Below are 57,671 nucleotides of genomic sequence, written 5' to 3' on the forward strand. Positions count from 1 at the left end.
TAAATCAGTTGTCCGGCAGGCTTTTCATAAGGTCAAACAACTCATCCATAATCTTGGCAACGTCCTCAGCCAATTCGTCCCGCTCAGCTGCGGGCGCGTTACTGAAGTCAATCGCCCCCTGCAACCTGCGAAGTTTGTTCATCACTTCTTGTAGCTCGGCTTTCATATTTTGGCTCTCTTTTGACGGGGCGAACGAGATATCACTGCCATAATGACAGAGTGAATACTAAAGAGAGTCATGGTCCTCTGGCAATTGGCCCCTTTCGCCTCCCTTACAACTGCGACCTGGAAGAAAAACCGTCATACTAGGCTCACATAGCAATAAATGTGGTGTTGGGGGTAAGTAAGAGTGAAAAGAGACATATTAAAGTGGGTCGTTGCTTCTGTATTTCTGGCGTTAATCAATGGCTGCGGGGGAGGCTCAAGTAGCTCTCCCGAGCCCGTCATAACCGAACCCCCCGCAGCTCCGGTAACCCCCATAGCCCCGGCACTCAAGACCTTTTCGCTGCTTAAAGACAATAATCCGGACCTGCAGGAAGACATAGAATTCGTGCGCGACGGCACAACCTTTGCGGCTCGACTCGAAACGGCACTACCCGTGACCTCCTTGACGCCCACCTTCAGTTTCGATGGCACAGAGGTAACACTAGAAGAGGTGGCGCAAACGTCCGGCACGACCAGTCAGGACTTCACACAGATACTAACCTACCGGGTCTCCAACGAAGCAGGTACAACTGAAGACTACCAAATTGACCTGACCCACTTCACCGGTCTTCCCATCATCTTCCTCACTACCGAGGAACCCGTCGTCTCGAAAGACGACTACGTCACTGGCACTTTCCGGCTCGACGGTGGAAGGAACTATGATTCCGTAGACCCAATGGATATGAAAATCAGAGGCCGTGGTAACTCAACCTGGGCCCTGCATCCTAAAAAACCCTACCAAATGAAACTTGAATCCAAGCGAGACCTCTTCGGGATGCTCGAGGATAAAAAATGGCTATTTCTTGCCGAGTACTCAGACAAGACACTTCTGAGGAATCATCTCGCCTTCGAACTTGGTCGCCGAACCTCACTGCGATGGACGCCGAGTGGGCATTTTGCAGAGGTTTTCGTCAACGGCGAACATGACGGGTTTTATCACATTTCAGAAAAAGTCGAGGACGGTAGTAACCGGGTCGACATAGGCGATACGGGCTTCCTGCTCGAGATAGACCAGCCAAACCGGTTAGATCCTGACGACGTGTCGTTTAGAACAGATACCTATCTCATCAATATTAAAGAGCCCGGCCTTGCCTACTCGGATTCAGAATTCAACCAAGTCCGCACGCACATCAATCAATTCGAATCCATTTTATTCGGTGACAACTTTGCTGACCCAGTCGCTGGCTATCGCGCCTACGCCGACGTGGACAGTTTTATCGATTGGTTCTTAGTTAATGAGATCGCAAAAAACGTCGATGCTCAGTGGTACTCCAGTATCTTTTTCCACTGGATTCCGGGAGAGAAAATCCGCATGGGGCCCATCTGGGACTTTGATTTAGGGTTTGGAAACGTTGACTACGCAGACGCCACCTTCCCTGAGGGTTGGTGGGTCCGCTGGAATAGCTGGATTGCAAGAATGCTTGAAGATCCCTACTTCGCGGCTAGGGTCAAAGAGCGATACGCGCTGATGGATTCTCAGCGCCCCGAAATAAAAGAAGCAATTTATGCATGGGCGGAGCAGTTGAATCTGTCGCAAGCTGAAAATGACTCAATATGGCAAACACTGGGTAACTATGTGTGGCCTAACCCAGTTGTCTATGACACGTACGAAGAAGAGGTAGAGCACCTCGTCACGTGGCTGGATACCCGTATGGATTGGTTGGCGGAATCCGTTGAAACACTCTGACCACGATGCTGACAACCCGTACGGCCGAGCCTAAAAAAAGGGCTTATTTCGCGGTTTTTAGCATAAGCACATTGCCGACCAACCTATCTACGCCCCCATTGATGCTGAAACAGCACAGTAACGGGGTCGTCATGGCTGGCATCTAGCTAACGTTGGTGCTGGTGACGTACAGTTTAGGCAGAAGCGTCTGTCATGGCTCTCAGCGCATCTTTTACTTCAAAAAAGGCGCAACGCCTCCTTTAACAAAGACGCAGCGCCTTGCAGGTTCGCACGGCTTCGCACAGTGCTGAGCGCGAAATTGTGCCGCGCCAATGCACGCAATTCACCGATAACAATTTTTCTTGCGCAACCGCACGCGGCTTCATATACTTTTACTTTATTTTTTAAAGTACTTTGGATAAGACAATGGAAACGAACGCACAAGACGATTTGAAGTATCTAAGGCAGGTGGCTGAGCAAGGCGAAAAACAGCCCGTTCATGGCGGAGAGTTTGGCATTCTATGGGGCACACTATATTTCGTGGCGTCCCTCTACGCCTATGCAACCCTCTCGGGCTTATTCTCATTTCCGAGTTCTACAGTTGTCATAGCATTTGCCCTTCCCATTCCGATTGGAGTAACGGGGCAGTATTTCCTCCTAAAACGTTTTACTCAAAAATCAGGGGCACACTCCTTCGGCAATCGGACCTCGAGCGCAGCTTGGACTGCCGTTGGCGTCTCCGGATTCATTATTTTCCTCGGCATATTTCTAGGCAAAGTACTCGGCTTTATTAACGCAGACGAGGCGGTCATATGGGGAGTATTACAAGCAGCTATTTTTTCAATGTACAGCGTCGCATATGGCATCACAGCGCAAACTACCGGTGACAAAGCTCAGTATGTATATGCCGCTATAGGCTTACTCATGGCCGTTGCTACGGTCTTCGCTATTGGTCAGTTGGAAATGTTTTTAGTGCTGGCCGCTGGGGTATTCTTTGGTGCGGTACTGCCAGGAATACTGAGTTTGCGCCGAGCCTGAGCACCCCTCATGACAGACAGTCCCAAACCTACCTTTGAATTTGATCTGATAGACGACCTCATTCACAGCCGCGTTCGACTAGCCACAATGGCCTACCTATCGGGTGCTGGCACTGCAGACTTCAACGCTATAAAAGCGGTTGTTAAGGCTACTGACGGAAACATCTCAGTTCACTTGAGAAAGCTGGAAGACGCAGGCTACCTCATATCGGTCAAGCAATTTAGCGGACGAAAACCGCAGACGCTCTATTCGATAAGTGACACGGGGCGATCAGCCTGGCAGCGCTACCTGAAGCACATGAGCGATCTATTGGATAATCATGAGTAGGGGTCGTCCACTATTGGACTTTAAGGAAATGGCGGAGCGGACGGGACTCGAACCCGCGACCCCCGGCGTGACAGGCCGGTATTCTAACCAACTGAACTACCTAGGTTTTTTCTCAGACTCAAAAGTCTGCACCAGTTGAAATCGTACCAGATCCACCTAAATTACACAGACTTTCTACACAGACTTTTGACGAAGCTTCTTTTCGGAATCTCGTGAGACCCCCCCCCCCGGGGGGAGGCAGAACTCTTATCACTGTCGCAGTAGTTACCCGCCAGACACATCAGAAGCTAATTTGAAAAAGTAGGTCGCTAGAACAGGGCCGTGATTGCTGTCGTTTAACTGCTGTTGGTTTTGGGTGGGTAAATTACGGGATAGTTTGGTTTGGCTGACACTTTTGTCGTACGCAGACACGATAATGAGACTTCAGGACCACTTTTGTTTAATGTTGGTTAACACACTGGCGACTCCAATAAAGACTCACTTCTTGGTGTCTTCTCAAATACTTGGTTGGAGGCTCCTATTACGGAAACAGCAACCTACGCCCTTCACGCTCACTCAGACTGGTTTTCGCTAAGCGTCAAAAGGCAGCGGCTAAACTACTTTTTTGCCACCATTTTATTAGCGATGTACTCCTTTGCGATATTGCTGATGTTGACGTGGATGCTGGGAGATCTCAGCTTCATTCTCGCGGGTGCGTTAGGTTTTCTGTATTTTGGTATGGAGATGTTGCTGGCTAGTCAGCGCCTTCGTGACATCGAAGTGTCACAGTGGTGGCTAGCACCAGTTTTTGCGGCGCAAAGCATTACAGTCGCTCAAAGTACCCCACTATACTTTATGATCCTCCCCTTAATATCAGTGGGTTTTTTGATTTTTTGGCCCGGTCGCGACCAGACCAGCAGAGACCGCACCAGTGATCGTCAGGCAAATAAAAGTTCGATTAATGAAAGCCGTAAAAGTAAAAGCGTATTAATCATTGTTACGCTATTCGTTATGGGTGTTCTGTTTTGGAGCGTGAGTTTTATAGAAGATACACGCTATGATCTTTGTCTAGAGCGTTTAGAACAAAGTAGGACGCTGTACCTTTATCCTGACGCGATATGCAAAGAAGAGGCAAAACTCTTCTCACTGTCGCAGTAGTTCCACGCCAGATACATCAAAAGCTAATTTGAAAAAGCGTGGCTGAAATTTTTTTTGTTATAGTCCGGATGTAATCTACCAAGAGCTAAATTTATGCTGAACAACGATGATGGAACCATTACGTTCATCCTGCAAATGACTGTCACGCCTAAAACTGACGATGTCGAGTCATGGATAACCGAACGCAGTAGTCGCGTAACATTTGAATTTGAAGAAATGAAAACTCGTCGTTTCGAATGGTTTTTGTCGACCAACAAATCTATGGCCACGCTGATAGAGGTTTTTGATGACAGCGAGGGTGCCTTAACTAGGTTTAATAATCTTATATCCAGCCCCATCGCCCCCGAATGGATGGAGAGATTTGAAGTGGAAAGTTTTACTGTTTTAGGTGACGCAAGTCACGAGTTACGGGAAGCGCTGGCTTCAATGGAACCAGATTTTCGGGCTTTTTCTGGCGGTTTTACTAGGGTATAGCGGTTCAGCACTGCGACGAATTTACAGGTGGGAGGCGGAACGCCTGCTTATCACCCAGAACGGAACCCCTGTGGGGGGATCACACCTATCACATAGCAGTAGTTACCCGCCAGATACATCAGAAGCCAATTTGAAAAAAGTAGGTCTTTGGAAACAGGGCCGTGATTGCTGTTGTTTATCTGCTGCTGGTTTTGGGTTGATAGCGGTTTCGTTGTCACCTTTTTCAAAGAAAACCTTGGTCTTTAACCGGACCTTTAAAAAGAGGAGCCAATACCTTTTTGTTCATACCGAAATTACAGTACGTTATTTCTCGATAGTTTCATCATCAAGCGTTCCAGAGATTTCTCCTTTCCAAATGAAGAATCCAAAACAGCCACTAACGAATCCGATAAAGGAAAATAGGTTGGACCGTCCGGTAAACTTACCCGGGACTATATCCAATGCTGGGAAAAACGGAGCGGCATAAAACATAATGAATGCCAGTAATATGAGTGCCATTGAGGATTTGGGGACTTTTTCATTCACTGACTTACATTCTTCATGCATCGCTAGAAGCACTAGAAAGGCTAATGCGAGGTAGAACACGTAGAAGTCTATCCAGCCAAAAAACCTTGGATATACCAAACAAATCACGCCGACACATAACGCCTCAGCCCACAAAATCCTGTGTTTGCTTATCATCAGTCGGCGTTAACCTCGTTTTCACAGCGCAAGTGCAAGTGCAAAGAAGATAGCATCCCCGTAAACCAAGCTAACGACATTACCGCTTTGTTGAGTCTACGACGGTAATTAAGAAGGAAATTTAGATTTTCCTGACACTTTTGTCTCATGCTCACAGGATAATGAGACTTAAGGGTCACCTTTGCTTAGGCTGGAATAAGAAGACGGAGAGCCAAATGAAGTCACTTTTCTGGTTATCACAAGCGATGCTGCTCTGCTCCATTCTTTACTACTCGCCACTGCTGTCACCCGTTATCTCCTATGGCTGGAATATGGAAGAGTGGTCGGTTCGTTATGGTCAATACAGAGACTGTATTAGTCGCAAGCGACCGGACGGAAGTACCCCCAAAAATCTTAGATGGTCTTGTAATCAAGAAGCATACGGGCTTCTGTCTTTTGAGCTTCCAGAAGGCAAGCATGAAGAAATCATCGACTACAATATTGCAACGTTTGGCAAAAATTCACGGCCATTGATTTGACCGACCTCAATTCAAACGATGTCAAGAAGACGCTCAGAAGAACAAGCGTGGTCTATGGGCTGAAGAAGACCCTGTAGCGCCATGGGGTTGGAGGAGACGTTAGAAACAGGGCCGTGATTGCTGTTGTTTCTTGGTAGATAAATTGGAGACTGATCTGACGTACACGTATTCTCAGCATACGCAGTGGAAGCTTTGACTTTAACGATTACACTTTATAGTCATGCGGCGACAACCGGGAGAGACTTCATATGAAATTTGTAACAACCCTGATCACCTTGCTAATAACACTTTGTTCATCGTTAACTGTTTGGGCAGATGCCGCCGAAAGTGCGACGGCAATTGGTGAGAAACCCTTTGTTCTGATTGCTAGACTTCATGCATTGCCAAATGCGTCGGGAGAGGTGCTTAGGCTCTCTGAGGCTGCTGACGAGGCGGTCAAAGCATCTGAACCGGGCATGCTCCTTCATACCTTTGATCAAGACCCAAGCGACCCACTAGGATTTGTCTGGACTGAGGTTTATGCGAATAGTGCTGCCCTTATATTTCACCTAGAAAACCCTCCGCTACAAAAGTATCTAACTGAAGTAAGTCCACTGTTGGATAACTTCACGGTTGAGCTGTATGGCGAAGTTTCTGCTGAGGCCGTCAATATGCTTAGATCAACAGGTACGCCCACATCACATTTTCAGAGCAAATTTGGATATGTGAGAGACCTGACACCCTAAGCTTTAAGTGCGGCTAGCGCAGCACGAGTTTAAGAAGAGCAAGCGTGGTCTATGGGCTGAGGAAGACCCTTTAGCGCCATGGGACTGGAGGAGACGATAACGCTGGTCAGTTGGGCGACTCTTGTCACTGTCGCAGTAGTTACCCGCCAGATACATCAGAAGCCAATTTGAAAAAGTAGGTCTTTAGAGACAGGGCCGTGATGGCTGTTGTTTGAATGCTGCTGGTTCTGAGCTTCCGTCATACGCGCATCATAGGCATTGCGATGTGCCTTCATGTACTCAAGTTTCAGTTCAGACAGGCTTATCAGTCCACTATGAAACCCTGCAGCCATAAACCCATTGAGCCAACGACGGTCTACTTGGGTGACTGAGGCTGACTGGAGTTGCAGGTGTTTCTTCAGCTTATGCTTGAGGCTGACTAGGTAGGCTTTTTTGCTTTTGGCGTGGTTATCGCTGGGCATTTCCACGATTAAGATCTCCAAGTGTGTGGATGAAGAGTGTTGCTTCGAGAATGTATCGTCGCGCCTCGAGTTGCGTCCTGTGCCGCGTGTAATGCACTTCGATGAACTCAGACATATGGGTTGGTAGAGACACTCCCTCACCCCATTCAATAGCATCGTACAGCTTCGCCTGTGACGGCTTTAATTCATCCAACCAAACACTACTGTCCCCTCTACCATCATGCCCCTGAGCCGCATCAGAGAGGCAGACAGTTCGATCGGGTTTTGGTTGTATTAACTCAGGGCTTTGTCGAGCAGTCGTGATCAACTGTTGCCACTCAGTGAGAATGGGTAAAGCCTTGTTACTAGCCTTGCGCTTATCTCTGGTGCCTGTTGATTGAGCAAACCTAGTTCTACCTAGGACAACACGGACATCGGAAGGGATACGTAACTCAACCTGCCATATGCCGGACTTCAAACACGTTAGATTCATCTGAAAAGTCTCCGTGAACCGTTGAAGTACACAGACTCTTTACACAGAGTTGAGAGAAACCTACGTAGGTATGCAGTCTAGAAGTAATGGCGGAGCGGACGGGACTCGAACCCGCGACCCCCGGCGTGACAGGCCGGTATTCTAACCAACTGAACTACCGCTCCAGGTAGCCGACACCTTCGGTGTCGCAAGGTCCAAACTCAAAGAGAGTTTGGTGGGTGATGACGGGATCGAACCGCCGACCCTCTGCTTGTAAGGCAGATGCTCTCCCAGCTGAGCTAATCACCCCTGAAAGAGTCGGCGATTATAGAGACGCCTGCTTTGGTGTCAATTACCTTTGAATAATAAATCATGATTTTTGCCTTTTGTGTAACTTAGCACCTCCAACTTGTGTACACTCGCGCGGCGATTTTGGTGCAACGCAGGTGATATCGTGGAACTGTACGTAGACTTTCGATTTGAAGCCGCACACCGGCTGCCCTTTGTACCCGAGGGCCATAAATGCTCGCGTTTACATGGACATTCATTTTTTGTCCGTCTAGGTATCGTTGGCGACGTCAACCCGGCAACGGGCTGGGTTATTGATTTTGATGACATTCAAAAAGCGTTCGAACCGATCTATGATCAGCTAGACCATCACTACCTGAACGAGGTCGAGGGTCTTGAAAACCCAACCAGTGAAAATTTATCTCGCTGGATTTGGAGTCACCTCAAACCACGATTAGCCTCGCTCGATTACGTAGAAATACGAGAAACCTGCGATGTTGGCTGCATATATCGCGGGGATTAGAAGCCTGCTCTTATCAGCTAAATCCTCTCCAATCCAGCTTCTTTTCTTCTTTTTTTTATAAAAATCTATTGACTCGTGAAAAATCTTATTCACACGCAGACATGAAACTGTCACTTTGTGACACTTAGTTTAGATAGGCGCAAATTCACTTAAATAAAGCAATGTAAGTTATTGTTTTAATTTAATAATTAGTGATTGGTTAAAATTTAACCAATTTGTTTGCGGTGAAGAATTTAAGGGCTTTGACGCCCGAACAAACAAATTACCCACCAAATTATCCACAGGTTATGTGGACAGATATGATTAATTTGGCACTCAAATCTCTGCGTCAAAAAATTGTCGCACGGCAGCACTCACAGCAACCGGTTCCTCTTGGTGCAACCAATGTCCAGCTCCTCTGACAGTTACCATGTCAAAAGACGAAAAAAGCGGGGAAAACGCTCTGGCAGACTCATCAGTGACATAATCTGAAAGCTCTCCTCGAACCACAAGTGTGGGACCCGAAAACTGCTTGGCTCTACCGCATCGCGCGGATATGGCACCCAAAATACTCTCGTATCCAATCCTCAGCCCGTTCAGATTAAAGCGCCACTGGACGTAACCCTCACTGCTAATGTGTGCACTCGCTAGTAGAAAGTCGGCAATCCGAATGTCCTCAAGCAGTGGCTGCATGATGGCTCTTGCCTCGGAACGTGACCCAACTCTTGCCTCTCGCACCGCGTTCAGTGCGCTAAAGACTGCATCGTGACGACTCGGATAAGCCACTGGGGCGATATCGAGAACGACAAGCTTTTCGACAAGAGAGGGAAAGTCCAGCGCTAGTTGCATCGCAACTTTGCCCCCCAAGGAGTGACCGATCACCCTACTCTGCCCTATTTCATTTTCAGCCAGCCAGGCGGCTAACGCCTGCGCATAAACCTGCACCGACGCCTCTGACAGCCACGGGGACTTTCCATGGTCTGGCAGATCCACGCTATATACGACGTAGTCTTCTTTAAACGCTCGCGCCAGTTGCCCAAGGTTATTGGCAGACCCAAACAGTCCATGCAAGAGCACAAGGCGCCTCTCGCCGCTGCCCGTAACCTTAACGTTCAAATTTTCTGCCACTTAGCAGCCTCCTTTGTTAGGATCGCGCAGGACTTACTTGCCGACAATGACAGGGGGAATCATGTCCAAGGGAACATCAGCCAGTAAAACGCTTTTCATAGCAACACTAGCGATTTGCGCTGCGCTACTCAATGCATGTGCCTCAGGTGGAAATGTGAGCGGTAGCGGTTTCAACCCCACAACACCCAAAAATGCGCTCGATGCCACTGCTGTGCAAAGTGCCGATATCAAGCGGGTCGTTATTGCTGATGTCAATCTCGGCTCACCATCGCGCAAGTACCTTCAGAAGCGTGAGAATGCCGTTGACGCGATTATCGCCGACGCCCTTGAGCGTGAGGGTTGGGAGGTGGTTTCCACCCGAGAGTTCACACAGCGCTGGCGAAACGCGGTATCGATGCACGGCGACCCTGTCGACCCTACTACAGGGCGTGTTAATAGCCGCACCTTTTCCCGAATCGTGAATACGATCAAAGACCAAATGATGGAGTCCTCAAATATCGACGCCCTCATATTCACCGACCTGTTAGAAAAAGACGTCTATTTCTCCCAGGGTGTTAACCGAGTCGCGAGATGGGATGGTGTAACGCGCAAGCCCCCAACCCAAGGCGGCGGGAACGGCGTGTCCGTGAATTTTAACTGGAGTGTGCCGGTTGCCGCGACGACAATCCGCATCTCAATCTTTAACCGAAACCTCGAGCGTATGTTTGTTGGCGAGGGCGGCATTGCCCTAAACGAGGCAGTGGATACACGAAGTGGGACTGGCTTTGTTCGCCGACGTGAAATTCTAGGTAACGAAACGCACATCCGTGAGGGTGTTGCCTTAGCACTTCACCCACTCTTCCCCATGAAAAATTGGCCTGGCGACCCTGACTAAACCCCACCGCGCGCAGCTCAGGAGAGCAGCGCGCCTGTTCGCTCTAGCACCCAAAACGTCGAGACTGCACCCAACACATATACAGGCGCTACACGCAGCCATGAAGCGGAGCTCAAGCGGGTCACAACAGCACCTACCAGAGTGAGAAATGCCACAAAAATAAGCTGGCCTAGCTCGATTCCCACATTGAAAAACAATAGGGCCGCGGGAAGGTGCATCTGAGGTAAACCTGTTTCCGCAAGCGCTCCAGCAAACCCCATACCGTGCAACAGACCAAAGCCTCCAGCCAAATACCACGGCCGTGCCCAAAGGCGGCTTTTTCTCTGGGTTTTGGATAGCTCATAAGCCAACACCCAAATTGATACGGCGATCAACCATTCAATTAAAGCCTCCGGATTTGTGACGATACCCAAAGAGACAAGTGCGAGCGTAATACTGTGCCCTACCGTGAATGCCGTTATGGTGTACACCAATCGTCTTCCCCAGCTGACCAACAACAGGAGTCCGGCGACAAAAAACAGATGATCGATGCCAACGGCAATGTGCTCTGCACCTAGCCAGAGATAATGTAACGCCGTATCCAATAAGGATCGCTGCGAGGGCACGACAAATACCGGGTCGGAAATCGTGAGCACCTCTTGAAAAAAGACCCCCGGCTGCGGCCTCACTGACACCACGGCAGATGACTGGTTCGCCGCGAGTCCCGAGACACTTAGCGGTAAACCTTCCATCGACTCGCCGGTACACTGCCACTGCTGACGAAGAACTTTCCCTGTCCCCTCTGGAAACCAGGGGGTCTCCGATACAACCGCACACTCATCTGGCAATACGGGTAACATTGGCACATTGGAGGTCGCTTGAGCAGGCGTTTTCCAGACGACAGAAATTTCGCCGTTTGGCAATGCACGGACATCAAGCGCAGACGGCGCAAATCTGTGAGCCTGAGTCACCAAGGGCGTCAGCAAGATCAGGAGAGCTACCAAAATACGCATCACAGAACCACCTCATAGCGTGCCAAGCGCGCATCAACCCACTGCTCAATGGCATCATCTTCGGCAGCCCGCCGTAAATCACGCTGCAGGTCAGCGGACACCTCATCGAATGTTTTCACCCTTTGCGGCAGTCGATCCTCCAGCCACACCCAATGTTGCCCAAAGACAGACGTAAAGGGTCCCAGCCAGGTTTCTACTGCAGGATCCGCGTCGATGAGATCCTCGGCAAACTCGCGGGCAAATTGATCCCCAAACTGTCTCGATATATCCAGCAGGCTTACATTGCGGAATCGATAGCCCGAGAGGAACACATCACTCTCAGTTCGCGCCTCATCAGGAGAGACGTTAGCCCTCAGTGACTTCGCTAGTGAGTCTATGCGTGCTTCTGATGTCTGTGGCCGCAAAAATACGTGCGAAAAGGAGAAGTGCTCGGGCTCCTCAAACTCCGACAACCGGCGGTTGTACTCGCTGCGCAGTGCTTCATCTGTAGGCTCAAAAGCAGACTGCGTGGCCACGATTAGGGTTTCCATTACTTGCACCGTTCGTCGCCGCACTACCTCATCTGCAAGATGCAGGCGCAATTCCCACGCCTCGGATAGCAGCATCTCATCGGGTACGTCACGCTCTGGGTTCATAAAGCGCATATTGCGGATGAGTCGCCTTTGGACAACGAGGTCCTGCTCAATAACACCGCGCTCGACGGCCTCAATAAATAGGAGCTCCTCGCGAAGCTCTCGCTTTTTGATCAACTCAAGCTGCTGCGCTGTGAGCTCCGTAGGCTGCAGCTGGCGTATCGCCTCTGCTTGAAGCGCAACCCGCTCGGGGTTCGGTGGACCCAACTGCGGCTTAGGCTCTGGAAAAAACCATAGGTTAAGAATAAATAGGACAACACCAGCAAAAACGAACTGGTTAGCTATGGACTGATAAAACCGCATGTAACACTCCCCCAAGGTGCGCTAAAAGTGCGTCAGGAAATCCTCGGGGTCAAGGTCTGGGAGATTTTTAGAGGGCCCCTTGCGCGTACCGATATACAAGAAGCCAATGACCTCGTCTTGATGGCTGCCCCCCAGCGCCTCGATCACATGAGGATCGGTTGCATACTGCCCTGTCCGCCACATACTTCCGTAGCCCAGCGCGTTGGCTGCAAGCGACATGGCGTAAGTGGCTGATGCCGCCGAACCGACCTGCTCGTTACGATCAACTTTGGGGTGTAATTTAAAATCGAGCATAACGGCAATGAGGATCGGCGCTCTAAGCGGTGCCTTGAGCGACTTGGTTAGCTGCGCTTCATCCGTCACCCCTCGCAAACGCAAGCTCTCGTTAAGAACAACACCGAAATCGTCGCGGCGATCACCCTCAATAACAACAAAGCGCCAAGGGCGTAAGAGTGCGTGATCGGGCGCTCTCAAACCCGCACGCGCAATCTGAGCCATCTCATCGGGGCTTGGGCCTGGCGCGTCGAGGCTGCCATGTGATACCCGCTCGGTCAGCAGTGTCAGTACGTCGTCTTGTCTCATGTCACCAGTCTATCAAGGGTTCTGCGGCGTTGTTACATTAAGATGCCCGCCTGACACATCAGACTTTCAAATTCCAATCCTTGGGAAGCAGCCTTTGCGTGATATCGATTGCCACATCACCGATCATGAGGTGATCATCTTCCATGTGAATGTCCTCATCAGACAGCACGCCATCGTTAAATCGGTACATGGGCTGCCAGTCTCCATTTAAGCGCGCTTTTTCAGTATCCTCGCGGCACTGATCTACTGCCTCGCTTTTAGCGCGCCAATCAGAGATCGCCCTAGCGGTATGGCATTGGGCAAGGAGCTTCATCGAAACATCGGGACTCAACACCGTGGCGGTTGCGTTATTTCCGCCGAAGCCTTTGCTGTTGACGAGCGCATAAGCACAGTCCTCAGTCTCTACATCGCGCAAGGCGAAGGTCAACCGATCGGTAACCACATCGTCCGCAAGCCTATCTATCGAACCGATGCCCGGCACCCAGCCTGACTCCCATATTCCCAGTAACGCTGCCATTTGATCACCCGCTGCCGCACCCAATGAATGCCCGGTATGACTCTTGATAGCCGAGACACGCCAATTCTCCACTGACATTGCGCCTGCAATGGTACTGAAAATCGCTGACTCAGAGGTCCGGTTCTGCGGGGTGCCGGTACCGTGTGCCATAACCACACCGGTTCGTTCAAACGACGGCTCGTCTAAAATATCGCGTGCTGCTTGGGCTGCGCGCGCCATCGTCATGTAATTTCCTGCGCCTGGACCGGGTATTGATTTTTTTGCTCCATCGGCATGTACCGAGACAAACGGCACGGCCCCAAGGATGGGTGCACCCTGCTCAAGTGCGAGCGCATCGTCCATTAGAATCATCACTTGCGCCGATTCACCCATTACGAACCCGCAATTGTCTCCAAAGGGTCGGCAAGCCGATCGATGATGGATCAGTCCCTCCTCCCCTACCCCTTGCAGTTGGCGCAGCTCTTTATCGGTGGCGAGCGCACCCATGGCAACGTAGCCGTCCATGAGCTCGGGGAGAATAGGAGCCTCAGCCGCACCGACTACCGCGATGCGGGCTCGACCTGACTTAATATCGTCGACACCCCGCTGAAGGTTATAGAGAAAGGTGGCGCAAGCGCCGAGCGCTGGCCCTGTGTGACCCATCGACTTGAGGACGTAGGCGTTAAGGAAATCACCGGGCATTTCTGCAAAACCGAGTGGGCAATTTTTCGCGCTAACGCGCTCACCTCGAAGCCCCGCTGTCATCATGCCACCGGTGGCCGCCTCATCTAGCTGTCCCATCGAACTTGAAACGTAAACACTCACCGCATCAGGCGGTAAGGACCCCGCAAGTTGATCCCAATCAAGCCCCAGATCGGCCAGCGCATCAGACATTGCATAGATAGACATTTGCAACCCGCGAGGATGGTTTCGCGACGTGTAGAGCGCCCCGGGATCGAAACCCATGGGCAGCTGTCCCGCAACGCTGACATCGAACTCTCGCTGAGTCGGCACCAAAATTGTGTCCCCAGAGGATAGACCTCGCAGTGCGTTCTGAGCCCGGGATGTGGTGAAGCCATCGGGAGATAAATTCACAACGCCATGGACGTCGTCAATTCGGTAACGGTGATTGATAGCCACTGCAGAGGGATCAAAGTGCTGATGCTCGATTCTACGAACCAGCGTACGCGCTAATATTTCGTCTTCAATGTCCGAGTCCATCATGACGCCTAGCGCCTGTATGGTTCGGTTTCTCGCTTCAATATCGATGGAATTTATAACCAAGCGATTATGAGCATGGCGGTGCGAAGAACGCCCGGCGGTGTTGATCCCCCCGGATGCAACAATGACAGGTAAATTAGACATAGATTTTATTAACTTCGGTTATCACTAAGCCCTTTGATTGTAGGAACAGAGCACATTATAATTTTGTGTTTTTCAGACACATATCATGAAAAAACCGACGGAAAAATTTCGCATCCCACGCATTGCTGCACTCATTCACAGCAATGCATTAGCGAGTTCAGTCACCCTACCCATGGAGCTCTCTATGGCAGCAGGGCAAGCTGCGGGGCAAGTATTCGACGCTGATAACCACGTATCACTGCTGTCGCCTGAGGGCGGCATGATTACGACGAGCGGCGGACTGACAGTTGAAACCAAAGCGATCGACAGTGTTGGAACACTCGATTTATTGGTTATATCAGCCATCTGGCGAGATCCGCGGCGTGTATTAACGAAGCACCCTAGTTTAGTCCCGTTTATACGCCGGATCGCGGAGTCCGGCGCAGCCATTGCAGCCGTTGGCACTGGAAGTTTTCTTTTGGCTGAAACAGGACTGCTCAGGCGGAAAGCGGCTACGACCCATTGGTTTTGGTTCGACGAATTCGCTAAGCGTTACCCGGAGATCGATCTTCGACGCGACCAGCTCATCGTGCAATCTAACAATCTTTATTGTGCTGGAAGCGTAAATTCAATCAGCGACCTGTTGGTTTACCTCATGGGTGGCTTTTACAACCCTGAAGTAGCGAGACGAATCGAAAATCAATTTTCACCTGAAATCCGTCAGCGTTTCCGAACCACACAACTCGGCTCACATATGCTGCAAGAGCATTACGACGAGATCGTCATGGACCTGCAGTTATATATGCGTGAAAAGCTGCGAGCACCTGTCTCCACGATTGATTTTGCCGGGCGATATGGGCTGTCAGAACGCACACTTTCACGGCGCTTTCAGCGGGCCACGGGAACCACACCATGGCAATTCCTGCTCACTTTGCGCATGAGCGAGGCGGCTACGCTACTCAGAACAACCAACTTATCGGTCACACAAGTGGCCGCAGAAGTGGGGATTACCGATTCCGCGCATTTTGCTCGCCAATTCAAAAAAACCAATCAGTTAACGCCAACTCAGTATCGCAAAGCCGTGCGGGGTAAGATGTTTTCCGCCAACTGAGGGACGTCTTTTCATTGAGACGCCGATGCCGCTGTGGCTTAATCGCTCACCATAATAAATCGCACTGGAGTCTCATCTCATGTCCGAAGCAATTTACATTGTGAGCGGCGCTCGTACGCCTATGGGTGGCCTTATGGGTGATCTCGCCCCTGTCACTGCGCCACAACTTGGCAGTACGGCTATAAAAGCGGCCGTGGAACGATCTGGACTTGACGGCGATAAGGTGGACGAGGTCTTCATGGGCTGTGTTTTGCCTGCAGGGCTCAAGCAATGCCCAGCCCGACAAGCGAGCCGATATGCTGGTCTACCCGATCACGTTGGCGCAGTGACCGTCAACAAAGCCTGTGGCAGCGGCATGCAAGCAACAATATTTGGCATCGACAGTATTCGCGCCGGCACAAATAGCGTGGCTATCGCGGGGGGGCTAGAGAGCATGTCGAACGCACCGCACCTCATGCCCAGCGGACGCGCAGGTCAGCGACTTGGGCACACACACATATATGATCATATGTTTATGGACGGCCTCGAAGACGCCTACACAGGTGGCGCGATGGGCAGTTTTGCCCAGAAGACGGCCGATGAGCATGGCATTACACGTGAGGCTATGGATGAATTCGCCATTCAAAGCCTCACGCGCGCAAAAGCCGCGATTGAGCAAGGCCTCCTAAAGGCAGAAACAGCCGCAGTAGAGGTCAAAACACGCCGAGATGTCGTCACCGTGGTTGACGATGAGCAACCCCATAAAGGGCGCGTCGACAAGATCCCATCGTTACGACCCGCTTTCGCCAAAGAGGGAACGATTACAGCCGCGAACGCCAGCTCCATATCCGATGGTGCCAGCGCGCTTATCCTCGCAAGCGAGTCTGCCGTAAAGGAGCATGGGCTTAAGCCGATGGCAAAAATTATCGCCCACGCTAGAGCCAGTCGTGATCCGGCAGAGTTCACACTTGCACCCGTCGATGCAATTTCTTCGCTCATGGAGAAAACCGGTTGGTCAGCAAGCGACGTAGACCTGTGGGAGATTAACGAAGCCTTCGCTATGGTGACCATGCTCGCCATGCAAGCGCACGGCTTGGACCCGAATAAGGTCAATGTTCACGGTGGTGCTTGTGCGCAAGGACACCCGATAGGATCCACAGGTTCACGTATTATCGTCACCCTTATGCATGCCATGCATCACTACGGCAAGGAGCGTGGTGTCGCTGCGCTGTGTATTGGTGGTGGCGAGGCGACAGCCGTCGCCATTGAGAAGTGTTGAGTTAGGAGAGGTTTAATGCCGCTAGATTCGGTTCCAGACATTCTGGACGATATTCGCGAAGGAAAGATGGTCATTCTTATGGATGACGAGGACCGTGAAAACGAGGGTGATCTCGTGATTGCGGCGGAGAAAGTAACTCCGGAGATTATCAACTTCTTCGCGAGCGAAGCCTGCGGTCTTATCTGTATGCCCATCACGGCGGAGCGCGCGCGGCAACTGCGCATTCCCCTTATGGTGCGCGACAATCGCTCGCAGCACGAAACCAACTTCACGGTATCGATTGATGCAACGCATGCTGTTGGTCCGGGTGTGAGTGCTAAGCAACGAGCTCACACCATTCTAGAAGCGGTAAAGTCAGACGCCAAGCCCTCGGACATCTCACAACCAGGGCACATTTTTCCGCTGGTAGCGAAGCCTGGTGGCGTCCTCCAGCGCGCTGGACACACCGAAGCCGGTGTCGATCTTGCGCGTATGGCGGGCTGCGAGCCTGCGGCCGTCATTGTCGAGATTATGAACGAGGACGGCACCATGGCGCGACGTCCGGAATTGGAAGTCTTCGCTGAGCACCACAACCTGCGCATTGGCACCATTGCTGATTTGATTGAGTACCGAGCGTTGCATGAGCAATCTGTGCGCTGCACGGGTGAATTTCCCATCGACACGCGTTGGGGTCAGTTCACGCTGACAACGTTCGAGGATCTTGTCGACGGGCAAATTCAATACGCACTTCACCAAGGCGACCTGACGGCACCCGACCTGCCCGTTCGAATTCAACCGATTAATACCCTGCGCGATGTACTGGGCACTAAGTTACCCAATGGATCGCAGGGATGGTCTTATGAATCAGCAATGGCATACATTGCACAGCAAGGGCGTGGGCTGGTCGTAATGTTAGGCGGTTGGGAGTCACCCGATACCATTATGCGTAACATTGCGCAGTTAGCGGGCACCGCTGACGTCGAGGCACCTCCACAGAATTACCGGGTCATTGGTACCGGCGCTCAAATGCTCCGCCATTTGGGTGTGACGAACATGAAGGTCATGTCAGCACCGATCAAGTTCAACGCAATATCTGGGTTCCAGCTCGAAGTCTCAGGCTTTATTCCTCGGCCCTGAGCGCGAGAACACACAGGCTGATCCGCGCGTTACAACCGCTACGCCGCCGAGCAAAAAGGCCCGTAAACCGCGCTGAAGACGCGCGTTTGGGCTGATAAAACCCTTATGAGCCACCAATTGCTAGGGCATTACTGTTAACGCACAGTCCGCTCTGGCTGCTTTGTCGCTCGCGCCTCGTCGGTTTCTGATTAGCCCTTAACTGTGGAAGGTAACCGCTGAACTCAGATCGGTTCGATCGGTTACAACATCGTTTATGGGTGTATCCACCGGATAGCCAAACGACAAGCCAAACATCAATTTGTGATGCTCGGGTATGTCGATAACTTCACGAATTTGCTTAGACATGAAGCCCAACGCTGTCTGAGGACAGGAGCCCAGCCCCTGCGCCGTCAAACCCAGCATAACGGTTTGTGTGAACATACCCAGGTCGCAAGCCTCTCTTAGTCCAAAGCCATCTGGAAGCATAAAAAAGGCAACAGCAGGCGCATCAAAGAATCGGAAATTGCCAAGAAACCACTCTTGACGTTTCGCCTTCTCCTCCCGGGGAATACCCAGCGCATCATAAAGTGCCTTTGCGGCACCGTATTGGCGATCTTTGTAAACCCCATCGTAAACGCCGTCATACGGGAAATCGGGGGCGACATCGCCGGTTGCGAAGGCCATTGGCAGCGACTCACGTAGCTTCTCTAACTTATCGCCCGTCACGATGTGAACAAACCAGGGTTGCGTATTACAGTTGCTGGGCGCACGAAGTGCCGGTGCAAACACAGCATCGATCACCTCACGCCCTACGGGGTCAGACTTAAATGCGCGAATCGAACGACGTTCGTTAACAATAGCCTGAAACGTCTGAGCTGCGTTGTTCATGGTCACTCCTAAAAAATCTCAAATCAGTGCAGCGAGGCTACACCGACTCTTTCATCAGGTGAATAGCGCAAACGCGGTGCGAATGCTCTCCTAATTGTCGTGCTAGAAAGAACGAACGCTGCCGTCTGGGTTTAACGGCGCATCTTTATTAACCGGCCAAGAAGCATCGAAGCCTGCAACAGCAAGCGGCTCGTCGAAAGAGGCTTTACTGTCGCCAACATCGCTAACCTTTGGCTGTATACCGCTTAACCAGTTAAAGGCTGCCGCAAAAGAGTCTTCCTCCGCGTCGGCAAACGGACGTGTCGCATCATCAGCCGCCTCAAAGAAAGTAAAACGCCCTGTGCTCACCAACCCGGTGAAGTAGCCACCCTGCCCTTCACCGTTCTGTATCTCAAACGCGATGAGTCTCATCCGTGTTTCACAGTTGTCTGCGTCGAGATCAAATGCATATTGACCAACGGCCTTACCTGACGTTTCGGAGCCCACAATGGCGAGTTCAATATGCGGATCAACACTGTTAATCAGTAGCTCACTGGCCGAGGCGGAACCGCCGGTTGTAATAAAGGCAATGCGCAGCGGACTGAAGGTCTCGGGTAAAGGCCCAAAATTTGCGGTGCTATTTTGATCTTGATGTTTGTCGTTCAAATTAACGATGTAACTTAGCTGTCCGTTCGCGGTGTCACCAGCCAGTAAGTTCAAGAAAGTTTCAGCAACCCTGACTAGTCCGCCACCGTTGTAGCGAAGGTCAATAATGAGATCCGTAACGCCTGCCTCGCGAAATTTCGTCGCTGCCGCTCTCAGGGGGCCATCCGCTGCATCAATGAAGGTTCTAAAATTTATATAACCAACCGGTGTGCCATTTGCTCGGTCAATAACCAGCACGTCGCCGGCTAAAGGCGGTGTCGTGGTCTCTTCTGTCGTTACCGTTATCTCACTTTGCTCGCCTTCATATTCCACGCGAAACACCGTCGTTTGAAGCTCTCCCCTGGCGCCAAATACGGCCGTGGGTAGCTCAGCATTTCGAGCAACCATTTCATCCCAGGTTTCAAAGTCAGCCTCACCATCGCGCTTTACCGCTAAAAGTCGCTGTCCTCGACGAACGCCTGCCGTGTGGGCGGGCCCTTCTTCGTAAGCATCGGAGAAATAGAAATTGTTATTGATAATGCGGTAGCGTACGCCGTAGCCGTAGAAGGCCCCTGATGTAAATCGCTGGGTATCTTCTTCAATGGTCGTCATGTACGAGAAGCCGGGGTCTCGACCCGTGCCGTCTGTCCAGATGGGCTGCATGATGGCCGAAAGATAAGCGGCCGGATCCGTGTAATCCTCGGCATCTACCTCTGCCAACTCGTCATACCAGTAGTAATAACTCTCTGCGACTTCCTTGACGAATTGTACTTGCGCCGCTGGTCCGCACGCGTCAGTGCTTCCCCCCGAACCAGACCCAGAACCCGATCCGGAACCGGAGCCCGTACCCCCTCCCGCAACAGGCGCGGGAGACGACGATCCCCCCCCGCCACCGCAGGCAGCGACACTGAGGCAGATAAATAAGGCGATAAATGGCTTGAGCATCATTTAGTAAGTCCTATCGAATACGTGCAGGTTTTTACGCGCTTCCACGATAGAGAAACCCTCGCCACCTGCCAAGTGATCCTGTTTTATTGCGTATTGATCGCGGTTTGGAAGCACGCGCGACGCGTAATGCGTTCCACGTAGGCTTTCACGTTCGCCATATCATCAGACACGCACCCCATGCGGTTACTCATAAAGCACGCGTGCCCGAGCATAATATCGGCAGCTGAAAAATCACCGATGAGATACTCACGTCCCTCCAACGCCTCATTAACTGGCTTTAGCGCATTATTGAGCAATCGCTGTGCTTGTCCCAAGACAACGGGATCTCTGCGCTCCTCTGGCAAGAGGATTGTATGCACCACAATCGTATTCATAGGAGGCATTACCATGCCTTCACAGTAGTGGAACCACTGTAAATACTCGGGGAAGCGGTCATTATCTGCCGCGGGCTTCAAGCCCCCATTTTTATGACGCTCTAAAATGTACTCAACGATCGCGCCCGACTCGTAAATGGAAACATCACCGTCTTCCAGTACGGGAACACGCCCTAAGGGGTGTCGATCCCGATGTTCATCGGACTTAAGGTCCTTTGGATGAAACGACATTGCGTTGAGCTCATAAGGTAGCGCTAGCTCCTCTAGTAACCAAAGAATGCGCCCAGCGCGTGAATTAGGTGCAAAGTGGAGTTTGAGCATGATCATTCCTTTTATTTTTTTAGTTTAATTTTGTGTTTCGAGGCTTACGCCTAAACCCTCTCTTCAGCAGGCCTGGATAAAAACACGTCGTACCCTAGCGTAGCGGTTGTGCACTGAAAAATCCTCATTGGGCGTATGCATTTCGCTCATATAAAGCTATCTTTATACCCATGAACATTGACGCGTTATCACAGTGCTTAAAGGCCGCTGCAGACCCAAGTCGTCTTCGACTGCTTTTTCTCTGCAGCCAGGGAGAGCTCACGGTCACGGACTTGGTCCGGATTACCGGGCACAGCCAGCCCCGCACTTCTCGCCACCTCAAAATCTTACAAGATGCAGGGCTACTCGAAAGCTTTCGTGAGCAGCACTTCATTTTCTACCGCGTAAATCGCCAGCCTCCCTACGACGACATCCTCAATACGCTGCTCGCAAGTATCGATGCGGCTGACAGCACAATAGAAGAAGACAGTCGCCGCTTATCCGTTATTCGAAAGGCCAGAGCGCAGCTCGCTGAAACCTACGTCGAGGATGAAGTACCCGAATGGCTTGAGCTCCATCGCTATCACGGTGATGAACAAACGTTTATTCAACACGTTACGGATTTGCTCGAGGGACACAACGTTGGGCATCTGCTCGATGTCGCCACGGGAACAGGCCGCATGCTGGGTCTTGTGGGACCCATGGCAAGTAGTGGCTATGGCGTAGATCTGTCCAAGAAAATGGTGGTCGTGGCGCGAGACGCGATCGAAAAAGCGGGAATGACGCACCTTTCCGTCCGCCAAGAAGATATGTACCAGATGCGCTTCGCCGCCAACAGCTTCGACACCGTAACGATCGATCAAGTCTTGTACTTCGCGGACGATCCCGCTGCCCTGTTTCAGGAAGCAACGCGAGTGCTAAAGAGAGGTGGCAAGATGCTCATCGTGGCATTTACACAGCATGAGGGCGATAGCGTTCAGCAGGTGTCGGTGAGTGTCGATATGAAATCGATTATGAGTTGGCTCGTTAATGAAGATTTATCTGTCGAACAAATCGATAAGATCCCCGGTGAATCGCTCGACATCAGCCTAATTCTTGCAACGAAAACTGGCTAAGCAATCCAGCCTGTTGGGCGTTCTTTAGTCTAACCAAGGTAATGACCTTTCTAACCCGCTGCACTACCCTCTCCCTCATGAACACAGTCAATTTAAGAAATACCAGTGACTTTCCTGACTACAACCCGAGCCACGTTCTCGATAGCAGTCGCACGCAGCAACTGATCAAGTCTGACCAGTGGACGAGGGGTGAATTTATCGCTCAATGGGAAAACACAACCGAAGAAGAGTTAGTAATGCTGTGGCTATGGCACAACGGGGAGATACGGGAAATATACCGGCTTTCACCTCAGACCCTTAGCCGGACAAGCTTGCTTGAGGGAATGGGTATTGCCGTTGTCAGCGAGCGCAGAGGTTTATGCCTGTTTAGCGAGGTGGTGACACGTGAGTCGTTGGAAGGCAACCTACAGCGTTTTACCTAGACCCTTGTCACTCTCCATCGGTATATAAAAAGGCTTCCGAACACGAAGGACATCCAATGAAAAAAACTACTCTCTGTCTCGTAGCGCTCTCGGGTCTCTTGGGTTGTGGAGACAACACCTCAAGCGATGCTCAAATTGCGGCGTCCGCGCCCATTAATACTGTCGATACTCGCCGCGGCAATCATGTGGATACGTACTTTGGCGTGGAGGTTGCGGATCCTTACCGCTGGCTAGAGGATGACTTAAGTGACGAGACCTCAAACTGGATTGGCGATCAGAATTCAGTCACACGCGATTACCTAGCCGATATTGCAATTCGTGACGACGTCAAAGCAACCGTTGCGCGATTGATTAACTATGAGCGCGAGGGTGCGCCCTTCGTTGCGGGGGATGCGCGTTATGTCTATCGCAACTCGGGACTCCAAAATCAGAGCATCCTTTATCGAGTAGCGGATGACGGATCAGAGACTGTGTTTTTAGATCCCAATTCTTTCAGTGATGATGGGACTGTCAGCATGTCGGGAGTGAGTTTCACCGACGACGGTAGTCGAGTGGCCTATCAGCTGTCGGTCGGCGGCAGTGACTGGCGCTCAATTGTCGTGCGTGACGTGGCGAGCGGGCAGATACTTGAGACACCCCTAAACGACGTAAAATTTTCTGGTATTTCCTGGCTGGGCAGTGAGGGATTTTTCTACTCAAGCTACGACAAACCCGAGGGCAGCGAACTCTCGGCAAAAACCGATCAGCACAAACTGTATTTCCATCGAATCGGTACAGCTCAGAGCCAGGACGAGCTTGTCTTTGGCGAACTGGCGGAGCAAAAACACCGATATGTGGGTGCAGACGTGGGTGGAGACGACCGCTACTTGCTCATCAGTGCCGCGAACTCCACCTCAGGAAACAAGCTTTTCGTAAAAGATCTGCGCTCGGATACCAATGAACTAATTACCCTCTTTGCTGATGAGCGAGCAGATGGCTACCTTCTTGAGAGCGATGGTGAAACCCTCCTCATTTCCACCAATCACAACGCGCCAAAAGGCCGAGTCGTGGCGGTCGACCCCCAGAATCCCAAGGAGACTAATTGGCGCGATATTATCCCAGAATCTGAGGTGGTCCTCACCGCTCGCGCGGGTGCTGGCTTCATTTTCGCCGAGTACATGATTGATGCGATCAGTCAGGTAAAGCAGTTCGATTTAAAGGGTCAGTTTGTGAGAGATATTGAGCTACCCGACTTTGGAACGGCGTCGGGCTTCTCAGGCAAAAAAGAGCAGGACACGATTTATTTCAGCTTCACCAACTATCGAATTGCACCGGCGATATTCGAACTTGACCCCGAGAGCGGCGATACCACGTTGTATCGCGCGTCAAAGTCTCCATTTGATGGGAACCGCTACAAGACCGAACAAGTCTTCTATACGTCCAAAGATGGAACACGCATTCCCATGATCATCACCTATGGGAAAGACACTGAATTGGACGGCACAACACCGACTATTCTCTACGCCTACGGCGGCTTCAATATCAGTATTCGTCCGCGTTTTAGTAGTACGGTCGCGGCGTGGTTAGAGATGGGGGGCATATACGCCGTACCCAATATACGAGGGGGTGGAGAGTACGGAAAAGCCTGGCACATCGCGGGAACTAAACGCCAAAAACAAAATGTATTTGACGATTTCATCGCGGCTGCAGAGTTTTTGATCGAGGCGGGTTACACCCGTAAGGAGCGCCTCGCCGTTAGCGGCCGATCGAACGGCGGTCTGCTGGTTGGCGCCGTTACCACTCAGCGCCCTGATCTTTTCCAAGTATCGCTCCCCGGGGTGGGCGTACTCGATATGCTTCGCTATCACACGTTTACAGCGGGCGCCGGCTGGGCGTATGACTATGGCACAGCCGATGAAAGCAAAGAGATGTTCGAGTACCTGCTTGGCTACTCGCCAGTACACAACACAACACCGGGTACGGCCTACCCAGCAACGCTCATTACTACGGCCGAGCGCGATGATCGTGTCGTACCCGCCCACTCCTTTAAATTTGCGGCACAAATGCAATACGACCATGTGGGTGACACGCCGATTCTTATTCGCATTGACAGCAACGCAGGACATGGCGCCGGAACACCCACCGACAAGATTATTGATCAATACACTGACATCTACAGCTTCACCCTCAAAAATATGGGGGTAGAAAAAGTCAAAACCTCGGGATCAGCGCTTTGATTTTTTGCCGCTCTCGCACCGTAGCCGCGGAGACTAGCTCATGAACTGGTTTGTCGAGCACTGGATCGCCAGCACACTGCTAAGCGCCTATGTCGGAGTACTGTTATACAACGCCTATGTCGGCAGTAAGGCCGCTACGGGCGTGGGTGGCTATTACGTGGGTAATCGCGAAATGGGAGGCGCGGTTGTCGGTATTTCCTTCTTTGCCACCTTTGCGTCAACCAACACGTTTATTGGCCATGCGGGAAAAGGCTACGAATACGGCGTAGCCTGGTTCACCCTCGCGCTCCTTCTGATGCTTTTCTCTTGGGTCTCATGGCGCTGGATCGGCCCGCCACTGAGACGGTTCTCGGCTGAATGGGATGCGCTCACTATCCCCGATTACATCAAGGGTCGTGTTCTCAACAACGCCCCCCATGCAAGCCGACATCCCGTCCTTTTGTTGTCGGCCTCTGTGATTGTCTTCGCGAGCCTTTTGTATCTTCTTGCGATCTTCAAAGGCGCAGGGCACCTCTTCCAAATTTTCTTAGGTGTGCCTTATGAGGTGGCGGTTGGGGTAACGCTGCTTGTCGTCGTCCTTTACACCTCGATCGGGGGGTTTGTCTCGGTGGTGCGCACTGACGCCATTCAAGGCGTCTTCATGCTGCTAGGCGCCTTGGCCATTTTCTATTTCGTGACACGCGCTGCGGGCGGTGTTGGCGCGATTTCTCAGCTTGTCGATATGCCCACGAAGCAACATCTCTTTGATCTAAACGGTGCTATACCCTTCGCCGTCTTGCTCGGCGTCTCGCTCTCGGGTGCTTTGAAGCTCATCGTGGATCCCAGACAACTATCGCGCTTCTATGGCTTGAAAAACGATGTCGAAGTTAAGCGCGGGATGTGGATCGCCGTACTGGGATTGACGCTAATTCTCGTCTGTATGTTCCCCATTGGGCTTTACGCGCACCTTATTTTGGACAACGTAACCGACACTGATCTCATCGTACCAACACTGGTTAATGACGCGGCTATCTTCCCCTTTTGGGTGACAGACCTCCTCATCGTGTCGATCGTCTCAGCCGCCATGTCATCGATGGATAGCGTCTTACTCGTCGCGTCGTCAACACTCTATAAAAACCTAATAGCCCCCTTTAAACATGTTGCGAACGAAGTTCGGTTGTCGCGCATTGCCGTAATTGGCTTTGCCTGTATCGCGGCCTTTATGGCACTCAATCCACCAGGCGACATTGTGGGCATCACCATCTTCTCAGGCAGCCTCTACGCTGTGTGCTTTTTTCCGCCTGTTGTCTTCGGGCTTTACGGCAGAATTGCGTCTGCAGCCCGCGTTTTTACAAGTATGCTTTTGGGCATTGCAACACTCATTATTTGGATTGTCCTTGGCCTCAGTGACCTGCTCCACGAAGTGTTTCCCGCGCTTTTAGTGTCGAGTGTTATCTACCTTGTCTCCTCTCATCGCGTCCATGACGACCCCGTGCCGCACAGTGCATAATTCTCATTTATCGGGCTACACTGCTCGGCTGTAAGAAAGGACCCATTCGCGTGAACGACGATATACAAGCAAAGCTAAGACATCTTCCGTCTGTCAGCGTCGTGCTCGCCGAGTTGGATGACGACATTGCGCGCTGGGGCCATCAAGCCGTAACAGCCGCGGTTAGGGAGCAGCTATCTCTCCTTCGAGCGCACCTTCACCAAGGTAAAAAGCCTAATTTTGCAATGGCGGTCATTTTGAACTCTGTTCGAGACAGCTTGTTACGCGAGAGTCGTTCCTCTTTAGTACCCGTCTTTAACCTCACGGGGATCGTTCTTCACAGCAATCTGGGACGCGCCACACTGGCAGAAACAGCAATTACGGCGATGAGTAAGGCCGCCTCAGGAGCAACAACCCTCGAGTACGACATCACCGAGGGCAAGCGTGGCGATCGCGACAGCCACATAGAGGCGATTATTTGTGAGCTCACGGGCGCAGAGGCGGCAACCGTCGTCAACAACAACGCCGCTGCGGTGCTGCTCACGCTAAATACGCTCGCCTTAAATAAGCATGTCCCGGTCTCACGAGGCGAACTGGTTGAGATTGGTGGCTCGTTCCGTGTACCCGATATCATGAGCCGCTCGGGCTGCCATCTCGTCGAAGTGGGCACCACCAATCGTACGCATCTCTCAGACTATTCAGACGCCATAGACAGTGACACGGGGCTTTTAATGCGTGTTCACACGAGCAACTATCGCATTGAAGGCTTCACAAAAACGGTACCGGAAACCGACCTAGCGAAACTCGCTTGGGCTCACCGTATTCCTTTTGTTGTGGATATGGGCTGCGGAAATTTAATCAACCTCAAGGCGCTCGGTCTCCCGCACGAAGCAACGGCTCGCGAGACACTCGAAAATGGGGCTGACCTTGTCTTATTTAGCGGTGACAAATTATTGGGTGGCCCCCAGTCGGGGATCATAGCCGGTAAGCGGTCGCTGGTAGCAGAGATTAAGAAAAACCCCTTAAAACGTGCTCTGAGGCTCGACAAGGTGACGCTTGCAGCTCTAGAGGCGACGCTCCAGTTATATCGCAACCCGGACACGCTCGCATCAGAACTCCCTACCCTGAAACTCCTTACACGAAGCGAGAGCGACATCCAGGCACAGGCGGCTCGATTACGCGAACCGCTGGCCACCGCCCTTGGCGACTCGTTCAAGGTGGATGTCATCGCCGTTTCCAGTCAAATTGGTAGCGGATCGTTTCCAATGGAGGTACTGCCCAGTGCTGGATTCTCGATTCGCGCGCGTCAAGAAGAGGATGAGGCGTTGCGAACACTGCATCAGCAATTTCGGGAGCTGGCGACCCCGATTATTGGGCGCCTTAGCAATGGTGCGTTGCTACTTGATCTCAGATGCCTCACACCCGAGCAAGAGAGTCACTTTATTGAGCAATTAAACGATATCGCTCCGTGATCATTGCAACAGCGGGACACGTTGACCACGGAAAAACTTCACTGGTTAAAGCACTCACCGGCATTGATACCGACACGTTAGCTGAGGAAAAGGCGCGTGGACTCACGATTAACCTTGGTTATGCCTATTTACCGACCGAGACAGGCAAACCGATCGGCTTTATCGACGTCCCCGGCCATCATCGCTTCATCAATAACATGATTGCTGGGGTGTCTGGCATAGACAGAGCGTTACTCATCGTGGCGGCAGACGATGGCGCCATGCCACAGACACGCGAGCATCTCGCTGTTCTGGGATTACTGGGCGTAAAAGATATTGATATCGTAGTTACAAAAATCGACCGGGCGCCTGAGGATCAAATTGCCGCGGTTGCAAGCCGTGTCAGCGCTTTAGTTAGTGAGACGACCGGCGCAGATCCAAGCGTTTTTCGGGTCTCCAATGCCACTCTCTTAGGCATAGATACGCTTCGAGAAACCTTACTTAATATCGCCCGTAAGCGGGCCGACGAACAGACCGATCGAAGCGCGAAGCACGGTTTTCGTTTATCGATTGACCGTCGCTTTCATGTCAGAGGCGCCGGCATTGTAGCCACAGGTACTGCAAGCGCTGGCCGAGTCAGCGTTGGCGATGTGTTGCACCTACTGCCAAGAGGCATTGATGTCCGAGTGAAGGAGGTGCGTGCTAACGACGTCCAAAACGAGACGGCGACCGCTGGGCAACGCGTGGCGCTGTGTATCTCGGGAAAGGTCGAGCTAAACGATATCGAGCGCGGCGATCTGCTGGTTGATTCAAACTTTTCTGAAACATCGGAGCGTGTCGATGTCTCATTGAAACTGTTGCCCCAGCTCGCTCGCCCACTCAAGCACCTGTCACCTGTAAAAGTGCACATAGGCGCCAAACGAGTCGCCGCGCAGGTGGCTCTTATCGATAACAAGGCGAGTAAACTCATCCCCGGGGAGTCAAGCAAAGCGCAGTTGATCTTCCAACAGCCACTGTGCACAACCCACGGCGAGCGCTTTGTCATTCGGGATGATTCCGAGACCGACACGCTAGGTGGCGGCGTAGTGCTGGACCCCAAGGGGCCTAAGTACGGTAAATCCAAACCCCATCGTATTCAGTGGCTTGAGGCTTTGGAGCAGGCCGACATAGCGTCAGTGGTGACTGCGCTCATTGATCAAGGCCATTGCATCAATTTCTCAAAGCTGACGACGTGCTTCAACCTGAGAGATGCGCCTCCCGCAGTCTTTACACCCGTCGGGTGTATTAACTTCCAAACAGGTGGCAGTTATTGGATAACGAGCACATCACAGCTCGCGCGAACGAGGACAGCTCTCCTCGACGCTGTAGAAAACCGCTCAATAACAGACGTGACGAAGGGGCAAAAGGTTGCGAAAGCAGAACCTGCGACGACGAAGAAAGCGGGAGTGCCGGCAACGCGAGGCATATTAAAGGACCAACTGCTGGATGCGGCCGGACGCGCTACGCATCCAGCCCTCGCAGAGGCAACGCTGACCATTTTATTAAAAAAGGGCGAGCTGCAGAGCGCTGAGGGGAGAATCCGACTCCCTGTCGCCTTCGATGCAACCAACCCTCATGATGCCCTCTGGCAATCACTCGAGCGCGCGCTGCAAGCCGCGGGTTTAAACGTGCCCGTCATTTCAGAGGCGAAATCACAAGCAGGACTTGGGGATCTTGATATAAAACTCGCTATCAAGCACGGCCGAGAGGTGCGTGCTTTACACCGCCTCAACGCGGATCGCTTCGTGTTGAGTGGAACGCTGCTTACCTTCATAAAAGTGGCCGAGCAAATCGCCGCAAATCAGTCACTGTCGGTAGTCGCTTACAAAAACGAGCTCAACATCGGAAGGAAACTCGCCATCGAAGTACTGGAATACTTTGACAGTCTGGGCTTTACGCGAAGAGACGGTGACCAGCGAGTGATCGTTAATAAAACAGCTATCGAAAAACGCTTGGTTACCTAGCGACCTATCTGTTTTACGATGCATCCAGACACCCTTTTAGCGAAGCTAATCAGGAAGAGCGACATCCCCGGTGGGGTGCCTGGTCTTCAAAACCAGTGAGGTGCTGAGACAGCGCCTGGTGGGTTCGACTCCTACCTCTTCCGCCATATTTAGATAAAAAGCATATAAATCAAATATTTATAAATGAAATTTAGTTGTCTGTATTGACCGAAGTGCTTGTTTTGATACATCGGGAGATACAACATGAACACGGTTCCTTACCTGTCCATACGCCATCAAAGGTTCTATTTCCGCCGCAGTGTGCCAAAAAACTTGAGAGGTTTTTTCGGTCAGCGGGAAGTTATACGATCGTTAATTACATCTGATCTTAGAGTGGCGCAAAGAGCAGCTATCGCAATGGCCGACATGTTAGACAAACTGTTTGAAAAGATTTCCAAGGGAGCGACCCTACTCACACCTCAGGAGCTTCAACGGTTTTCCGACAGAGTCTGCCAAGATCAAACCCAAGGACTACTTACTGAAGCCCTTGAAACCTTTGAGAACAGATCAGATGAGGATGTGGAACTGGAAGCCTTCACGGCGCGGACTTTCAGAAACGAAATACTGGCAGATCTGAAGAAATCACGTCTGGGTTCAGCCGCTCCTGTTGTTAATAAGTATTTTGGCGACAATGCTGAAAGCTTCTCAAAAGCCATTTACAACCAACTCTGCAGAGCAGCCCTCCGTGGACTTGCTGACTTCTACAGTAATGCGGACTTAATAGTAAAAGGAGAGTTGGAGCATCCTGACCTAATCCTCGACGAATTATTTTCTGAAGAGCTGGAGCCAACGACATCGGACAAGTCCGAATTTAATTTTCAAGGAGTAGTTGATAAATACTTAACTCAGCAGGAAGGCGTCTGGAGCACAAAACAACATCGTAGTGTTCTCGCCATGTTTAGCTTTTTCGTGGAGTTCATCGAAGTGACTGAGGGCATACCTGTTACCAGTCTCTCACTTGGGAGCATATCCAGTAAGGCGGCGAGAGCATTTAAAGAACTACTTCAACGATCGCCGAGTAATGCCCGGAAAATTTATCCCTCGTTAAACCCAGTTGAAATGGTTGAGGCAGCAGAGCGTGACGGCGCTAAACTGCTGAGTACAACGACACAGAACAACTACCTTCAGTCGTTAAGCAGTCTCTTCAACTTCGCCATCCAAGAACTAGACTACGCTGGCTCAAATCCCTTCAAAGGGAAAGGAAGCACAAAGAAAACCAAGCTGAACAAACGAGCACAACGTCTTCCCTTTAGTCAGGAGCAACTAATCACCTTATTCTCCTCACCACTGTTCAAGGGTTGTCAGACGCTTGCCTCGTGCCACAAAGCCGGAAGAATGATTCCGACGCGATCGCACAAGTATTGGATGCCGCTAATTGGTCTGTATTCAGGTATGCGAGAGCAGGAAATTCTTCAGCTTTATGTGGAGGACGTAAGGCAATATGACAACACCTGGGTATTCGACCTAAATCTTAATCACCCAGACAAAAAGCTAAAAACAATACAGTCGAAGCGATTAGTTCCACTTCACGACGATCTTATCTCCTTGGGGTTCTTAAGTTTTCTGGAAAGCCGGACAAAAGAGGATGCTAAGGGTCGTTTGTTTTCAGACGCGCCTATGGCCGCCGATGGAACCTACTCAAGTACTTTCTCCAAATGGTTCAGTCGATACTTAAAGAAAATCGCCATCAAAACAGACAAAACCAGCTTTCATTCCTTTAGACACAACATTAAAGATGGTTTTCGTAACTCAGGCTGCTCAGACGAGTTAGCGGAGAACTTCGTGGGCAGATCTACAGGTACCACGGGTGAAGCTTATGGACAGGGATTTTCCATTGCTCGGCTTCACGAAGCATTGCACCACATTGAGTTCAATTGTGTTGAGATACCAACAAATGATCCGCATTAGCAGGAATCTAGATGGTATTTTCCTACTACTCGTAATGCGCAGAAAAACCAGTGTTTTCAGATGTTTCTACTTGTAATACCTAGGTCAATATTGGTTATTTTTTGACCAACAAGTGTGTGTGGCAATGTGGGTGCCTCTGAAGCTACTCCGGACTGAGCAACAAAAGACGAATAACAAAGGAAGGAGACAAAGAGGACTACTCCTACTGTTTATTTTGAAGGAGAAGAAGTAGGTAATGTAACTTTAATATTCCTTGGCAGCCCATAGTACTTATGCATAACACACGTCCCAACCACGCACAGACACTGTATGCCATCATCGCTGAGAGCTACGAATTACCAACCGATGACTACAAACATCATCAATGGTTGAAACCACTCAAGCTGCGTAAAGGGTCAACGTCAGAGGACAACTTCAACCAGCTGCTTGAGCAGACCTTCCTAGATCCATCCAAAGGGGGCAGAAACAACACCCAAGTTGAGAACCTCCGACACCACTGGAAAGCCCTGCTACTGAATCTGTCTTTTGTGATGTACCAGCGTCATTGGCTGTTAATCCCGCAGGACAGCAAGTATTACTCAGACAGCTATTACCCAAGACGATTAGGTATTAGCTACAGGCCAACGAGGCATATCGTTGAGTGGCTTCAGGAGCATGGCTACGTCGTCTTGCTGCCGGGCAGAAAATACAAGGATCAACCAGCCAAAGCCCGGGCATTTCCAACGCCTAAACTGATGGAGCTACTCTGGTCTTACTTTCTTGAAATTGAGCAACCTGTTGAACCTCCGTATCTGATTATCAATGAAGCCGAAGGAGGTTGGGACAGCATTGCTGACCTGCCATCGGACCATCCAGAGAAGCAGGAACTGGCAGCGATCAATGAGTTCCTGAAGCCCCACCAGTGGGCCTGTAAAGGCCCTGTGCAGCTGAAATATAAATCCAATGCGTTCCAAGGAGGTCGCCTGTATACGCCCTTCCAGAGCCTCCCAGACCGTCGTATGAGGCTTAGGATTAACACTCTCATTGATGGGAAAAATATCTGTGAAGTGGACTTTAGTGCTAACCATCTGAGGCTCAATTTAGCGTTCAATGGTGGCATTGACGCAGGGGAGGATCCTTACACAACGGTTGGTACTGAGGCTGGTATTGAGTCTCGTCAGTTGGTCAAAAAGTTCTTCACGGTTGCCATGGGAGGCGACAACGAAGTTGGTGCGTTACACGCTTGTTTTAAGGAAGGTATCAGCAAGGAAAATTTCCAGAAGCTGAAGGAAGCGTCGCTCAAGGTTTTTCCAAAGCTGGAGCTATTTAATGGCTGGGGCATCTATGCTCAGAACTTTGAAGGTCAGATTCTGAAAAACGTTATGCTGGAGGGCGTGAAACAAGGAATCGTGTGTTTGCCTGTCCATGATGCAGTTGCTGTGCCTTTAGATGAAATAGGCTGGGCGTGTGAAGAAATGAGTTATCAATGGGACAAGCAGATGGACATGTCTGGGCTGGCCAGAGTCACCACTGACATACCTTAAAAAGGAGCCGCATTTTGAAAAATCCCTTCTACGTTTATGCCTTGAAAGATCCACGGGAGAAGCCAGCCAAGACCTTCTACATTGGCAAAGGTACTGGCACCAGAGCTTGGGAGCATCAAAAGGAAAAAGGTGACTCTGATAAAAATGCTCTCATCAATGAAATCCATGACTCAGGCCGAAAAGTAATCCACACAATTCTTGTTGAAAACCTTACTGAGCCGGAGGCGCTCAAGATAGAAGCGGAGTTGATAGCCTCATTTGGCGTCAGGTCCAGAGGTGGCTTGTTAGTTAACAAGGTTAGGCCAAATCCTGACAACATATCTGGGAAAAGCCGTATAAACGTCCCCGACGGTTGCTACGAAAAAGCACAGATGGGTTTAGAACTTTTGAAAGACGCGATTCTTGAACTAGCACGTGCTAATCCTACCGGAATAAGAAATGCAGAAGCAGCGAAACAGTTGGGACTGCAGTCTGATTATGGCGGTGGAGCGAGAGACTACTTAACTTACAGCGTATTAGGTCTTTTGATGCGAGATGGGCAAATGGCTAGAGTAGAGAAACCAACGAGACACGTAGTGGTGACTAGATGAGGTCCATGGAAAGTCCGCTTGATAACAAGTTACTGATTGTTGACCTCTGATGTGACTGAGTTGTCCCTTCATTACTGGATACAAGTTTAGACATGCCCACTGACACCCATACCAAAAGCAAAAAAGCCTACCTCGTCAGCCTCAAGCATAAGCTGAAGAAACACCTGCTACTTCAGTCAGCCTCAGTCACCCAAGTAGATCGTCGTTGGCTCAATGGATTTATGGCTGCAGGGTTTCACAGTGGGCTGATTAGTCTGTCTGAACTTAAGGTCGAGTACATGAAGGCACACCGCAATGCCTATGGTGAACGCATGACGGAAGCTTAGGAGCGGCAGCTGGAGAGGAGGCTTACTAAGTTGTGTCAGTTCTAAACCAGTCATGCCCAGCAGGTTTATGACATCGGCTCTTCTTTTCAATTTCAGATCTTCTTGAGCAATCTATTTGATCTACGCCCGACGAAATGCACTCTAACCTCCTTTGCTCTGCGGTTTCTAAGCACCTCTCATACGGCGTCGGGAGCACGATTAGTCCATAAACTCCAAATGAAATGATCACAATTAAGGTGATTAACAAGAAAATGTTTTTGGGCGTAACGTCTGAAGTCATCATCTCCTCCAATCCCACGGCGCTACAGGATCTTCCTCAGCCCATAGACCACGCTTGTTCTTCTGAGCCTACCCTTGCTCCTCTTGTCTCACTCTAGATTTTCCAATAGCGATGATCTGTGACTCAATGTTAACGGTCTGCTGATTCACCATATCCATAAGACCTTTGGGAATGCCGCCATACAACTGCCCATGTCGTTTTATCTTCTCCAATATTCCTAATGCTTTCGCAATTTCAGGTTTTTCAATCAGGGTTAGAGAAGAAGCGTATTTTAGAAGTGCGTCAGCAATTGCTGCTTTGCTTATAACGTTGCCCTCTTCAAGGTACTTAGCAAGTAGTGAATCTCTAGCAAGGTCAACCACCTCTTGATCGTTACCCAGTTCATAATAATGGGACACGGTGATAGCTGCTGCTTTGACTCCGAAATGCCAATAGCTATGCCCTCCGTTTTTTAGGAATTGGGTAAAGCGGGAAATTGCCAGTGGACCGTCACCTAACATCAAAGCTGAGTCAGCTGCGTAGTAGAGAAACGCATTATTTTCCTCACTATTTTGGAAGGCGTACTCCTCCAACGCTGACCAATCCTTTGCCTTGGAAAGCTTTTGAATTTTCTTAATTTGAGAGGACTTTAAGTCAGTGATTTGTGCATTTATATCGTTACTATTTTGGCCTTGTAACAAGAAGGTATTTCTCCACAACTGTTTCCTAGGCACACCCTGAAGTTCCAATGGGAATATAGGGAATTTAAATGAAGTCAGCGCGTCCTTAGCCGCTAATTCAAACTTCCCGCAGTAACGCCCGTCATGCCTCCAATTCAGCTTTAAATCAGCATCACCAAATCCAGACTCGCAAGACAGTAGCTTTACGTCTTCGACCACCCCAGCGTCACTTATGGTCAGTTCGGTTGTAACTACCGCAGCATATCCAGCTCTTTGCGCCGCAGTTGGATAACGAGGAGCAGTTTTTTCCTCAGGTAAATTTAGCTCCAGCAACCTAAGAAACCCATAGACCTCCGAAAAGCTGCACTCCTCAGACTCATTTTCGCGACAGGCTTCGTATGCTTTCAATTCCTGAAGGTATAGCGTCTCCAGCCCTTTTCGCATGAACCGCTTGTCATCACTGGCCATGGCATTAGATGTGAACAAGGCAAGAGCAAAGACAGCATACGATAGAGGTTGCATGGGGCGTCCGTAGTAAAAAACGAGGCTCCAAAAAAACATCACCCTCCTCGTAATGCAAGTTTGTGCGCGCATGGTGTGACGAGAGTGACAGCCATACCTTAAACCGACCTCTAATGCATCTACCCAGAACCGACAGCAGTCACACGCCAGTAATCACAGCCCTGTCTCTAAATACCCTCTTTTTTTAAATCAGCTTCTGATATGTCTGGCGGGTAACTACCACAATGACAGCAGATTACGACCTCTGGTTCTATCAAGGTGATTTTATGGTCAGTTAATGTAACCGTTAGCTACTTGGAACATATCCACCGTTGAAGGCTAAATTGAGCCTCAAATGGTTTGCATTGAGGCCCACTTTACAGAAAGGCTCATCGTCAATAGGATAAAAAGATCCGTGTTTCTAGGTTGGCTAGAGTTACAACTGATACTTCGGCTTGAGTATCTGAGGGCGCCTCACAATAAATATATTTTCGGTACTGTCGTGCGAGCATGGGCAGCTTGCGCTGGTGGAGTATATCAACGAACTTATTTTTTTATCATTTGACGAGGAGGAGCGGTGTGAGCTTTTTTAGGCACTTTTGTTTCAGCTTTATTCTTCCAATGACACTGATTTCTATTAGTTTGTGGGTCGTCTATAACCACTTCGATGATTTTCGGCAAGAATATTATCTTTCGGACGTTTGGGGGACGAAGAGAATACCAGAATTGGCTGTGGTGATTGTGACTGTCTTGGCATATTCAATATCAAATTTAGTTGAGCAAGCCATCGAAAGAACACGATCCCGCAAGTTGGCTGCTCTAGCGACCGGTATGGGTATGCAATTTGACAGTAACTTAAGCTGGAGTTCCTTTTTTCCTAAAAAGTCAAAATACGAATGCTTGGAGCAGTCAGCTGTACCTTTATTACGGAGCTGCTGGTTTAAAAACATCTTTATTGCTAATTCTGAACCTGCGATTTTTGGCTGCAAATACGGCGAGGGATTTGGGCAGTCCCGCTATGATGTATTGCGAACGGTCTACCGACACAAAGGCGAGGTCAATATAAAAAACGAATACAAAAATGAAATAGACTGGAATATTGAGATAGGTGATGGATTTACGATTTATTACAAAGATCGTTACAGGGCATCGCCTAACGTTATTAAAGAGGAATACCGTGAAACACTGAATCTTCACAAGACGCTACGGACTTAGAGGAGACCTTTAATGAGTAACGAGGAGATGAAAGCAAAACGGCCTCTAGCGATCACCGTGCTATCCCTATGTTTTGTGCTAGGTGCAGTTTTGATCGCTCCCACCTTCTTCACGACTTATTACGAGCAGTTTCCGCCTTGGTATGAGTACGCGCTTGCGGTGATTGTAGCCATGGGATTACTTGTATCGATCGGCCTTTGGGAAATGAGAGGGTGGGCAGTGATGTTATATGCGATCTTAACTCTAGTTGGTCAGGCCATGGCATTTACAAATTTTAGTTTGGTGACTATCTTTCGACGTGAAATCAGACTTTAGGAGGTAAGGTCCATGTTGCTGGAAAAACTATTTAGCAGAATTGACGACTCTGCAATGGTTGAGCAAAAACATTCAGAGTCTCTGCTTGCAATTTGCACTCTCGCGTATCAAATCGACGGGAAATTCAGCGCTGAAGAACAAGGAGTCTTTGACGATTTGGTAAAACGAATCCCATGGCATTCGCAGACACGTATTGAGACTTTCCACTCTAAGGTCATCAGCGACGCGAGAGATGCAATAGGCAGAGGCGAAGTGAAGCAATTTGTTGCAGACCATGCACAATCGCTGAGAGGTGATTCTAGCGTATTAGAAGTTGTCAAAGAGCTAAGCGCCTCTGACGGTGAGGTGTCAGAATCTGAAGCTAAGCTACTAAAGTTGCTAGATGCCAGTCTTAAGTGACCAGCTGAAACTCGCTTTAGATTGCAATTCCTCCGACCACCCTGCGTGGCCACTTACTAAGAACAAAAAACCGCTAAACGGCATAATTCACAGCCCTGTTACTAAAGACCAACTTTTTCCAAATTGCCTTCTAATGTGTCTGGTGGGTAACTACCGCGACAGTGACAAGAGTTCTGCCTCCCCCGGTATGTGTTTTTCTTGGGTTTGCTACATCGGCTGCTACAATTTATGGTGTCGAAAGGGCAAGACAGACAGCTAAGTTGTTGATTTATATATGGTGGAAAGTATGGGTTCGACTCCTACCTCTTCCGCCATATTCTGGCCGTAAAGCCTTAGCTTTCACCCCTGTCAGCAAATAAACCCGCAATACTTCTGTCGTTTGGCGAGAGATTGCTCTAGGTTAGTCGCGTCAATTAAGTAAGGAGAGAGACAGTGCAATATGACGAGGTGGTCTCAGGCCGTCGGAGCATTCGGGGTTACACATCAGATCCAGTGCCTCAGTCCCTAATCAAAGAAGTCTTAGGCCTGGCAATGCGCTCGCCCTCCTCCATGAACACTCAGCCCTGGAACTTCACCGTCGTAACGGGCGAAGTGCTTGATCTTATCCGCCAGGGAAATACGGAGCGCAATCTAGCGGGTGTTCCACACTCGCGAGAGTTCCGAATCGGCTCTGCTTTCACCGGACAGCATCGGGATAGACAGGTTGGCGTGGCAAAACAATTGTTTGCTGCAATGGATATTGCCCGTGAAGACGCCGAAAAACGTCAGGATTGGGTGCTAAGAGGTTTCCGCCAGTTTGATGCGCCTGTTTGCATCATCATCACCTACGATGCGGTACTTGCAGATAGCGACGATACGGCATTTGACTGCGGCGCAGTGACCACAGCGCTGGTCAACGCAGCATGGTCGAGAGGTCTGGGCGCTGTCATCAATAGCCAGGGCATCATGCAGTCCCCTGTCGTGCGCGAGCACGCCAATATTCCTGATGATCAAGTCATTATGAAAGCGGTGGCACTTGGGTGGCCCGATGACACATTTCCTGCCAATGCAGTCGTGTCTGAGCGAAAAAGTGTGGACGAAGCAGCCACCTTTCTAGGTTTCACTGAATAATTCTGAAGCCGTTGTGAGCAAAGCCTTGATGCAGTAATGGCGTGTTAAGCCCGGTGAGATGACTCCGTCCCGTATAGAGAAACCGTCCATTGATAGTGCTTCCTGCCAAGCTGAAAAGGTGGCTTCACGCTCGGTGACCAAGAATCATCGCCCCCCACGCCCATGTGAAAGCCATCGAGATACAGCGACAGATAGTCATTGGGTGCCAACTCTGTCGGATGCTTCGCCATATTCAACTTAGTTTGATCGTAAGACGAGACGCTGAACTGGAAATCACCGGATACGCTAATATCGGCTAGCGCCAACCGGCTGCAATCACACCGCAGCCCGTTGTCGCTCGGGAAGATGTAATCAGTGTGCATGTCATCGGCTGAAAGCTCCCAATATCCCAGATGCGCGGCGGTCTTTCGATCCGGATAGTTTTCCTGAGGTCCGCGTCCCTGCCAACTGACGCTCGTCTGACCCGGCGCAGAGTGACAAGCCAGACCGACGGTTAGACCGATCCTAGGTAATGGCGGTACGTGCTCTTCTATGGCGATCTCATGGGCGATTGAGAGATTGCCGCAGGCTGAGAAAGACATTCGCCAAGACGTCTCGAAAACAGCCCGTCCCTCAAATGTGTAACCATGTCGTGCTAGCACGATTCCTTGCTCAGCATCGACTTCGAGCGATAACAAATGATGCTCTAGGTCCCACAGTCCAGCTGCGATCCAGCGACTGCTCCAGGCGTTTGGATCGGGCCGATCGACCTCACTTATACCAATGTCGTTATCCAGCGAGGCTCTCACCACGCTATCGACAAGCGGTTTTTTGAATTTCTCCGTACCGTTAAGCGTCCATTGCTCAATGAACCCCGTCCGCTTATTGATAAGCCAAGTGCTATTCGATGCCGTTATGCTTATTGCCCCATCCGACTGGATAAAAGTGGCCGGCGTTTCGACCACGGGTAATGCCAGCAAGCGCTTATGGGCAACAAATTGCTCTCTTGCAACAACATGTCCTGCGTCCGACCATGCGGTTTCTGTCGGCTGTTCAATGGTTAGGTTTAAGAACAAATCACCCGAATTAGCCGCAGGTTCAGGGAGCTTGAAAACCTCTGTCGCGCCAGGGGCTAAGTCAAGGTGAATCCGGCCCTCCTGCTCGGTGACGCCATCTCTCATCCACTGCCAAGTAAGGATCTCGTTATCGGTTGATCGGAACAAATATTCGCTGGTGACCTTCACCGTCGCAGGCCCTCGATCGAGCAGTTCTAACCGAAAGGGTTGCTGAACTTTTTTCGCTTCAAAGAGAGCGGGGTGTGGGCTGAGGTCCGGGAACACAAGCCCGTTGATACAAAACTGTCGGTCGTTGATCTCATCGCCAAAATCGCCGCCGTATGCCCAAAAATGACGCCCATCTTCCGTCTCACAATCGAGCCCTTGATCGACCCAATCCCATATAAAACCGCCTTGGAGTCGAGGTTGGGTTCGAAAAGCGTCCCAATAGTCTTTAAAGTTTCCAAGCGAGTTCCCCATGGCATGCGCGTACTCACAGAGAATCACCGGTCGACTTTCCTCAGGTCGTTGAATCCAGTTCATGATGGAGGGCACCGCCTGCGTTGCGCCCGGGTACCAGAGGTCCTCATCAACCCGCGCATACATTGGGCAGATAATATCCGTCACTGGCGTACCCGACCCACCGGGTTCGTATTGAATCGGTCGTGACGGGTCAAGCTTGTGAACAGCGGCATACATTGCATCATGCGCGGCGCCATAGCCTGCCTCGTTTCCGAGTGACCAAATAATGATGCAGGGGTGGTTTTTATCGCGTTGCACCATGCGCTCACCGCGAGAGACAAAAGCGGCTTGCCAGTTGGCATCTTCTGCAAGTGCATTCATCGGCTTCATGCCGTGAGTTTCGATGTTTGCCTCGTCGACCACCAGTAACCCCAAGCGATCACAGAGGTCATAAAAACCCTGCTGGTGCGGATAGTGTGAACAACGAACCGCATTGAAATTATTCTGTTTTATGAGCTTAAGTTGTTGCTCCACCCGCTCAAGCGACTCCGCGTGTCCGGTGGCGGGATCGTGCTCATGTTTATTAACACCTCGAATGAGCAGAGGCTCGCCGTTGAGCCGCAGTAATCCGCCAAGAATCTCCACCTCGCGCAGTCCCACGTTACAGGCCTCGCACTCGATTTCATGGCCCGTTGCGTCGAGAAGTGTCAGTGTTAGGCGGTACAAATTGGGACATTCGTGACTCCAGAGCTTCGGCGCCTCAATGGGGAGCTCGATAGTCAGCTTGGTATACGCACCCCACGTACCCGCACCCGCTCGATGAAGCTGCTCAGAAACAAGTGTGTCCTCCCAATATAGACGCAGATGGAGTGCACTCACGCTCGTTGGGGCCTCCTCGTCAGTACCAGCAATGGCAACCTCGGTCACTAGAGTTGCCTTTTGCTCGAGACATCGCGTGGGGCTCACCCTAAAGTCCGCGATGTGACTATTAGGCTTATGCAGCAGTTCGACAGAGCGGAAAATACCGCTCAACCACCACATATCTTGATCCTCAAGATAGCTTCCGTCCGACCAGCGCAAGACCATGACTGCAATACGATTGTCGCCGCCGTGCAAAAAGTCTGTGAGGTCAAATTCGGCAGGTAAACGACTGTCTTGTGAATACCCTACAAACTGCTCGTTGCAGACGAGGTAAAAAGCGCTGTTCACTCCATGAAAGGTCACTCGTGTCCGTCCTGCGGTGAGCCAACTCACCGGAACATTGAATACCTTGGAGTAACAGCCGGTCGGATTTTCCGAGGGAACACGCGGAGGGTCGACGGGAAACGGATATTTCACATTGGTGTAGATAGGCTTGTCGTAGCCTTGCAGCTGCCAGTTACCGGGCACCTCGATAGGTTGAGAGCTGTGCGCGTCTTCGGCAAGCCATGACACGGGGACGTCCTCAGGGCAGTCGAAAAGACGAAACTGCCACTCACCATCCAACAATTGCGTCCGCGACCCTGCCGTCCCAGCGCGTGCCTTACTCTCAATTTGAAACGACCGCAGCGGCACATGGGCAGGCAAGCGATTAATCGCGAAACAGGTTGGATTATGCCAATCCTTAGATCGTCCTTGGCACAGGATATCAATAGCAGCCTGAGTCATGCGGCAAATACAGCTTTCGGGATGGCTTTAGTCACCCTGACAGAAGAGCGCATCCAAGGCTTGGCAAGCACAAGGCTCATAAAAATTACTCGCAGTCCTGCGGGCGTGTCGTAAAGCTCTGCCAAGGGTCTCCGCTGAAGCTATGCCAACGACGCGTCTCACTGACACCGTGGCTACGGACAAAGCCATCCGGCTTACAGGCCATATCATCTTGAATCGCTTTAAACGCGGCGAGTTCACTCGGAGACGAACGCTTGAGTAATTTATGAGAGGCTTCCGCCGTCCCTGGCTTGAGGGAGTAAACCACTGTCCCGGAATCGCAATCAAACGCTACATCTGTGTACGTGGTAGGTAACCAGACAAGCACGTTTGACTTATCGACCTTACCCCGCGTCGTATTTGACGGCATGCTCACTGTCATTGGGAGCTTATCACTAAACTCGTTCATCGCATCTGTAAAGGCGAGACACAGTGCATCACTCACCGCCGCACCGGACTGTAGTGGCCAGAGCGCAACGCATAGCCCCGTCAACCATACTTTTCTCATACCCTTCCCCCACTAAATGCGCACAGCTTTGTCGCTTACCCATGACGCTTCACTTTAGAATAACGAAGACCCGAGCGAGACCCGCAGACCTGCCCCTCGCACTCCATCACGCCGTAGGAAGGCAGTTTAGTCAGTGACCGACTCGAAGTGGGCTTGCATCGCAGCAAGCACCACAGACGGGTCAGAGCGTCGCTGATAATCTTCAGATAAATCACGCCAGAGAACCGTTCCCTCGCGATCAATTAGCAAGGTCGCAGGTACGGGTAACGCCTTCGCGGGCTCGCTACCGGGCGCAGAGTGAACACCTTGATTGCGTAAACCAAAGGCGTCCGTCACTGCCAACTGCTGATCGGACAACATGGTTGCCTGTAAGCCGTGTAAGTGCCGTTTCTCTGCTATGACCTCAGGTAGATCGACACTCACGGTAATCACTTTGACACCACGCTGGTCAAATTCCGTTCGTAATTCTTCCATTCGACGCAACTCGCCGATGCAATAGGGTCACCAATGAGCCCTGAAGAATTTGATCAGAACCAAGTGGCCGTTGAGTGACCGTGAATCGAATTCGACGCCCGCGTCATCAACCGATGTAAAACGTGGAATCGTATCGCCCACTTCAATCGCTACGTCGGGGGAGACAATCTGTTCGCTAATCAACATAGTGCCTGGAAAAAACAGCCCCACCACAATCGCAAATATCGGTGGCACGGCGCCTAACCAACTCGTGCGTTTGATAAACGCTAAAACACCCAAGACGGCGCACAACATAAAGACCAAAGCGAACCCAGTTCGATCGCTTGGTAATGCAACTTGTCCGGTTAAATGGAACCAATACCATGTCGTAAGCCCAGCTAACGCTGCCGCAAAAAGACCGATTTTGGTGCCAAGTTTTATTTTCGCCATTACACAAACTTATCGAAAAAAAACGACGTTTCATAGCGGAATTTAGTGCGGGAGCCTCCATATCGCGATCACTCAATTAGGCCGGGCACTGTCATCCACTGCCTTGTTCAAAAAACGCGTTAAGCTAGCCGCATGTTCAGCACTATCGACTGGGCCGTAGTCGGTCTTTACATTGCGCTCACCACATGGATTGGCCACCGACAAAAAGGGCGTCAGCAAACAACGCATGACTTCTTTTTAGGGGGGCGAAATATCCCTTGGTATGCGGTTAGTGCGTCTATTATTGCGACGACAATCAGCGCAGTTACCTTCATTGGCGTCCCCGCCATAACGTACGCGGCAGGCGGCAACTTTACCTACCTGCAACTCGCCTTAGGCGGCATTCTCGCGCGGCTTCTAATTGCGCGTTTTCTGTTGCCGCGTTATTTCGAAGGCAACTATTACAGTCCCTATGACTTCATGAGTGATCGCTTTGGTGCGGTGACCGGACGGATTACCGCCGGGCTATTCATGATGGGCGGCGTACTCGGTCAAAGTGTGCGGGTCTACGCAACCGCCCTAGTGATCGAACTACTCACCGGCTGGAGTCTCGGCCATAGCATCCTCGTGATCGCCGCGTTCGCTATTTTGTGGACATGGATGGGGGGAGTAGCGGCAGTCATCTGGACCGATGTTGTGCAGTTTTTCGTGCTGGTCATAGGGGCTTTAGCCGCCTTATTCCTCATCACAACAACGCTGCCTGACGGCTGGAGCTCCTTAGTAAGTTTTGGTCAAACCGCCGGAAAATTCCGGCTGCTGGACTTCACAACGGACCCTCGGGTGGCCTTCACCTTCTGGGCTGCGTTGCTTGCCTTGCCTTTTCAGGGCGTTGCCGTCTACGGTACAGACCATCTATTCACTCAACGCCTTATGTGCTGCCGAAATGCCCAAGAAGCCAGAAAGGCACTGCTTTGGAGCATAATGGGTGAGTGCATACCAGCCCTGATGCTGTTAGTGGGCGTTGGGTTATTCACGTTCTACAGCCTACATCCGCTTGATTCGCCCCTCGCTCAACTTGTTTCAGAAAAAGGTGATCGGATATTTCCTATTTTCATTCTCAGCGAGATGCCGGTGGGCCTGAAAGGCTTACTCATAGCAGGCGTGTTAAGTGCCGCTATCTCGAGTCTCGATTCAATACTCGCCGCGCTGTCACAAATTTCCATCACGATGTTTTATCGCCCCTTCATAAAGTCCAACGGAACAGAGGCGCACTACCTCTCGATGTCGCGCTTCTTAGTGGTGCTTTGGGGCGCTTTATTGGGCTTAACAGCGTGGCAATTTTCTCAATCGACCGGCGACCTCATTACCCTCGCGTTCTCAATGACGACCTACACACTTGGTCCGATGCTCGGCCTGTTTATACTGAGTTTACTCAGTGCACGATACCGGATCAGTCACATTACGCCTGCGGTCTGTCTCAGTGTCTTAGTGGTTTTAACGGTGAATGAGCCTGAGCTCTTCACGGGTATTATCCAGCACTCCTTTCAGTCACCGCTTCTAGCATGGCCGTGGCTTTTCCCGATTGGAACGCTCGTCTGTATTGGCTTGGCAATCAGAGCACCTCTTAAACCTAATCAGCCAAAGGTTGCGACCAACGGCGATGATCATCGACCTTAGTGATCGCGCCCTATAAACTCTGGTCCTTAATTTTTAGGATCACGCGACAACGACATGTACATCACCCCACCCGATTCTTCTCTTAGCGGCACAAGCTTTATCGAGAGTGCTGAAAACCCAACGCCCATCGAGCTCGTAAAAACCGCAGATTTCAACGGGCGTGAAGCCTCCCTTGATGCCTATCAAAAGGCGTCACTTAAGCGGCAAGATTTTTCTGCCGCGAAAGGGCAAAGGGCTTGGCTTAAATGCGGAGACCAGTTCAAGGTGTTGGTAGGTTGGGATGGACAAGACGACCTAGCAACACTTGGCGGGCTGCCTCTCCTGCTCACAGAAGGTGATTACTACCTTGAGACTCCCGTATCTGATCTGCAGTTGATCGGTTGGGGGATGGGCAGCTACCAATTCAATCGCTACAAAAAAGCAAGCCGTGCGCCGGCACGTCTCGTCATGCCCGAGGGTGTTGACAGCAAACGCGTCATCAATACCACTCGTTCAGTCGCACTTTGCCGAGATCTTATAAATACGCCTGCGCAAGACATGGCGCCCTCGCACCTCGAAGCTGAGTCGCGCGACATGGCAGCGCACTTTGGCGCGAACATCAGCGTTACTGTGGGAGATGAGCTTTTAGCAGCAGGCTGCGGGGCTATTCATGCTGTTGGTCGTGCGGCTGATGACGCGCCGCGCCTCATTGACCTCACCTGGGGGGATGAGAATGCGCCCAAAATTACGATCGTGGGGAAAGGTGTCACGTTCGACAGCGGAGGCTTGGATATGAAGCCAGGCTCGGCAATGCGCATGATGAAAAAAGATATGGGCGGTGCGGCCAATGCCATCGGCCTCGCTTACCTGATCATGGCAGAACAGCTACCGGTGCGATTGCGCTTACTCGTTCCAACGGCTGAAAACGCGATCTCGGGTAACGCATTTAGACCCGGCGATATTTTGCACACGCACAAAGGTCTGACGGTTGAAATCGACAACACGGACGCAGAAGGCAGACTTCTCCTCTGTGACGCGCTGTCAATTGCAACCGAAGATAAGCCTGATGCGATCTTTGACTACGCAACGCTCACCGGCTCAGCCAGATCAGCTGTCGGCGCCGAGGTCTCGGCCATGTTCTGTAACAGCGATGCACTTGCCGATTCCATTTCACATTCGGGTCGCGATACGGATGACCCCGTGTGGCGAATGCCTCTGCACGGTGACTACAACCACATGCTCAACTCAAAAGTGGCTGACATGGTGAATTGCGCGCCATCGCCCTACGCAGGCGCCATAACAGCGGCGCTATTTTTAGAGCGTTTTGTTGACGACATGCCTTGGATGCACTTTGATATTAATGCCTTTAATACACGCAGCCGACCCGGACATCCCGAGGGCGGTGAGGCCATGGCTCTGCGCGCTGTATTCGACTATCTCAGACGCACCTACGCTTAACGCTTCAGAGTGTATTAGCGGCCTCACCTAGACGGCTGTGACGGATGCGCCCTCGCCTGGGACTCAAGTATGGCGTGAAGGATGCCTTCTTACTGATTACTCAGTTTGAGGGGATCAAACCGTCTCAGCTGAGCCGAACGCACCTTTGCCCACACCCTCGAAGGCCTTGACTTGAACAGCAAGGCCACAGTCCGTCGACGCTGCTAACGCCAAATGATTGGCAATATTTTCCACCGTACTCACGCAGGGGACCACAAATACCTGATGTTCAGGCATCGAGAGTGAGAAATGGCCTTGGGCCGCGTCGTAGGCCATGTCAATGTGCGCCATGCCGTTGTGTACAGTCTTCCCCGAAATATGCTCTTCGCTTGCAATGTAAATATCTCGGAGCTTTGCTACCCACTGAGCTTCTAGTTCGCGATCTCGAGCGCCGTGAACTGAGAGCTCCAAACGTGAGCGATGACCATGGGCAATACGCTGACATTGCCCTTGGTGTTTTTGAAGGCCATGACTGTAGTGGAAAAAAGCCCCGTCGATTTCCTCGCAACGCAGCTTTACAAGCACATCCGACACGTTATCAGGTAAGACGCTTCTCAACTGCAGCGCCAAGTCCTCGGCTACCACTTCCGCTGAGATCACATCACAGGTCACCAGGAGCACGGCGTCTCGTGGCGACTGGTGCCGAATCAGACCACCATTGGCCAGCGAAAACTCGACCAGAAGATCATTACCCACCGACTGCGTCCGACATCCAGCGTATGCAGCGGGAACAAGGAGGCGATGATCGGCTTGCGCGTCAATCAGCTGCTTAATCTGTTTTTTAACATGTCCAAAATCAAAAACCATGCCCTGATCATCGAGCTCGCCGCCGAGTTCTATATCAACGATCCAGGACTCCCCCACCACACCACGATCGGCATCAAGGTACGAGAAATCCATCACTGTAAGGTTGTCTACAAATAATCGAGCCACTTTCGCCTCTGACCAAAATCCTACTTGCGCCGTCCGTGTTAGCTTGTCTGCACGTGTTTGAAGTACGACAGCTAATGGTAACGTTCCAGATTGGGGTGGAATCCCGCAGTGTAACGTATAGAATGCTCGCTCGCTGACGGTTGAGATCACTGTCGGTAATATGTCGCCTTACAGCATGAACAAACGAGTTGTGAATGAACCACAACGGAGTCAACGCAGTAAGGATGGCAAGGAAAGGTCGGGGCGAATGTGGGGCGCAGGTCATACAGAATCGTCACGAGGCTTGAATCCTTGCCAGACACGAGCGGCGACGGGTGAGGCTCATTGAGCATCCGCGCAAATTTGACATGTATTAGTGAAGCTTTAAATGAATCCTTCCGACACCCTTCCTGATATCACCAGTGAAGCGCTTGCCCAGCGAGGCTCGCCGCTGCAGTGGGTAGGTATGGAGCAGTTGGATCTGCCTGTTTCGATCGCACTTGAGAACGGCGAAACCGTGCAGGCGCCTGCCAAGGCAAATGTCTTCGTAAGCCTCGACGACACAGCCAGCAAAGGCATTCACATGTCCCGGCTGCATGCACTTGTTCAAAAATTAGGCCGTCAGCTGTGCAGCCGAGAAACAATCGACCGCTTTTTGACTGAGTGCGTTGAATCGCAAGCGGGAATCAGTGCTCACGCAAAAATCGAATTACACTTTGACCTATTACTTGAGAAACCGGCGCTTCTGAGTGGTGAGGTCGGCTATCAAGCCTACCCCGTTTCGCTCATAGGGACAGTAATCAGTGGCGAGTTCCATTATGAGCTTGGCTATACAGTGCCCTATTCCAGCACATGCCCCTGCTCTGCATCGCTTGCGCGTCAACTCTTCGCAAACGCAGTAGATGAGCAATTTGAAGGTGATGTCATCGACAAGGCGCGCTTACTTGAATGGATGCAAAGCGAATCTGGAAGCGTTGCAACGCCACACGCACAACGCTCTTATGCTTACGTAAAATTAGTATCTGACGCGCCGACTTGGCCTGCTTTTGACACGGTGATACGCACCATTGAAAGCATGATTGGCACGCCGGTTCAGACGGCCGTAAAACGAGTGGATGAGCAGGAATTTGCGAGATTGAACGCGCAAAACCTCATGTTTTGCGAAGATGCAGCTCGACGTATCAAACACGCCTTAGAGGCGATGCCACATGTCGTTGATTACTGGTTGAAGGTCGATCATCAGGAAAGCCTTCACGCCCACAACGCTGTAGCGATTGACCGTAAATCCAAAAATTAACGCAAGCTTGGGCGCGTCATCTGTCATTCAGATGAATAGGTCGCCACCCTCTTTGGTCTCTCAAACGACTTACCGGTAATCACTCAATGTTGGGCCCAAGGCATCTTCAAGAGGCCCAAGGTACGCCCCAAAGTGTTGCCACTGCTCCATTCCTGACTTGTAAATGGGTTGCCGCACCTGCTCCGCGCTGGGTGTCCTGACGGCCCGCTCCGTTTCATGAAAATCGAGGCAGGCTTGCTCAAATGGCAGATCACAATAATCAAGGATACGACGAACCTGACGCTCGAGATCCTCGACGACATCCTCATGCTGAACCCGCAGGATACGCCCCGGGAGCACTTGCTCCCAATGGGCCATCACGTCGACATAGGCACGGTAATACCGACCAATCTCGTCAAGCCCGTAGGTAAACTCCTGCCCCTCAGCAAACAGCTGCTTGAAGCCACTAAAACAGCAGGCCATCGGATGGCGGCGGGCGTCAATAATCTTTGCCTTAGGCAATATGAGCTGAATAAGTGGGATATGACGGAAATTATTCGGCATCTTGTCAATAAAGTAGATGCCGTCACCTCTGTGGTGCTCGGTTTCCTGAATAAACTGCTCACCGAGCTGTCGTGTCTGTGCTTCGGTAAGTTGAGCCAAAACCTTCGGGTACGGCGACGCTCCGGTTCGTCGTTTCTGACCGTTTAACCTGTTCGCTGTCCCAATGATATTAGCGAGCTCCATAGTCCCATCGACAAGACTGTGAGAGGCCAGTATCTGCTCGAGCAGGGTAGACCCTGCGCGGGGTAATCCGAGAATAAAGATCGGCGCCTCGGTTGCGTGGCCAAAGCCGCTTCGCTCCTCAAAAAAACCACCATCAAAAAGTGCTTTTTGGGCCGTCAGCTCTTGTTCGACTGTCTCGGATCGATAGCCACTTTCTGCGCGCTTTAGGGCGTTGCCCTTGTCGTAATACCCAAAGGATCGCGCGTAATCGCCGAGGTCCTCGAACGCCTTTCCGAGCGCAAAGCACAAGTGAAACCGGTTTTCAGTGATGATTGACGAAGACGCTTCCTGCTCGACCATTTGAGCCAACTCTGACTCTGAGAACCGATAGGTCTTCAGATTAGCCAAACTCCAGTACGCGTCACCGTAATCCGGTTGCGCGCGATAGGCACGCTGATAGGATTCCACCGCCTCATCAGCACGCCCACTGGTTTTCAGCGCATGACCGCGGGAAGTCAATATTCTCGCCATCTCGCCGTGTTCCTTGAGCACCTTGTCATACACGGACAACGCACCTGAGAAATCACCCACCGCCTGCTGCTGAGCCGCGAGGGTGACATCATAGACCATGTTTTCGGGAGACCTCGCCCGCAAGTGCAGCGCCTGATTGAGTGCCTTATCAAACTTTTGCCGTTTGTGGAGAACCTGAACATAGTCGAGTCGAGCACGCTCATACTCCGGATAGAATTCGACACATGACTCAAGCAGATACTCTGCGTCGTCAAATATTTGTAGCTGGCTGCCAATTTCAGCAAGCAGCCTCATACCCTCTTGATGATGGGGCTTTTTCTGCAGAAATTGTCGACAGATCTGCTCGGCAACATACAACTTGCCCTCGTAAAGTAAGCTCGTGACCGTCTGTAACTCGCTCGGCATGCCGTCAAGCCAACGGATGTGATTAGCCGCTTCTACTTTGCGATCAGCTAAGCCTAACTGTCCATAGCGACCATGAAGCGCTTTCCAGCTCGCAAGCAGTGCGGGGTTAAGCGACACGGCCCGTTCAAAGGCCTCAAGCGCTGACTCATTTCGTTTTAAGGCAATGAGGTTGTAGGCCTCTTCCTGATAGGCGCGACCATAATCCGGATGCGCAGCGAACAGCGACTGAAGTGTGTTACGGGCAGCGACTGAGTCGCCTTGCTGCCTCATAGTCACCGCCAAGTAATACAGTGCGTCTTTGTGAGTGGGGTCCGAATCAAGGATAGCGTGCAAGGCTCTCACCGCTTCAGCCCGATTACCGGATTGAAGCTGCCGCTTGGCCTCAGACAAGATTGCGTCGTTCCCTTGTAACTTACTGTTTTCCACTGTCACTGACTAAACTCGTAAAGTTGATGTTTTAAACTAAAAAAGGCGCTCCACTGGAGCGCCTTGTATTTTTACCGCATTTGCAAACGACTTAGAAACGATAGCTCAGACGGACACCGAACGTGCGAGGACGATTCGGAGTGGTCTTGATAATGTCGTCTTCGTTACTAATGAAGAGGTCTGCAAGCTCATCTGTCAGGTTCTCGCCAAAGACCGTGATGGTCATATTTTCCAGGTCATACCCAAGACTCGCATCCCAAGTACGGTAGCTATCCATCTGGAAGTCGGCACCGGTGACGATTGCACTGATTTGATCATCCGTATACTGGTGAACAAGCTGCGCAAACATGCGATTACCGTTACCAATCTCCCAGTCATAGCGCGCTCTGAGCACGTACTGCAGCTCTGGAGCCAAGGCGAGGGAACTTCCGGGCTGACGAAGACCTACAATATTTGCCGGTACTCTAGTCAGTTCACTGTCGTTAAATGACACGTTCGCGAACAGGGTCAAATTCTCATTTGCCTGCCACACGCTGTCGATTTCCATGCCCGTAATCTCAGCATCCGACACATTGTCAATGAATGTAAGGTTCGAGATATCGAAGTCTAGGACACCAATCTGCATGGCTTCCCACTCAATACGATAGATGGCACCGTTAAACCGGAGCGTGTCATCCATCATTGTCATCTTCCAACCAAACTCAAGGTTGGTCACCTCATCTGACTCGTAGAAGTCAGGTACGAATGGCCCCTCAGGGTTAGCGCTTGACCCACCATTTCGGTTAAAGCCGCCAGGGCGGTAACCCTCAGACCAGGTTCCGTAGATCATGGTGCTATCGTCGATATTCCACTGAACATTCAACTTCATGATCGTGTCGCTAAGATCTGCAGGGCTCGAGCCTTCCAGTACTTCATCAACGTTACGGCCCCAGTCTAGATCGCCCGTGCCGTAGTCTCGGTTTGCAAAGTTAGAGCTGCCTTTAAGACCGATCTCAATGTCGTAGCGGCGAACACCAAAGGTCGCGGTCACGTCGTCGCTGATGTCGTAGTACAACTCACCAAAGAACGAGAGTTCCTTCTTGCTTCGAGTGAAGTCGTTGAAGAAAACAACGCCGGGAGGACGCGTATTCGGATTGCTTGAGGTCGCTCCGGGAATGGGCGCATTCGGTACGAATCCGGCTTCCACAGACGACGGATAGTTCCAATCACCCTGCTCAACGTTCTCAGTATCATCGGCAAATACACCGATCATGGCGCGTAAACGTCGATCGGCATCTGTATTAACTCGGAATTCGTGCGTTGTTCTTTCCGTGTTGTAGTACTGATCGAGGAAAAACGCGGTCTCACCACAGCTCGTATAAGACGTATTACAAATGTAATAGGGAATATACGGGCCGTTATTGGCATAACCCGAGTAATCCGAGATGCCTTCGACCAATCTGTCTAGGTACGAACCGGTGTAAATAAGGTCCAAGTTCGCCATACGACCTGAGACAGTCCATGTCGTTAGGTCGAATTCGTCATCGGCGAAGTCAGGTTGATAAGACTCCGAGTTCAAGTCGCCCAGCGTTGGATCGTAATCCCAGACACCCTCAGTCTCAATTGTCTGGCTGGTATGCTGCAATTGCACATCCCAGTCATCATTAGGCGCCCACCGAAGGCTCGCTCTGTAGCCCTCGTACGTCGCATCATTAAAGTTGTCTTCGACAAGATCCTCGTTTGTAGAGATCGCCCGCTCAGCTGGCTCTCGCCCACCGAGACCTGGGTTGCTGTAGGGGAGTAATCGACTGCCACTCACGTTATTGATGTAGCCGCCCTCTTTGGCACGGTAAACAGCAACCCGGGCAGCGAGTTTGTCATCAACGAGCGGAATGTTTGCATAAGCCTCAATAGCGCTGCTGTTGTCGGCTGACGACGTGTTAGAACCCATCAAATCGATACCACCAGAGAATTCGTTGAATTCTGGCTTGTTCGTAATCAATCTGACCGTTCCAGCCTGAGAACTTGCTCCATAGAGCGTCCCCTGTGGACCCGGCAACACCTCCACACGGTTCATATCGGTCATGTAGGGGTCGATATTTCGACCACCCATGGATATCGGCGCTTCGTCTAAGTAGAGCGCGACAGTCGGCTCAAGACCCACAGCACCCGCGATCTTCAGACCTCCTTTACCGGTCGAAACACCGCGAATGAAAATTTCATTACGACCCGGACCACGGCCCCCCGAGGTCACCCCTGCAAGGTTCTTGATGTAGTCTTTGAAGTTACCAATACCCAAGTCTTCAAGCGTGTCTTCACCCAGGGCTTGGATGGTAATGGGGATGTCTTGCGCACTTTCCGTACGCTTCGTGGCCGTAACGACCACCTCCTCAAGCTGCGCGTGTGCCGAGGTCGCGGTAATCGCGCTGACGGTTAACGCGGAGATCGCATGGCTAAGTGTTTTCTTTTGGAACATCTGGGCCTCTCTCATTCTGTTTATGGGCTGTTCATCTCTGACTCAGCGAAACCTTTTAGAGATGTGCGTCGGACTCTTTCGCTTTTTTAATTATGTACGCCGAACTGACCATAACCTTACGGATTTAGATAACAAATTCAAGCACAGTCATAGGTTGGCTCAGCTGTTATCGAGCCATTATTTACTGACATTTCCACGTTATTTGCGGATTTTAGAGGGCACGCCGCCGTGCGTTTGACAGGGGTTAGTCTTTGTCCCGGACACCGGAAGTAATACCCCAGCGATTCACAAGATCGTTCTCAAGTTCGAACAAATCTAAAACACGCCCGACACTGTGGTTAATGATGTCATCGACGCTCTCAGGGCGTGTATACATGGCAGGCAGCGGCGGTGCGATGATCGCCCCCATTTCCGATAGTGCCGTCATCGTTCTCAAGTGCCCCGTATGAAACGGCGTCTCACGCACCATCAAAACGAGTTTCCTGCGCTCTTTTAGGACAACGTCGGCCGCTCGGGTAAGGAGCGATGAGGTAACGCCAGTCGCGATTTCCGACATGGTTCGCACAGAGCACGGTGCAATTACCATACCAGCTGTCGGAAAGGACCCGCTGGAGACCGCGGCCCCAACGTCTTTTACTGGATACCAGTGATCAGCCAATGCTTTTACGTCATCAGCGCGCAGGTCACTTTCATAACTAAGCGTCAGTTCTGCGGACTTACTCATGACTAAATGAGTCTCAATGTCCGACGCGCGCAACGCTTCGAGCATACGGATACCGTAAATGATGCCCGAGGCGCCGCTGATTCCTACGATTAGTTTCTGTCTGCTCATCTGGGGTAACTCTACCTTCTCTGAAAAGACCCAATGTGCTTAAGCTAGGCCCAATTAATAGCTCACCGTTAGCGGCATTGGCCCTTTATCGAGAGACCATACACAACCGACTTACAACGAGTGCGACTCTAACCCCAAAGCACCCGTCATGTCACAGATTGGGCATTGAGGCTCGGGTATTAGCTTGGACACGACGGCTTACCTCGTCACGCCTTGGTCACTGCTGCCATGGCATTATTGCAGATGCCTATTTCGCAAATTTCGATGATATTTCCCACAGGAAGCTCCCCTAGCACAATGCAAGAAAGCCACAGAACGTAGACCGGCGACCGTGAGGGAAGCCAGAAAGAACTGATCACTACGGAAGGAATTTGGTGGAGCCAGGCGGGATCGAACCGCCGACCTCAACACTGCCAGTGTTGCGCTCTCCCAGCTGAGCTATGGCCCCAAATCGAAGAGGCCGAACGTTACGAGTAAGCGCGGCCGGTGTCAAGGCGGAATCAGGTTTGCTATGGTGTCGGAGGCAAATCTGGGAGGCAAAAAATGTTTGGTCAATTACTGTTGGGTGTTACAGGCGCCATTTTCTTCGGTTTAGGTGTCATTAGCGTTTATGACCCAGAAATTCCTGCTGGTTGGTCGGGTTTATTTATTGCCTCTCAAGACGCCTATGCGGAGATAGCCGCCATGTATGGCGGTATGGAAATTGCCGTAGGCTCTATCTTGCTTGCTTCGGCCGTTATCAAAGAATACTTGAAGGCCGGCCTGTGGCTATTGTTTGTCATTATCTTTTACATTGGCGCCGCAAGAGCCTTTACCGTAATCCGTGAGCTCGACTCGACGGTAGAGGTTGCAGGCAGCCAAGTCGGCATTGAGATGACGTCTAGCTTCACCAGCTATACGTGGGGTGTTCTAACGTTTGAGATCGTGGTCGCCATTTTGGCACTCATCGCACTTCTCAACCGGCCGCGCTAGCCACTCACCACATTCAAAGCGGCAGCGCGGTGTTGGTTAGGCTAACGCTGCGTACTCTTTCTCGAGTCGCTTTGCGGCCTTCTTAGACACGCCACCCAAAACGCTGATGGCGTTTCTTAGACGAGCGCGCGTGAGGTCAGGCCCAAGAATCGACATTGAGTCTGGGATCGAGTAAGCGCTCGACTTGCCTGAAATTGCGACGAAGAGCGGTGCGAACAAAACCTTTGGCTTTAATTCCAACGTGTCCGCCAAGCCTTTGAGCGCGGCAAACAAAGCCCCGCGCTCCCAATCCTGCTGTGCCTCTAGTCGCCACAACACGAACTGCAAACGCTTAAGCAGCTCCTCTTGTGAATCCGCCGTGCCATCGAAGGCCTCAGCGGTCACCGCAACCTCACCCGACAGTAAATAAGCTGACATTGGGATAAAGTCAGACATGACATCCATGCGGCCCTGCGCGTGCGGCAAGATCTTATCTAAGGTCTCATCGTTCCAGAGCCAGGACTTTAAGCGCTCCTTTAAGGTCTGAGCGTCGAAGTCTTCGCGAAGCCAAGTGCCATTAAGCCACTTGAGTTTTTCAACATCAAAAATAGGGCCTCCGAGTGATACACGATCAATATCGAACGCTGCCTGCATCTCGTCCAGCGAGAACTTTTCGCGCTCATCGGGCATAGACCATCCCATACGACCCAAGTAGTTAACCAGCGCCTCTGGCAGGAAACCCATGCGCTCGTAATGGAGAATGCTCGTCGGGTTCTTGCGCTTACTTAACTTTGACTTGTCAGGGTTTCTGAGCAACGGCAGGTGACAAAGCTCAGGCATATCCCAGCCAAAGTAGTGATAGAGCAACTTGTGTTTTGGCGCTGAGTTCAACCACTCCTCGCCACGAATTACGTGGGTGATGCCCATGAGGTGATCGTCCACAACATTGGCAAGGTGGTAGGTCGGCATACCATCTGACTTTAGAAGGATCTGTGCATCGACCATGCTCCAGTCGAGCTCGATATCGCCACGAAGGCGGTCGTGAATCAGACACGCCCCTTCCTCATCTGGCACACGCATGCGAATAACAAACGACGCACCTGCGGCCTTTCGTGCCATCTGCTCGGCGTCACTCAACTCCAGATCCGCGGGCTTCAAGGCCGTTGATCGGCCGTCAGCACGACGGGCTTCACGCAATGTTTCGAGCTCCTCGGGAGTTCGATAGCAAACGAAGGCATCGCCCTGCTCTACCAGTTGCCAAGCGTACCCACCATAAATATCGCGCCGCTCACTCTGACGATACGGTCCGTGATCACCGCCAACGTCGGGCCCCTCATCCCAATCGAGCCCTAGCCACCTGAGCGAGTCAAAAATCATCTGCTCGGCAGCCGCGGTGCTGCGCGCCTGATCCGTGTCCTCGATGCGCAAAATAAACTGCCCACCGTGCGCTTTTGCAAAGCACCGGTTAAATAAGGCCATGTAAGCAGTGCCTACGTGGGGGTCGCCGGTAGGAGATGGGGCAACGCGCGTTCTGACGGTCATGTAAATCTCTTTTCGATGAAGGGCTTTTGTAAGCGCGCAATGTTAACAGAAGCGGGTCCGAATAAAGCTGTCTATCACCGCTTCTCACTAAACTTATTGCGTGAGTTTATTACACGCCCGACGCAAAATTCGATAGGATGTGTCAAACCCAAGAGCAAGAAGAATCATGCGTTGTTTTCGATCGTTTTTAGCCGTCAGCTGCCTCGCGCTGCTGGCAGGGTGTGGTAGTGGTGAGAGTAATGTGGAGTCCGGAAATCGAGAGGGGCTTTTGCATTACGGAAATGGTGCAGAACCCCAAGGTCTTGATCCCCATGTGGTGACAGGAGTTCCCGAAAACCACCTTATTCGCGCACTTTTTGAAGGCCTTGCGGTCAAAAACCCTAAGACGCTAGAGCCAGAGCCCGGTGTTGCCGAGCGCTGGGAAATCAGCGATGACGGCACGGTCTACACGTTCTATATCAATCCAGATGCCAAGTGGAGCAACGGAGAGTCCATCACCGCCTCCGATTATGTTTGGTCGTGGCATCGTGCGCTGCACCCGGATACGGGCGCGCTGTACGCTTACATGCTCTACCCCATTGCTAATTCAGAGGCCTATTCGAAGCGCGAGATCACTGACTTCAATGAGGTCGGCGTCAAAGCCTTGGATGACCTCACGCTGCAAGTGACGTTAAACGCGCCGACGCCGTACTTTTTGCAGCTCATGGATCACTACAGTAGCTTTGCTGTGCACCCCGAGACCTTACTGCAACACGGGAAGATGACAGATCGATTTACTCCATGGACGCGGGTTGGGAACATTGTGAGCAATGGCGCCTTCACCTTGGAAGAATGGTCTCTCAACCGACGCATTATCATGAAGAAAAACGATCACTATTGGGACCGTGACAATGTTGCGCTCAATGGTGTGGTGTTCTACCCAACCGAAA

Annotated in this window: 52 protein-coding genes and 4 tRNA genes (1 of these 56 running past the window's edge); 32 read left to right on the forward strand and 24 right to left on the reverse strand. The window is 51.2% G+C overall.

The annotated features are described in order from the left end of the window. Positions 1-4: 4 nt before the first annotated feature. Complete coding sequence (locus E0F26_RS10575) at positions 5-166, reverse strand: hypothetical protein (protein ID WP_279241627.1); 162 nt, start codon at positions 164-166, stop codon at positions 5-7. 183 nt (positions 167-349) lie between these two features. Between E0F26_RS10575 and E0F26_RS10580 the strand changes: the two genes are divergently transcribed. The 7 genes from E0F26_RS10580 to E0F26_RS10610 all read left to right on the forward strand — a co-directional run bounded on the left by E0F26_RS10580 (position 350) and on the right by E0F26_RS10610 (position 6,770). Further along, on the forward strand, positions 350-1,891 hold the full coding sequence (locus E0F26_RS10580; protein WP_279241628.1) for a CotH kinase family protein: 1,542 nt from the start codon (positions 350-352) through the stop codon (positions 1,889-1,891). A 405-nt stretch (positions 1,892-2,296) separates the two neighbouring features. Then, positions 2,297-2,908: a hypothetical protein gene (locus E0F26_RS10585; RefSeq protein ID WP_279241629.1), complete on the forward strand. Its 612-nt coding sequence runs from the start codon at positions 2,297-2,299 to the stop codon at positions 2,906-2,908. 9 nt (positions 2,909-2,917) lie between these two features. Continuing rightward, positions 2,918-3,235, forward strand: a complete 318-nt coding sequence (locus tag E0F26_RS10590; protein ID WP_279241630.1) for a winged helix-turn-helix domain-containing protein — start codon at positions 2,918-2,920, stop codon at positions 3,233-3,235. Between the two features lie 648 nt (positions 3,236-3,883). Next, a complete protein-coding gene (locus E0F26_RS10595) occupies positions 3,884-4,372 on the forward strand; it encodes a hypothetical protein (protein ID WP_279241631.1) in 489 nt (162 codons plus the stop codon). Positions 4,373-4,465: 93 nt separating this feature from the next. Further along, complete coding sequence (locus E0F26_RS10600; protein WP_279241632.1) at positions 4,466-4,846, forward strand: hypothetical protein; 381 nt, start codon at positions 4,466-4,468, stop codon at positions 4,844-4,846. Positions 4,847-5,742: 896 nt separating this feature from the next. Beyond that, positions 5,743-6,045: a hypothetical protein gene (locus E0F26_RS10605; RefSeq protein ID WP_279241633.1), complete on the forward strand. Its 303-nt coding sequence runs from the start codon at positions 5,743-5,745 to the stop codon at positions 6,043-6,045. 248 nt (positions 6,046-6,293) lie between these two features. After that, entirely contained in the window at positions 6,294-6,770 is a 477-nt protein-coding gene (locus E0F26_RS10610) for a putative quinol monooxygenase (protein WP_279241634.1), read from the forward strand. Between the two features lie 155 nt (positions 6,771-6,925). Here E0F26_RS10610 and E0F26_RS10615 read toward each other — a convergent pair whose 3' ends face one another. The 4 genes from E0F26_RS10615 to E0F26_RS10630 all read right to left on the reverse strand — a co-directional run bounded on the left by E0F26_RS10615 (position 6,926) and on the right by E0F26_RS10630 (position 7,991). Further along, positions 6,926-7,237, reverse strand: a complete 312-nt coding sequence (locus tag E0F26_RS10615) for a hypothetical protein (protein ID WP_279241635.1) — start codon at positions 7,235-7,237, stop codon at positions 6,926-6,928. Then, complete coding sequence (locus E0F26_RS10620) at positions 7,218-7,703, reverse strand: DUF6538 domain-containing protein (RefSeq protein ID WP_279241636.1); 486 nt, start codon at positions 7,701-7,703, stop codon at positions 7,218-7,220. The genes E0F26_RS10615 and E0F26_RS10620 overlap by 20 nt, the downstream gene beginning before the upstream one ends. Before the next feature lie 87 nt (positions 7,704-7,790). Further along, positions 7,791-7,867, reverse strand: a tRNA-Asp gene (locus E0F26_RS10625). A gap of 48 nt (positions 7,868-7,915) precedes the next feature. Further along, positions 7,916-7,991: transfer RNA gene (locus E0F26_RS10630), tRNA-Val, on the reverse strand. A gap of 145 nt (positions 7,992-8,136) precedes the next feature. On the opposite strand from E0F26_RS10630, the gene queD reads away from it, so the two are divergent. Then, a complete protein-coding gene (gene queD / locus E0F26_RS10635) occupies positions 8,137-8,493 on the forward strand; it encodes a 6-carboxytetrahydropterin synthase QueD (RefSeq protein ID WP_279241637.1) in 357 nt (118 codons plus the stop codon). Between the two features lie 315 nt (positions 8,494-8,808). On the opposite strand, the gene E0F26_RS10640 is transcribed toward queD, so the two are convergent. Next, positions 8,809-9,600, reverse strand: coding sequence for an alpha/beta fold hydrolase (locus E0F26_RS10640; RefSeq protein WP_279241638.1), 792 nt, complete (start codon positions 9,598-9,600; stop codon positions 8,809-8,811). 61 nt (positions 9,601-9,661) lie between these two features. On the opposite strand from E0F26_RS10640, the gene E0F26_RS10645 reads away from it, so the two are divergent. Continuing rightward, positions 9,662-10,474 carry a hypothetical protein gene (locus tag E0F26_RS10645; protein ID WP_279241639.1) on the forward strand — a complete coding sequence of 271 codons (813 nt, stop codon included), beginning with the start codon at positions 9,662-9,664 and terminating at the stop codon, positions 10,472-10,474. A 17-nt stretch (positions 10,475-10,491) separates the two neighbouring features. Here the strand turns inward: E0F26_RS10645 and E0F26_RS10650 are convergent, their stop codons facing one another. The 4 genes from E0F26_RS10650 to E0F26_RS10665 are packed head-to-tail and all read right to left on the reverse strand — an operon-like array spanning position 10,492 to position 14,844. Continuing rightward, positions 10,492-11,466 (reverse strand): HupE/UreJ family protein, encoded by a 975-nt coding sequence (locus tag E0F26_RS10650; RefSeq protein WP_279241640.1) that lies wholly within the window; start codon positions 11,464-11,466, stop codon positions 10,492-10,494. Continuing rightward, complete coding sequence (locus tag E0F26_RS10655) at positions 11,466-12,401, reverse strand: peptidyl-prolyl cis-trans isomerase (protein ID WP_279241641.1); 936 nt, start codon at positions 12,399-12,401, stop codon at positions 11,466-11,468. Before E0F26_RS10655 ends, E0F26_RS10650 begins: the two co-directional genes overlap by 1 nt. Before the next feature lie 21 nt (positions 12,402-12,422). Then, positions 12,423-12,983, reverse strand: a complete 561-nt coding sequence (locus E0F26_RS10660) for a nitroreductase family protein (RefSeq protein ID WP_279241642.1) — start codon at positions 12,981-12,983, stop codon at positions 12,423-12,425. 58 nt (positions 12,984-13,041) lie between these two features. Beyond that, positions 13,042-14,844, reverse strand: coding sequence for a beta-ketoacyl synthase (locus E0F26_RS10665; protein WP_279241643.1), 1,803 nt, complete (start codon positions 14,842-14,844; stop codon positions 13,042-13,044). 85 nt (positions 14,845-14,929) lie between these two features. Between E0F26_RS10665 and E0F26_RS10670 the strand changes: the two genes are divergently transcribed. The 3 genes from E0F26_RS10670 (at position 14,930) to ribB (ending at position 18,308) form a co-directional block, all read left to right on the forward strand. After that, complete coding sequence (locus tag E0F26_RS10670) at positions 14,930-15,934, forward strand: GlxA family transcriptional regulator (RefSeq protein WP_279241644.1); 1,005 nt, start codon at positions 14,930-14,932, stop codon at positions 15,932-15,934. Between the two features lie 79 nt (positions 15,935-16,013). Next, positions 16,014-17,192 carry a thiolase family protein gene (locus tag E0F26_RS10675; protein ID WP_279241645.1) on the forward strand — a complete coding sequence of 393 codons (1,179 nt, stop codon included), beginning with the start codon at positions 16,014-16,016 and terminating at the stop codon, positions 17,190-17,192. 15 nt (positions 17,193-17,207) lie between these two features. Then, complete coding sequence (gene ribB / locus E0F26_RS10680) at positions 17,208-18,308, forward strand: 3,4-dihydroxy-2-butanone-4-phosphate synthase (protein ID WP_279241646.1); 1,101 nt, start codon at positions 17,208-17,210, stop codon at positions 18,306-18,308. Between the two features lie 195 nt (positions 18,309-18,503). Here the strand turns inward: ribB and E0F26_RS10685 are convergent, their stop codons facing one another. The 3 genes from E0F26_RS10685 to E0F26_RS10695 form a co-directional block, all read right to left on the reverse strand. Continuing rightward, the gene (locus E0F26_RS10685) at positions 18,504-19,175 is read right to left on the reverse strand and encodes a nitroreductase (protein ID WP_279241647.1); all 672 of its coding nucleotides are present in this window, start codon (positions 19,173-19,175) and stop codon (positions 18,504-18,506) included. 102 nt (positions 19,176-19,277) lie between these two features. Further along, a complete protein-coding gene (locus E0F26_RS10690) occupies positions 19,278-20,747 on the reverse strand; it encodes a S41 family peptidase (RefSeq protein WP_279241648.1) in 1,470 nt (489 codons plus the stop codon). An 83-nt stretch (positions 20,748-20,830) separates the two neighbouring features. After that, entirely contained in the window at positions 20,831-21,442 is a 612-nt protein-coding gene (locus tag E0F26_RS10695; protein WP_279241649.1) for a glutathione S-transferase family protein, read from the reverse strand. Between the two features lie 170 nt (positions 21,443-21,612). Here E0F26_RS10695 and E0F26_RS10700 point away from each other — a divergent pair, with 170 nt between their 5' ends. From E0F26_RS10700 to E0F26_RS10750, 11 genes are all read left to right on the forward strand, one after another. Further along, positions 21,613-22,536 carry an ArsR/SmtB family transcription factor gene (locus E0F26_RS10700; protein WP_279241650.1) on the forward strand — a complete coding sequence of 308 codons (924 nt, stop codon included), beginning with the start codon at positions 21,613-21,615 and terminating at the stop codon, positions 22,534-22,536. 77 nt (positions 22,537-22,613) lie between these two features. Then, positions 22,614-22,958: a hypothetical protein gene (locus E0F26_RS10705; protein ID WP_279241651.1), complete on the forward strand. Its 345-nt coding sequence runs from the start codon at positions 22,614-22,616 to the stop codon at positions 22,956-22,958. 56 nt (positions 22,959-23,014) lie between these two features. After that, on the forward strand, positions 23,015-25,174 hold the full coding sequence (locus tag E0F26_RS10710) for a prolyl oligopeptidase family serine peptidase (protein ID WP_279241652.1): 2,160 nt from the start codon (positions 23,015-23,017) through the stop codon (positions 25,172-25,174). A 40-nt stretch (positions 25,175-25,214) separates the two neighbouring features. Further along, positions 25,215-26,663, forward strand: a complete 1,449-nt coding sequence (locus tag E0F26_RS10715; RefSeq protein WP_279241653.1) for a sodium:solute symporter family protein — start codon at positions 25,215-25,217, stop codon at positions 26,661-26,663. 50 nt (positions 26,664-26,713) lie between these two features. Continuing rightward, the gene (gene selA, locus E0F26_RS10720; RefSeq protein WP_279241654.1) at positions 26,714-28,114 is read left to right on the forward strand and encodes an L-seryl-tRNA(Sec) selenium transferase; all 1,401 of its coding nucleotides are present in this window, start codon (positions 26,714-26,716) and stop codon (positions 28,112-28,114) included. Continuing rightward, entirely contained in the window at positions 28,111-30,096 is a 1,986-nt protein-coding gene (selB, locus tag E0F26_RS10725) for a selenocysteine-specific translation elongation factor (RefSeq protein ID WP_279241655.1), read from the forward strand. The genes selA and selB overlap by 4 nt, the downstream gene beginning before the upstream one ends. Positions 30,097-30,148: 52 nt before the next feature. Further along, positions 30,149-30,242, forward strand: a tRNA-Sec gene (locus E0F26_RS10730). Positions 30,243-30,339: 97 nt separating this feature from the next. Continuing rightward, a complete protein-coding gene (locus E0F26_RS10735; protein ID WP_279241656.1) occupies positions 30,340-32,043 on the forward strand; it encodes a site-specific integrase in 1,704 nt (567 codons plus the stop codon). Positions 32,044-32,315: 272 nt separating this feature from the next. Further along, positions 32,316-33,566 carry a hypothetical protein gene (locus E0F26_RS10740; RefSeq protein ID WP_279241657.1) on the forward strand — a complete coding sequence of 417 codons (1,251 nt, stop codon included), beginning with the start codon at positions 32,316-32,318 and terminating at the stop codon, positions 33,564-33,566. Between the two features lie 14 nt (positions 33,567-33,580). Next, complete coding sequence (locus E0F26_RS10745; protein ID WP_279241658.1) at positions 33,581-34,156, forward strand: GIY-YIG nuclease family protein; 576 nt, start codon at positions 33,581-33,583, stop codon at positions 34,154-34,156. Between the two features lie 92 nt (positions 34,157-34,248). Further along, a complete protein-coding gene (locus E0F26_RS10750) occupies positions 34,249-34,482 on the forward strand; it encodes a hypothetical protein (protein ID WP_279241659.1) in 234 nt (77 codons plus the stop codon). Positions 34,483-34,830: 348 nt separating this feature from the next. Here the strand turns inward: E0F26_RS10750 and E0F26_RS10755 are convergent, their stop codons facing one another. Next, positions 34,831-35,943: an energy transducer TonB gene (locus E0F26_RS10755; protein ID WP_279241660.1), complete on the reverse strand. Its 1,113-nt coding sequence runs from the start codon at positions 35,941-35,943 to the stop codon at positions 34,831-34,833. A 558-nt stretch (positions 35,944-36,501) separates the two neighbouring features. On the opposite strand from E0F26_RS10755, the gene E0F26_RS10760 reads away from it, so the two are divergent. The 4 genes from E0F26_RS10760 to E0F26_RS10775 all read left to right on the forward strand — a co-directional run bounded on the left by E0F26_RS10760 (position 36,502) and on the right by E0F26_RS10775 (position 38,961). Continuing rightward, positions 36,502-37,137: a hypothetical protein gene (locus tag E0F26_RS10760; protein WP_279241661.1), complete on the forward strand. Its 636-nt coding sequence runs from the start codon at positions 36,502-36,504 to the stop codon at positions 37,135-37,137. A gap of 12 nt (positions 37,138-37,149) precedes the next feature. After that, on the forward strand, positions 37,150-37,452 hold the full coding sequence (locus E0F26_RS10765; RefSeq protein WP_279241662.1) for a hypothetical protein: 303 nt from the start codon (positions 37,150-37,152) through the stop codon (positions 37,450-37,452). Between the two features lie 12 nt (positions 37,453-37,464). After that, positions 37,465-37,851, forward strand: coding sequence for a hypothetical protein (locus tag E0F26_RS10770; protein WP_279241663.1), 387 nt, complete (start codon positions 37,465-37,467; stop codon positions 37,849-37,851). Between the two features lie 432 nt (positions 37,852-38,283). Next, on the forward strand, positions 38,284-38,961 hold the full coding sequence (locus E0F26_RS10775; RefSeq protein WP_279241664.1) for a nitroreductase: 678 nt from the start codon (positions 38,284-38,286) through the stop codon (positions 38,959-38,961). Between the two features lie 44 nt (positions 38,962-39,005). Here E0F26_RS10775 and E0F26_RS10780 read toward each other — a convergent pair whose 3' ends face one another. The 4 genes from E0F26_RS10780 to E0F26_RS10795 all read right to left on the reverse strand — a co-directional run bounded on the left by E0F26_RS10780 (position 39,006) and on the right by E0F26_RS10795 (position 43,554). Continuing rightward, a complete protein-coding gene (locus E0F26_RS10780; RefSeq protein ID WP_279241665.1) occupies positions 39,006-42,104 on the reverse strand; it encodes a beta-galactosidase in 3,099 nt (1,032 codons plus the stop codon). A gap of 85 nt (positions 42,105-42,189) precedes the next feature. Then, positions 42,190-42,651 carry a hypothetical protein gene (locus E0F26_RS10785; protein WP_279241666.1) on the reverse strand — a complete coding sequence of 154 codons (462 nt, stop codon included), beginning with the start codon at positions 42,649-42,651 and terminating at the stop codon, positions 42,190-42,192. Between the two features lie 126 nt (positions 42,652-42,777). Then, a complete protein-coding gene (locus E0F26_RS10790; RefSeq protein ID WP_279243225.1) occupies positions 42,778-43,143 on the reverse strand; it encodes a redoxin domain-containing protein in 366 nt (121 codons plus the stop codon). Between the two features lie 9 nt (positions 43,144-43,152). After that, positions 43,153-43,554 carry a hypothetical protein gene (locus tag E0F26_RS10795; RefSeq protein WP_279241667.1) on the reverse strand — a complete coding sequence of 134 codons (402 nt, stop codon included), beginning with the start codon at positions 43,552-43,554 and terminating at the stop codon, positions 43,153-43,155. 132 nt (positions 43,555-43,686) lie between these two features. Here E0F26_RS10795 and E0F26_RS10800 point away from each other — a divergent pair, with 132 nt between their 5' ends. Together E0F26_RS10800 and E0F26_RS10805 are read left to right on the forward strand one after the other, a co-directional pair. After that, positions 43,687-45,210 carry a sodium:solute symporter family transporter gene (locus E0F26_RS10800; RefSeq protein ID WP_279241668.1) on the forward strand — a complete coding sequence of 508 codons (1,524 nt, stop codon included), beginning with the start codon at positions 43,687-43,689 and terminating at the stop codon, positions 45,208-45,210. A 54-nt stretch (positions 45,211-45,264) separates the two neighbouring features. Continuing rightward, positions 45,265-46,647, forward strand: coding sequence for a leucyl aminopeptidase family protein (locus tag E0F26_RS10805; RefSeq protein WP_279241669.1), 1,383 nt, complete (start codon positions 45,265-45,267; stop codon positions 46,645-46,647). 114 nt (positions 46,648-46,761) lie between these two features. Here E0F26_RS10805 and E0F26_RS10810 read toward each other — a convergent pair whose 3' ends face one another. Continuing rightward, positions 46,762-47,619, reverse strand: a complete 858-nt coding sequence (locus E0F26_RS10810; RefSeq protein WP_279241670.1) for a 6-carboxytetrahydropterin synthase — start codon at positions 47,617-47,619, stop codon at positions 46,762-46,764. A gap of 367 nt (positions 47,620-47,986) precedes the next feature. Here E0F26_RS10810 and folE2 point away from each other — a divergent pair, with 367 nt between their 5' ends. Continuing rightward, positions 47,987-48,895, forward strand: coding sequence for a GTP cyclohydrolase FolE2 (folE2, locus tag E0F26_RS10815; RefSeq protein WP_279241671.1), 909 nt, complete (start codon positions 47,987-47,989; stop codon positions 48,893-48,895). 69 nt (positions 48,896-48,964) lie between these two features. On the opposite strand, the gene E0F26_RS10820 is transcribed toward folE2, so the two are convergent. From E0F26_RS10820 to E0F26_RS10835, 4 genes are all read right to left on the reverse strand, one after another. After that, positions 48,965-50,968 carry a tetratricopeptide repeat-containing sulfotransferase family protein gene (locus E0F26_RS10820; RefSeq protein ID WP_279241672.1) on the reverse strand — a complete coding sequence of 668 codons (2,004 nt, stop codon included), beginning with the start codon at positions 50,966-50,968 and terminating at the stop codon, positions 48,965-48,967. 85 nt (positions 50,969-51,053) lie between these two features. Beyond that, positions 51,054-53,417 (reverse strand): TonB-dependent receptor, encoded by a 2,364-nt coding sequence (locus tag E0F26_RS10825; protein WP_279241673.1) that lies wholly within the window; start codon positions 53,415-53,417, stop codon positions 51,054-51,056. Positions 53,418-53,661: 244 nt separating this feature from the next. Beyond that, positions 53,662-54,249, reverse strand: a complete 588-nt coding sequence (locus E0F26_RS10830) for a UbiX family flavin prenyltransferase (protein ID WP_279241674.1) — start codon at positions 54,247-54,249, stop codon at positions 53,662-53,664. A gap of 372 nt (positions 54,250-54,621) precedes the next feature. Beyond that, positions 54,622-54,697 (reverse strand) — tRNA-Ala (locus E0F26_RS10835). A 95-nt stretch (positions 54,698-54,792) separates the two neighbouring features. On the opposite strand from E0F26_RS10835, the gene E0F26_RS10840 reads away from it, so the two are divergent. Continuing rightward, entirely contained in the window at positions 54,793-55,221 is a 429-nt protein-coding gene (locus tag E0F26_RS10840) for a hypothetical protein (RefSeq protein WP_279241675.1), read from the forward strand. Positions 55,222-55,257: 36 nt separating this feature from the next. Here the strand turns inward: E0F26_RS10840 and gltX are convergent, their stop codons facing one another. Then, a complete protein-coding gene (gltX, locus tag E0F26_RS10845) occupies positions 55,258-56,742 on the reverse strand; it encodes a glutamate--tRNA ligase (RefSeq protein WP_279241676.1) in 1,485 nt (494 codons plus the stop codon). A gap of 166 nt (positions 56,743-56,908) precedes the next feature. Here gltX and E0F26_RS10850 point away from each other — a divergent pair, with 166 nt between their 5' ends. Next, on the forward strand, positions 56,909-57,671 hold the start of the coding sequence (locus tag E0F26_RS10850; RefSeq protein WP_279241677.1) for a peptide ABC transporter substrate-binding protein. It continues 878 nt past the right edge of the window; only the first 763 of its 1,641 coding nucleotides appear in the window; the start codon lies at positions 56,909-56,911; the stop codon falls past the right edge of the window.

The organism is Candidatus Paraluminiphilus aquimaris, from assembly GCF_026230195.1.
Classification (GTDB): domain Bacteria; phylum Pseudomonadota; class Gammaproteobacteria; order Pseudomonadales; family Halieaceae; genus Luminiphilus; species Luminiphilus aquimaris.

Excerpts from the sequence above, each read along its gene's own strand:
- E0F26_RS10575 (WP_279241627.1), bottom strand. The coding sequence starts at position 166 with ATGAAAGCCGAGCTACAAGAAGTGATGAACAAACTTCGCAGGTTGCAG.
- E0F26_RS10585 (WP_279241629.1), top strand. The coding sequence starts at position 2,297 with ATGGAAACGAACGCACAAGACGATTTGAAGTATCTAAGGCAGGTGGCT.
- E0F26_RS10590 (WP_279241630.1), top strand. The coding sequence starts at position 2,918 with ATGACAGACAGTCCCAAACCTACCTTTGAATTTGATCTGATAGACGAC.
- E0F26_RS10595 (WP_279241631.1), top strand. The coding sequence starts at position 3,884 with ATGTTGACGTGGATGCTGGGAGATCTCAGCTTCATTCTCGCGGGTGCG.
- E0F26_RS10600 (WP_279241632.1), top strand. The coding sequence starts at position 4,466 with ATGCTGAACAACGATGATGGAACCATTACGTTCATCCTGCAAATGACT.
- E0F26_RS10605 (WP_279241633.1), top strand. The coding sequence starts at position 5,743 with ATGAAGTCACTTTTCTGGTTATCACAAGCGATGCTGCTCTGCTCCATT.
- E0F26_RS10610 (WP_279241634.1), top strand. The coding sequence starts at position 6,294 with ATGAAATTTGTAACAACCCTGATCACCTTGCTAATAACACTTTGTTCA.
- E0F26_RS10620 (WP_279241636.1), bottom strand. The coding sequence starts at position 7,703 with ATGAATCTAACGTGTTTGAAGTCCGGCATATGGCAGGTTGAGTTACGT.
- E0F26_RS10645 (WP_279241639.1), top strand. The coding sequence starts at position 9,662 with ATGTCCAAGGGAACATCAGCCAGTAAAACGCTTTTCATAGCAACACTA.
- E0F26_RS10650 (WP_279241640.1), bottom strand. The coding sequence starts at position 11,466 with ATGCGTATTTTGGTAGCTCTCCTGATCTTGCTGACGCCCTTGGTGACT.
- E0F26_RS10655 (WP_279241641.1), bottom strand. The coding sequence starts at position 12,401 with ATGCGGTTTTATCAGTCCATAGCTAACCAGTTCGTTTTTGCTGGTGTT.
- E0F26_RS10660 (WP_279241642.1), bottom strand. The coding sequence starts at position 12,983 with ATGAGACAAGACGACGTACTGACACTGCTGACCGAGCGGGTATCACAT.
- E0F26_RS10665 (WP_279241643.1), bottom strand. The coding sequence starts at position 14,844 with ATGTCTAATTTACCTGTCATTGTTGCATCCGGGGGGATCAACACCGCC.
- E0F26_RS10670 (WP_279241644.1), top strand. The coding sequence starts at position 14,930 with ATGAAAAAACCGACGGAAAAATTTCGCATCCCACGCATTGCTGCACTC.
- E0F26_RS10675 (WP_279241645.1), top strand. The coding sequence starts at position 16,014 with ATGTCCGAAGCAATTTACATTGTGAGCGGCGCTCGTACGCCTATGGGT.
- ribB (WP_279241646.1), top strand. The coding sequence starts at position 17,208 with ATGCCGCTAGATTCGGTTCCAGACATTCTGGACGATATTCGCGAAGGA.
- E0F26_RS10685 (WP_279241647.1), bottom strand. The coding sequence starts at position 19,175 with ATGAACAACGCAGCTCAGACGTTTCAGGCTATTGTTAACGAACGTCGT.
- E0F26_RS10690 (WP_279241648.1), bottom strand. The coding sequence starts at position 20,747 with ATGATGCTCAAGCCATTTATCGCCTTATTTATCTGCCTCAGTGTCGCT.
- E0F26_RS10695 (WP_279241649.1), bottom strand. The coding sequence starts at position 21,442 with ATGCTCAAACTCCACTTTGCACCTAATTCACGCGCTGGGCGCATTCTT.
- E0F26_RS10700 (WP_279241650.1), top strand. The coding sequence starts at position 21,613 with ATGAACATTGACGCGTTATCACAGTGCTTAAAGGCCGCTGCAGACCCA.
- E0F26_RS10705 (WP_279241651.1), top strand. The coding sequence starts at position 22,614 with ATGAACACAGTCAATTTAAGAAATACCAGTGACTTTCCTGACTACAAC.
- E0F26_RS10710 (WP_279241652.1), top strand. The coding sequence starts at position 23,015 with ATGAAAAAAACTACTCTCTGTCTCGTAGCGCTCTCGGGTCTCTTGGGT.
- E0F26_RS10715 (WP_279241653.1), top strand. The coding sequence starts at position 25,215 with ATGAACTGGTTTGTCGAGCACTGGATCGCCAGCACACTGCTAAGCGCC.
- E0F26_RS10735 (WP_279241656.1), top strand. The coding sequence starts at position 30,340 with ATGAACACGGTTCCTTACCTGTCCATACGCCATCAAAGGTTCTATTTC.
- E0F26_RS10740 (WP_279241657.1), top strand. The coding sequence starts at position 32,316 with ATGCATAACACACGTCCCAACCACGCACAGACACTGTATGCCATCATC.
- E0F26_RS10750 (WP_279241659.1), top strand. The coding sequence starts at position 34,249 with ATGCCCACTGACACCCATACCAAAAGCAAAAAAGCCTACCTCGTCAGC.
- E0F26_RS10755 (WP_279241660.1), bottom strand. The coding sequence starts at position 35,943 with ATGCAACCTCTATCGTATGCTGTCTTTGCTCTTGCCTTGTTCACATCT.
- E0F26_RS10765 (WP_279241662.1), top strand. The coding sequence starts at position 37,150 with ATGAGTAACGAGGAGATGAAAGCAAAACGGCCTCTAGCGATCACCGTG.
- E0F26_RS10770 (WP_279241663.1), top strand. The coding sequence starts at position 37,465 with ATGTTGCTGGAAAAACTATTTAGCAGAATTGACGACTCTGCAATGGTT.
- E0F26_RS10780 (WP_279241665.1), bottom strand. The coding sequence starts at position 42,104 with ATGACTCAGGCTGCTATTGATATCCTGTGCCAAGGACGATCTAAGGAT.
- E0F26_RS10785 (WP_279241666.1), bottom strand. The coding sequence starts at position 42,651 with ATGAGAAAAGTATGGTTGACGGGGCTATGCGTTGCGCTCTGGCCACTA.
- E0F26_RS10795 (WP_279241667.1), bottom strand. The coding sequence starts at position 43,554 with ATGGCGAAAATAAAACTTGGCACCAAAATCGGTCTTTTTGCGGCAGCG.
- E0F26_RS10800 (WP_279241668.1), top strand. The coding sequence starts at position 43,687 with ATGTTCAGCACTATCGACTGGGCCGTAGTCGGTCTTTACATTGCGCTC.
- E0F26_RS10805 (WP_279241669.1), top strand. The coding sequence starts at position 45,265 with ATGTACATCACCCCACCCGATTCTTCTCTTAGCGGCACAAGCTTTATC.
- folE2 (WP_279241671.1), top strand. The coding sequence starts at position 47,987 with ATGAATCCTTCCGACACCCTTCCTGATATCACCAGTGAAGCGCTTGCC.
- E0F26_RS10825 (WP_279241673.1), bottom strand. The coding sequence starts at position 53,417 with ATGTTCCAAAAGAAAACACTTAGCCATGCGATCTCCGCGTTAACCGTC.
- E0F26_RS10830 (WP_279241674.1), bottom strand. The coding sequence starts at position 54,249 with ATGAGCAGACAGAAACTAATCGTAGGAATCAGCGGCGCCTCGGGCATC.
- E0F26_RS10840 (WP_279241675.1), top strand. The coding sequence starts at position 54,793 with ATGTTTGGTCAATTACTGTTGGGTGTTACAGGCGCCATTTTCTTCGGT.
- gltX (WP_279241676.1), bottom strand. The coding sequence starts at position 56,742 with ATGACCGTCAGAACGCGCGTTGCCCCATCTCCTACCGGCGACCCCCAC.